Origin of the sequence: Arthrobacter sp. Soil762, assembly GCF_001428335.1 — a bacterium.
Lineage (GTDB): Bacteria > Actinomycetota > Actinomycetes > Actinomycetales > Micrococcaceae > Arthrobacter.
The window spans coordinates 1-57,671 of the sequence record NZ_LMSG01000021.1 but is presented as its reverse complement, the minus strand read 5'-3'; the positions used below and the strand labels follow the sequence as shown (position 1 = coordinate 57,671).

The window sequence follows — 57,671 nt, the reverse complement described above, 5'->3', positions numbered from 1 at the left end:
GTAGTTGGCCGCGGCGGCCAGGGCAACGGCCTGCGAGATGCGCTGGGTACCGGCCTCGAAGCGCTGCGGCGCGGGCAGGTACTCGGCCCGCTCCATGGTCACGGTGGTGATCATGGAACCTCCGGTGAGGAACGGTGGCAGCACGTCCAGGAGGTCCTGCTTGCCGTAAAGGACACCGATTCCGGTAGGCGCCAGCATCTTGTGGCCGGAGAAGACGGCGAAGTCGACGTCAAGCTCCTTGACGTTCAACGGCATGTGCGGTGCGGACTGGCAGGCGTCCAGGACCACCAGGGCTCCGGCCCGCCGCCCCAGCGCGACCAGTTCCTGTACGGGATTAATGGTGCCCAGCACGTTGGAGGCGTGGGTGAATGCGAGGACCTTGGTTTTGCTTCCCAGGATCTCGGCCGCCATGTCCAGCCGCAGGGCACCGGCGTCGTCGATGGGGATGTAACGAAGCGTGGCGCCGGTGCGGAACGCCAGTTCCTGCCAAGGGATCAGGTTGGCGTGGTGCTCCATTTCGGTCACCACGATCTGGTCACCCGGGCCCACTGCGAGGTCTTTCAGCCGGGCGTCGCCGCGCCCCTGCGCCGCCCACAGCGCGGCGTTGGACAGCGCGTAGCTGAGCAGGTTCAGGCTTTCGGTGGCGTTGGAGGTCCACACCGTTTCCGCGTAGCCGGCACCGATGAAGTCCGCTATGGTCTGGCGGGCGTCTTCGAAAGCCTCTGTGGCTTCCACGGCAAGGTAGTGGGCCCCGCGGTGCACGGCAGCGTTGCGCTGTTCGTAAAACTCCTGCTCAGCTTCGATGACACTGAGCGGGTTTTGCGAGGTGGCGCCCGAATCGAGGTACACCAGGCGCTGGCCGTTCACCAGCTGGCCAAGTATGGGGAAGTCGTTTCGAATCCTGAGGACTTCGGCGTTATCCATGGCCGGCACTGCGCGTTCCAGCGTGGCAGGCGTTGATACTAGGGCCAAAGCTAAACTCCTTGAGATGCCAATGGATTGACACTCAATTGTCCCACAACACCACTGTGGCGGCGGCCCGATGGGCAACCGCCACAGCAGCTCCGGGCTTCAGCCCGCGGAAGTGAGGGCCGGCGACGGCTGGGGGGAGAGTCTCGGTCTCAGAAGACTCTGACGTCGCCGGCCCCGCTTCGATCCAGCCCCAGGGGCCGGAAGTTTGCTTCAAAATGAGGCCTGAAAGTCTGTTGGCCGGTCCGCGGTTTTGGTGGCTCCGTGTTTTCCTGCCGCGCTAAGTCAATCGCATGCTGAAGGTCAGCACACGAGTAGGCAGTACTCTACTTTTTTGCACCGGGGCTACGCGTTTCCGGACGTCCGTACGCAAGGTCCCGGACGCATGGCGTCCGTACGCAGGCCTAGTGCGGAAGGGCTGTAGCCAGTTCGTCGCGGCTCCGCACGCCGAGTTTGACGTACGTGCGGTAGAGGTGGCCCTCCACAGTACGCACGGACACCATGAGTCTTTGTGCGATCTCCCGGTCCGTGAGACCTTTCACAGCGAGCTCTACGATGTCCTGTTCCCGGCGGGTGAGGTGCACGCTGGGTGCTGCGGCGATGAAGTGGCCTTCCCGGAACCGCTCGCCCAGTTCGTGGTCGCACTTCTCCCGCAGGGCAACCGCCTGACGGGCCCGCCGGCGCTCACCGGAGCTCTCAAGGACGGTGCTCGACCGCGCGTAGGCTTCCCGCGCAAGGTTAACGAATCCCGCGCCTTCAAGCATGGCTGCCGTTTCCATGATGGAATCGGCGTCCTCGGACTCCCAATGCCCAGCCAGGGTGAGCATTGCCGCGGCCCAGCGGCCTTCGACGCTCCCCGCCAGTGAGTGGACCAACGGGATCACGGAATGGTCGCCCAGGTCCCAGCAGAGAGCCAAGAGTTCCAGGAGTGTCCCGGCCCGGGTGGTCACCTCGGGCGTGGTGGCCAGTGTGTGGAGGCGCGCCAGGCCTTTTCCGTCATGCGCCACATACTCCGATGCCGCTGCCGCGTACGCCCTCGCAAGGAGTCCGTAGCCGGTGGAGCCCTGCGGTGAATCCTTGTAATCCAGCTCAAGCCGGCCGGCCTGGGCGGCGTCGCCGAGCCTCGCCGCTACATAAAACGCCAGCCCGGAACCAAACCGGAACATCTGCAGCGGATCGTTAAGCCTCAGGGTCTCCACCGCCGGCAGCAGCGTTTGGTAGGCGCGTTCCATCCGCCCCTGCCGCAGGAGCGAGTAGCCACGGAGTACCTCGAGGCTGCCGCCGAAATAGGCGACACCCCGCGGCTGCCCGGCAGCATAGTTCGCCAACTCCCGTTCCGCCGAGTCCCACTCCCCCATGGCCAGGTAATCTGCCACCAGGCGGCCAAGGACAAATTCATTGAAGAAGAACACGCCACCCTGCAGTGAGGGAAGTTCCGAGACGGCCAGCAATGCGGCATCCAGCCCCTGGACGGCCCGTCCGGCCGGGGCGAGCGAATGGGCCAGCAGCGCCAGGCCCACGGCACACAGGGCGTCGTCCGTGGCATCGCCGGCGCGGCTGCTCCGAAGTTCCTGGACCTCTGCCTCCAAGGCCTGGTGGTTGCCTGCTTCGCAAAGTTCCAGCAGGCAAAGCAAGCGCTCCTGCCAGGGCCCGGCCAGCGCACCGGCGGTCTCCTGGGAATCCGGCGGCACAGCATCCGGGCCAGCCGTCATGGCGCCTGCGCCCTGAAGCGCTTCACGGGAATCGGCCGCGAATACTGACAACGGCGTTCCCAGAGCCTGGTGTGCCATGGCCCTGAGCATCAGGACCGGAACAGCCCAGGCCCCGTTCCCCAGCTGCAGCCAGCATCCGTCCAGGAGCTTGGCCGCACCCGCAAAGTCGCCTTCATTGAATAAGGCGCGTCCCTGGACGGCCTGTGCCTGCGGCACGAGGTCCGGGTCCGCGACCTTCGCCGCCATCATCCGGCTGCTCCGGTTCCGCGAGTGGACCAAGGCAGTGCCGGCCGCCTCAAGCAGCTCGGGATCGGATATTTTCAATCCACATTCAAGGGCCCATTCCACGGCCCTCATCCTGCCTTCAGACCCTTCGGGAGCGGTTCCCAGCTGATCCTGGATCTTTTCAAGCAGCTGCAGGCTCCGGGACACCGAGATACTTGTGCGGAGCGCCTCGCCGAACACGGAGTTCCAGATCCGGAGATCGGCTGGAATGCCGGAACTTTCCACCATCATCTGCTGGTCCAGCAACGTGCGCACTACTTCAGCGCCAAAAATATCCTCGATCACCTTCCGGCTCACGGGCCCGGCGAGGGCGACAAGTTTCAGGACTTCCTGCTCTTCCGGGCTGCGGCGGAGCATGTCCTTCACCACCACCTCGGCGAGCCTGGGTCCGTCGGCAGGCAACGGGCCCAGCAGCATCCAGATCCCGTTCCGCTTTGCGAGTTCGCCCCGCTCCGCGGCGTCATGCAGCAAGGCATCAAGAATCCGCGGATTTCCGCCAGAGGCGCTCCAGATTGTGTCAATGGTTCCGGAGGGGATTGTTCCATCAAGTGCGTGGGAGAGGACTTCCTCTACCTGCTCCCGGTTCATGGGTCGGAGATCCACACGGTCAGCCAGGCCGTCATACCAGAGCTGAGCGAGCGGCTGAGGCAGCCCGGGCCGCGGCCTGCCGGCAGCAAGCACTGTGGCCCAGCCAGCGGAGATCATGTCGGCCACGATGCTGGCCGTTGCCTCGTCCAGGTGATGGGCGTCATCCATCATCAGAAGCAACGGGGTATCCCTGCCGGCTTTCAGCTTCTCAAAGTACCTCCACACGGACCGCAGCACAGCCACCGAAGACACGGAGTCTTCGGCCGTCAGCTCCGCCGTGTAGGGCGCCAAAACTCCAAAGGGAACGCCGGACAGCGACGAACTTCCATGGATCTGAACAATAATCATCTCCTGGGAAAGCCGCTCGGTGATGGCCTCGGTCAGCGTTGACTTCCCGATGCCCGGGCCCGCCATGAGGAACACGGCCTGGCTCGTGCGGCTGCGAATGATGTTGCAGATCCGGTCCAGCGGCTCACGCCGGCCCGTGAGCAGTCGATATGGCGTTCCCTGTTTGGCAGCGTGGCCGTTAGACGAGTCCAGTCAGATCACCCCTGGATGTAACTCCGAGCTTGGTAAAGACCTGGTAAAGGTGGCCTTCCACAGTGCGCACGGACACGCCCATCTCCACGGCGATATCGCGGTTGGACGCGCCCCGGCCGGCCAGCCGCGCGATCTGCCTCTCCCTGGCGGTCAGCAGCGGGCTGCCGCTGCTCGGCACGATCGGCAGGCTTGCCACGGTGGCTGCGAGGATGTCCAATCGGGCCTGTGCAGTCCTGGCGGAAACCGAATCACCGGCCTGCCGGGCGTAGTCCACGGCCAGCGCCATGCACCGGGCCTCAACGGCATCCAGTTCCAGGGTGGCCGCCAGTTCCCCGCCGGCAAGCAACGTTTTGGCGTCGTGGGTGCGGCTGCCCACGGCGACAAGCCGCGAAATTTCCGCCAAGGGGCCCTGGCGTTGCCCGGCCACTTGTTCCATCAGCCGGAAGTCCGCTTCCGTGCCGTTGACCGTGGCTCCGAGCAGGCTGATCCCGGCCAGGGTGAACCTGCCTGCTGCGATGTCACGGCGGGCTGACTGCTTGAGGCGGGTGGCTGCGTCATTGTCCCCCAGCCATCGGGCGGCCATGTCAGCGCAGAATTCAGTACGGCTCCGGGTGGCATGGTCAGCGGCACCCGCCGTCCGCTGCAGCCGGTCAAGATACTGCCGGGACTGCCCGGCATTGCCGATCTGCGCATACGCGAAGGCGATGGCGGCGTAGGCGGCGCGGAGCAGGCTCTGGACGGGCCGCAGTTCCAGCTGTGCAGCGGCCGAGAGCAGCGAATCAAGGGCAACGGCGCCGCGGCCCGAGTACACGTAGGCGATGCCGGCCGCTAGCTCCGCGGCGGCGCTCCGGTAAGGGAGCCGGTGGAACTCGCGCGCGGAAGGCGGATCCAGGAGGTCGATGCACCGGCGCCATTGCCCTGCCATCAGGAGCACGTTGTACGCCCGGCCGGCGAACCTCTCGCGCAGCCCCACGATGTCGGCAGCGTCCGAGATCTGCCCGCCCAGCTGCCTCATCAGGCTCAGCGCGTCCATTTCCCGCCCGGCCATGGACAGGGCGCTCATGAGGATCACTGCTGAGTTCATCCTGAACCAGGTGTCCGGATTCTGCCCGGGGTCCGCAGCGGCTTCCAGTGCCGTCAAGGCGGAGGCGTAGTCCCCCACAAAAGCCTGGTACTCGAATTCGCTGAGGCTGATCCGGTTGGCCGCAGCAGCCAGCGGCTCCGGCCAGCCCTTCGCGATTCCTGGTTCCACGCCCAGCCGCTCCCGTGCCGTCTGCAGCAGCGCCGGCACCCGGGCGGTGTATTCGGGGAGCCAGACCATGACCCGGGATTTGGCCTCGACCACCCGGGCGAACTCCTCAACGTCCAGGTTGTCCAGCTGCGGCTGGGAAATATCGTCCAGTGCTGCCATGGCCTGCACCGGGAGGTCCATGAGCAGGTACGCTGCCGCTTTCTGCCGCTGGGCAGGCACCCATTGAGGGTCGTTCCGCTTCAGAGTGTCGGCATACTTGAGTGCAAAATGGGGGTCAAAGAGCTGCACTGCGGCTTCGGCGGCGGCCAGCGCCATGGCCGGACTCAGCTCGGCCTCGCATTCCTGGGTCCAGGCGCCGAACGCCATCAGTTCTTCCACCGTCATCGTGGCAGGGTCAGGTTCCTTGCCGCCCAGGAGCAGGCTCCGCAGTTCCCTTCGCCGAGTGATGCTGAGCCAGGAGCGGACAACGTCGCCGAGGTACTTTTCACGCAGTGAAACCCATCGGTTGTCCGAGGAATCGATCTCCAGCAGGCCCGAATCTTCCATGTCAGCCACCACACCGGCACCGTACACTTTGGTCAGCCTGGACAGTTCCACGCTGCGGGCGCACGAGAGCATCTCGATGACATCCCGTTCCTCAGGAGACTTCCGGGTCCACTGGGACCGGACGATGTCGTCGAGGCTGGCCGCGCCGTCGAGCACCACCTTGTCCCGAAGAGTCCAGACGGAGTCCGACAGAACCAGGTTCCCCGAATGCTGCTGCTCGGTTACAAGCGCTTTCAGGAGCAGGGGGTTGCCGCCAACCATGGTGTGGAAAGTGCTGACCAGGGAGGCCGAAACGCGGTGGCCCAGCAGGGAAAGCAGCACCTGGCGGGTCTGCAGCTCATTGAGGTTGTCCAGCCTGACCTCGGTGAGCCGGCGGTCGTTGAGGAGCCAGTGGAAGTCGGCCGGTAGATCACTGACCATAGGCGCCACGGCCACCATGCGGGCGGTCCCGGTCAGGAGGATGTTGAGCAGGACGCCAGCGCTCATATCATCAATGCTGCCGGCGGTGTCCAGGGTGATGACACACTGGCGCCCCGCGGCATCGCTTTTGATGAGCGACGTAATGCCACGGAGAATGGCTGTGGGCGACCCCATGTACGCCTGGGGAAGACGCGCCAGCAGGAATGCCAGGCAACCGTAAGGTGTTCTGCCGGACGACGGTCCGCTGCGCAGCTGCAACGTCCAGATATCCGGGCCAAGGTCGGCGACAGCTGTCCTGGCCAAGGATGACTTACCTACACCGCGTCCGCCGGTGATGACGACTCCCAGGGAGTCGGGGCTGGTCAGGGCGGCGCGGACCGCTTCGAGGTTGGCGCTCCGTGCGGGCACGGACCAACGCTGCGGCTCTGACACGCCTGCAGTGTCGGTGCGCAGCTCAAGGTCGTTGAGCGGTGACCCACGTCCCCAGCTGAGTGGCTCGATTGACATGAACTTGTCCCCTACATCCCACTAAAGCGGGATAAGCCCCATCGCTCCCCCGCTTAGGAAGAAGACTACCCCTTGGCACACGCAGGTAAACAGGGACAGGCGGTTTTTAAGTTTTATTCCTGAACGTCTGACCTGGCGGGATGGAACTTCTGCTGGGCCGCAGTCAGCCCTTCCCTGACCAGCATCTCCACGGCATCAGCCGCCTCATCGAGCACGAACGGAAGGTCCTTGCGCTCTGCAGTGCCAAAATCGCGCAGGACGTAGTCTGCAGTGTCCATCCGCCCTGGAGGGCGGCCCACGCCCACCCGTACCCGGAGGTAATCCTTGGTGGCCAGCGCCTTGGACATGTCCCTGAGGCCGTTGTGGCCGCCCTCACCGCCGCCGCATTTCAGCTTTATGGTGTTGAACGGAATATCAATCTCATCGTGCACCGCGACAACATGGTCAGGGTCAATGCCGTAAAAATTTGCCAGGCTGGACACCGGGCCGCCGGAAACATTCATGTAGCTCATCGGCTTGGACAGCACCACCCGGGGGCCGCCGATCCCCAGCCGTCCTTCGAGAACCTGGGCGCGTGCCTTGTGGGTTTTGAACTTGCCACCCATCCGGCCCGCGAGTTCGTCCAGGACCATCTGGCCGACATTGTGCCGGTTGCCCTTGTATTCGGCCCCGGGGTTTCCGAGGCCAACGATCAGCCAGGTGTCAGTCATTATTCAATCCTAAGGTGGTCCGGACATGGCTGTGGCCGGACCCCGACAGGGCCCGGCCACATATCAAACTGTGCCGTTATTACTCGCCTGCGACTGCGGCTGCGGAGTCAGCCTGTGCCTCTTCCTCAGAGACCTCAGTGGCCTCGGAGATGTGGACAACCAGGGCGTCGGCGTCGGCAAGCAGGATCGAACCCTTCGGCAGGACCAGGTCGGAAGCGTGGATGTGCTGTCCGGCGGAACGGCCTTCGATGTCGACCTCGATGGCGGTGGGCAGGTGGGTTGCCTCAGCCTCAAGGGAGATGACGGTGAGTTCCTGGTTGAAGACGCTGCCCGGAGCCAGTTCGCCAACGATGTGAACCGGGATGTCCACAGTGACTTTTTCGCCCTTGATGACAGTCAGGAGGTCGATGTGCTCGATGATCTGCTTGATCGGGTCGCGCTGGACGTCCTTGACCAGGGCCAGGTGCTCTTCGCCGTTGACGTCCAGGGACAGCAGGGCGTTGGCTTTGCGGACTGCAAGCGTGGTGGCCTTGGCCGGAAGCGTGATGTGAATCGGCTCGGCGCCGTGGCCGTAGATGACGGCGGGGATCAGGCTGGCCATGCGCGCGCGGCGGGCGAAGCCCTTGCCGAATTCGGTGCGTACTTCTGCTGCGAGCTTCTGCTCAGACATGTGTATCTCCTCGGAAGACTAAACGGTGTTCAGCAAGGGCGGAGGTCTGTTACGACCTTCAACGCCGGGCGGCCGTGAGGCGGCCCTTCCAGAAGGGAGATTCAGACCCAGTCGATAACGGAGACCTGCAGTCCGGTTTCCCGGATGCTCTCCCTCGCCAAGGTATCGTGAAAAAGCTTACCAGCGCCGGGCCAAATTACTGAAAACGGCGGTGGTTGAACCTGATTGCAGTGGTTGAGCCTGTCGGGTTTCGACGGTCCCCACCAGCCCCCTAAGCTCGCAAGCTCGCTCAGGTAACCCTGCTGGCGTGGGCCCATCCCAGTGTCGTCAGGCGTTGCCGTCGAACAGGCTGGTGACCGAACCGTCGTCGAACACTTCGCGGATGGCGCGGGCGATCAGCGGTGCGATGGACAGCACTGTCAGCTGCGGGAACTGCTGATTCGCAGTGAGGGGCAACGTGTTGGTGACTACCACTTCGCGGGCGCCGGACTCGGAGAGCCGCTGGGCCGCGGGCTCGGAGAAGACAGCGTGCGTCGCGGCGATGATGACGTCCTTCGCCCCGGCGTTCTTCAGGACCTGGACCGCTCCGGAAATGGTGCCGCCGGTGTCGATCATGTCATCGATCAGGACGCAGGTCCGGCCCTCGATCTGGCCCACGACAGTCTTGGAGACGGCTTGGTTGGGAACGGTGAGGTCACGGCTCTTGTGCACAAACGCCAGCGGCGCTCCGCCCAGGCGTTCGGCCCACTGCTCCGCGACGCGCACGCGGCCCGTGTCCGGGGACACCACGGTGACGTTGTCGGCGGCGACGCGGGTACGGATGTAATCGGCCAGGAGCGGGATGGCCATGAGGTGGTCCACAGGCCCGTCGAAGAAACCCTGGATCTGCGAGGTATGCAGGTCAACGCTCATGATGCGGTCAGCGCCGGCGGTCTTGTACAGGTCCGCCACCAGGCGGGCGGAAATAGGCTCGCGTCCGCGACCCTTCTTGTCCTGCCGCGCATACGGGTAGAACGGGGACACCACGGTGATGCGCTTGGCGGAGGCCCGCTTCAGCGAATCGATCATGATCAGCTGTTCCATGAGGTGGTTGTTCAGCGGAGCCGGGTGGGCCTGGATGACGAACGCATCGGTTCCCCGGACGCTTTCGCCCGCGCGGACGTAAATCTCCCCGTTGGCGAAGTCGTAGGCATCCACGGGCAGCAGCTCGGTACCCAGCTCCTTGGCGATTTCCCGCGCCAGTTCGGGGTGCGCCCGCCCAGCGGCAAGCACCAGCTTCTTCTCGCCGCGTGCCGTAATTTCGCTCATTATCGCTGGTCCTCTTCTGTCGATGCTGGGGTATGTGAGGAATCTGAGGCGGCGGCCTGCGCCAGTTCCGCCGAGCGTGAGCCGGGGCGGTTGGCCACAACCCAGCCCTCGTCGTTGCGCTGCGCTGCAACGGACACGACGAGCGCCCCTGCCGGGACGTCCTTGCGGATCACCGCGCCGGCGCCGCTGTAGGCACCGTCCCCCACGGTGACCGGTGCAACAAAGACTGTGTTGGAACCTGTGCGGACGCCCGAGCCGATCACCGTGCGGTGCTTCTTCTCGCCGTCGTAATTGGCCGTGATGTTGCCGCAGCCGATGTTGGTGTCCTCGCCGATTTCGGCGTCGCCGGCGTAGCCGAGGTGGGAAAGTTTGGAGCCGCGGCCAATCGTGACGTTCTTGGTTTCGTAGAACGCACCGATCTTGCCGGTGTCGCCGAGCACTGTGCCGGGACGCAGGTAGGTGAAAGGGCCGACGGCGGCGTCCGCGCCGATCACGGCACCGGAACCGTGGGTGCGGGTCACCTTGGCGCCCTCGCCGATGCGGACATCGGTCAGGGTGGAGTCGGGGCCGACGACGGCGTCCCTCGCCACGGTGGTGGCGCCGTGCAGCTGCGTGTTCGGCAGGATGCGGACGTCCTCATCCAAGGCGACGGTGGAATCGATCCAGGTGGTGGCGGGGTCAACCACTGTGACGCCGGCGCGCATCCAGGCTTCAACGGTGCGGCGGTTCAGTTCCGCGCCGAGGGCGGAGAGCTGCACACGGTCGTTGGCGCCCTCCACCTGCCAGCGGTCCTCGGTGACCACGGCGGCAACCCGTCCGCCCGACTGCCGTGCGAGGCCCAGCACGTCGGTGAGGTACTTTTCGCCCTGCGAATTGTCGGTGGTGATGTGGACCAGCGCGTCACGGAGGACATCGGCGTCGAAGGCGTAGATCCCGGAATTGACCTCGCGGATCAGGCGTTCGGTTTCCGTTGCATCCTTGTGCTCGCGGATGCCGGTCACGGAGCTGTCATCTCCGCGGAGAATGCGTCCGTAGCCTGTGGCATCATCCAGCAGCGCGGTGAGCACGGTGACGGCATTGGCCTCCCGCTCATGTGTGGCCACCAGGTCGGCCAACAGGCTGCCGGTCAGGAGCGGAACATCACCGTAAGTGACCACGACGGTGCCTGCGAGTTTTTCCTGGGCGTCCAGTGCCTGCACGGCCACCTCAACGGCGCGGCCGGTGCCGGGGACGTCGTCCTGGTCCACGATCAGGGCTTCGGGGTCCAGCTGGTTCAGGTGGCGGGCAACCAGATCCCGCTCGTGGCGGACCACCAGGGCCAGCCGTCCGGGGTTTATGCTGCGGGCTGCCAGCAGGGCGTGGCCCACCATGGACCGGCCGCCGATTTCGTGCAGGATCTTCGGGGTACGGGATTTCATCCGGGTACCGGCGCCTGCTGCCAGAACAATGACGGCGGCTGGGCCGGTATTCTCGGGGATCACGTACGGGTTCTCCTTGCTTGGTCGCGCGTTGCGCTGGGCGCGGTGCCTGTCCGCCAAAATTCACGGCGGGGCACCGAGTTCATCCTACTGGACGGTCTTCGCACAGCAGTTCCGCCCATAGGATTCGAACCTATACTCCACGGCTCCAAAGGCCGGGGTGCTGCCATTACACCAGGGCGGACCATGCCACAGGCGCAAAGGCCAAGGCACAAGTATTTATTTTGCCATGGCTTCAGGGCAGCCCGCGACATTGGCAGGAATCACGGCAGCCAGGCCAGTGCACCGCCACCGGTTCCAACTGTTTCAGCAGCGCTAGGGCATGATGGAAATGTGAGCAACAACCCACCCCGGACACGAATGACAGGCGTACAGCGGCGCAGCCAGCTGGTCGACGTCGGCCGTGGCCTTTTTGCCGCTCGCGGGCTCGACGGGACCACCATTGAGGAAATCGCGGCCTGCGCCGGCGTTTCCAAGCCCGTGATCTATGAACATTTCGGCTCCAAGGAGGGCCTGTACACGCAGGTGGTGGACTTCGAGTTCCACATTCTGTTGGACTCGATCACCTCTGCCCTGACCGAAGAAGGCAAACCGCGCATCCTGGTGGAACGCGCCGCCCTGGCCCTCCTCACGTACATCGAGGACCGGGCGGAGGGCTTCCGGATCCTCATGCGCGACGCACCGCCATCGCAGCCCGAAGGCGCTTTCTCCACCCTGCTGTCCCAGGTCACCGCCCGCGTGGAACACATCCTGTCCGACGAATTCCACCGCCGCGGCTTCAGCGCCCAGGACGGCGCGATGTACGCCCAGATGCTCGTAGGCATGGTGGCCATGACCGGCCAATGGTGGCAGGACAGCCGCCAGCCCGACAAACAAACCGTCGCCGCCCACCTGGTCAACCTCGCCTGGAACGGCCTCACCGGCCTCCAAAAAGTCCCCGAACTAAAGTCTGACGGTTAGTCTCCCGGGCACTTGGTGGTGGTCATGGTCGCGGCGCAGTGACCCTTCGCCGCTATTTGCCGAAGTTCCGTTCAGGGACGCCTACGGTTCCACGGCGGTGAGGTGACGTACCTCGCTGGAGGCGGTCCTTCCGAAAGGAGCGCATCGCGGCACATCGGAGCGCGCAGGTCGCCCAGCGACCGAAGCGCTCCCTATGGGCCGTGTCTAAGCGACGCGGAAGGGCCGGCTCCGGCACCCAACCCAACTAGCGCCGGGCTACTCGGGGCAGCCTATTCGCCGAGGACTTCCAAGGCTTCCATCCATTCGAGTTCCAGGGCTTCGCGGTCGGTGGCGAGGTCCTTGAGTTTTTTGTTCTGGTCGGCGAGGGCGTCGAAGTCGGATGCCGCGGTGCTCTTGACCATCTGGTCGTGGATCTTCTTTTCCTGCTGCTCCAGTTTGCCCAGCTGGCGCTCGATCCGGTTTTTGGCCTTCCGGGCGTCGCGCTTTTCGGCTTCGGAGGAGCCGGAGGCCGCGGGGGCGGAGCTGCCGCTCGGACCCGTGACGGGGTTGCCGCCGCCGGTGATGGTGGAGCCGGCCAGAGCCCCTTCGCGGAGTTCGAGGTACTGGTCCACGCCGCGTGGCAGGGCGCGGATCTTGCCGTCGCCCAGCAGCGCCATCTGGTGGTCCGTCACGCGCTCCAGCAGGTAGCGGTCGTGGCTGACCACAACGAGCGTGCCCGGCCAGCCGTCAAGGACGTCTTCGACCGCGGCAAGGGTATCGGTGTCGAGGTCGTTGGTGGGCTCATCGAGCATCAGCACGTTTGGCTCCCCCACCAGCAGGCGCAGAAGCTGGAGGCGCCGGCGCTCACCACCGGAGAGGTCCCTGACCGGGGTCCACTGCTTCTCGTTGGTGAAGCCGAGCTGCTCCACGAGCTGGCCCGCCGTGAATTCCTTGCCGCCCACATTGAAGGACCGCTTTTCGCGCTCGATGACTTCGATCACGCGCAGGTCCGAGACGTCGTCGAGTTCTTTGACCTCCTGGGTCAGCACGGCGGTGACCACGGTCTTGCCGCGCTTGACCTTGCCGGATGACGGCTCAATCTCGCCGTTGAGGAGTTTCAGCAGGGTGGTCTTGCCGGCGCCGTTGACGCCCACGAGGCCCAGCCGCTCACCGGGCGCAAGCCGCAGTGTGATGTTGTCGAAGAGTTTCTGGCCGGGGTCGCCGCCGAGGAAGTCGAGCGAGACGTTCTCGAGGTCCAGGACGTCCTTGCCGAGCCGGGCGGTGGCCATCTTGCTCAGGGCTGTGGAGTCGCGCGGCTCGGGGACGTCCGCGATGAGGGCGTTGGCGGCCTCGATGCGGAATTTCGGCTTGGCCGTGCGGGCCGGAGCGCCGCGGCGCAGCCAGGCGAGCTCCTTCTTCACGAGCATCTGGCGCTTGCCTTCCATGACATTCGCCGCGCGGTCACGCTCGGCGCGGGCCAGGACATAGGCCGCGTAGCCGCCGTCGAACGGGTCCATGATGCCGTCGTGGATTTCCCAGGTTTTGGTGCAGACTTCGTCCAGGAACCACCGGTCGTGGGTGACCACCAGGAAGGCGCCCTGGTTGGCCCGCCACCGGGTCTTCAGGTGCCTGGACAGCCAGGCGACACCTTCGACGTCGAGGTGGTTGGTCGGCTCGTCGAGCATGATGACGTCGTGGTCCTCGATCAGCAGCTTGGCAAGTGCCACCCGCCGCTTCTGCCCGCCGGAGAGGGCATGGACGTTGGCATGCCAGTCGACGTCGGACACCAGGCCGCCCATGACTTCGCGGATCTGGGGGTTGCGGGCCCATTCGTAGTCGGCCTGGTCGCCGACGATCGCCGCGCCGACCGTGAGGTCGCCGTCGAGCACGTCGCTCTGGTCAAGGTAGCCGATGTTGACTTCGCTGCGCTTGGTCACGCGGCCGGAATCCGGGGTTGAGCGCATGGCCAGCAGGCGCATCAGCGTGGACTTGCCGTCGCCGTTCCGGCCCACCATTCCGATCCTGTCACCTTCCTCGAGTCCGAGGGTGATGCCGTCCAGGACGGTGCGCGTTGCGTACGAAACCGTAAGGTTTTCGCCGCCAAGAAGGTGTGCCAAGAGGACTGCTTTCTGCTGCTCAATAAGGAAGGGGGCTCTTAAAGGAGAGTATCGGAGATGATGCGCGCGCCGTGCACGGGCCCGTGGACAGGGAACGCCGTCAGCCCGTAGTGCCGCAGGTCCTCCGCCAGGTTTTCGGCGGCAGCCGGATTGTGGGTCAACAGCGCCACGGTGGGTCCGGAACCGGACACGATTCCGGCCAGGGCGCCGAGCGCTTCACCCCGTCCCAGCGTATCGCGGAGCGCCGGGGAAAGTTCAATGGAGGCCCGCTGCAGATCGTTCACCAGGACCCGGCTGAGGGCATCGGCGTCCCCGCTCCGCAGCGCCTGCAGGATCTTGGGATCCACGGCCGTAGGCTCGGCAATGTCCAGCCCTTCGGCTTCGCGGAGCCGGTCCAGGGTGCGAAAGACTTCCGGGGTGGGCAGTCCATAGTCCGCAGCCACGAGGACCCAGTCGGTTTGGGCTTTGGCCAGGGCCGGCGAAAGGTCATCGCCGACGCCGAGCCCGACGGCGGTTCCGCCGAGGAGGGAGAACGGGACGTCGGCACCCAGTTCGGCGGCCAGGTGTGCCAACTCGTCCCGCGACAGTCCGCTGTTCCACAGCGCATCGCAGGCCAGCAGCGTGGCCGCGGCATCGGCCGAGCCCCCGCCCATGCCCCCGGCCACGGGGACCCGCTTGGTGATTTCGAGGTGCACTCCGGTGGAATGCTCGGAGACATCGGCCATGATCGCCGCGGCCTTGTAGGCCAGGTTGTTCTCATCCAGCGGAATTTCCACGTCGTCCAGGTCCAGGGTGCTGTCAGGGCTGATGCTGACGGTGATCCCCGGCGCCTCCGTGCTGGTGGCGGCCACTTCCTCGTAGAGGGAAACTGCCAGGTAGACGCTGGCAACGGAGTGGTAGCCGTCCGCGCGCAACGGTCCCACATCCAGGGAAACGTTGACTTTGCCGGGCGCCTTCACCCGGACCGTCCGTGCGGGAAACTTCCCGGCGGGTGCGTTCACGCCCCGGCCTCGCGGGCTTCGGCAATCCGGGCGAAAGCGTGGATGTCGAGGACTTCGCCCCGGTCCGATGGAGCAACTCCGGCGGCGATAAGGCAGCGCTCGGCTTCCGGGGCGCCGCCGGCCCAGCCGGCCAGGGCGGCGCGCAGCGTTTTCCGTCGCTGGGCGAAGGCGGCGTCGATCACCGCGAACACCTGCTCACGGGTGGCGGTTGTTTCAGGCGGTTCCCGCCGGGTGAAGGCCACGAGTCCGGACTGGATCTTCGGCGCCGGCCAGAAGACGTTCATGCCGATCACGCCGGCCTTGCGCATGCTGCTGTACCAGGCCGCCTTGACCGAGGGCACCCCGTAGGTCTTTGATCCGGGCCCCGCAGCCAGCCGGTCAGCCACCTCGTCCTGGACCATGACCAGCCCGTGCTGCAGGCTGGGGAAGTGCTGGAGCAGGTGCAGGACCACCGGCACGGCCACGTTGTAGGGCAGGTTTGCCACAATGGCGGTGGGCTCAACCGGGAGGGACGTCACCTTCATGGCGTCCGCCTGGACCAGGTGGAAAGAGTCCGCCGCTTCAGGGCGCCACGCCTTGACGGTTTCGGGCAGTTTCGCCGCCAGGACCGGATCGATTTCGACGGCGACCACCGTCTGCGCGGCGTCCAGCAGGCCCAGGGTGAGCGAACCAAGGCCGGGTCCGACTTCCAGCACGGTCTCGGTTGGCCCGATGTTGGCAACCGAGACGATCCGGCGGATGGTGTTGCCATCGATGACAAAGTTCTGGCCCAGGGTTTTGGTGGGCCGGATACCGATTTCTTCCGCCAGCCGGCGTATGTCGGAGGCACCGAAGAGGGGTGCGGGCGCGGCGGCAGTCGGTTCAGTCACCTAGGTATCCTATCCCGGCCGCCGTGACGGGCCATCCGCTAACCGGGCGGATCATGCGTGTTACGCGGTGTGCGTTTCCGCTTAACGGCAGCGGCCGGCCCCGGGACAATCCGGGACCGGCCGCTGCCTTCTGATTGCCTGGCGGCTGTGGTCAGCTGCCGCCAGCGCAGGCGCTCATTGGTGCCTAGCTTGTCGCAGCCCAGCCACAGCCCCACGGCTGCAGGCCACGCTGTGCATACACGCGGTTGGCGATGTCGATCTGCTGCGCCTTCGTGGCGAGGCTGGCGTTGGGGGCGTAAGCGCCGCCACCGGAGCCGATCCAGGTCTGGATGTCGAACTGGAGGCCGCCGTAGTAGCCGTTGCCCGAGTTGATGGACCAGTTTCCGGTGGACTCACACTGGGCGATCTTGTCCCACATGGCCTCGTTCATCATGGCCGGGGCCGCGGCGCCGGTGTTCGTCCCGGCGGCGGCTGCTGGCTTTGGCTTGGTGCCTACCGTGACCTTTTCAGTCACGGGCTGGACAGAAACAGTTTCGGAGACCAGGGTCCGTGAGGCTTCACGGCCGTCAACCATCACCAGCTTGAAGCTCTTGTCCACCTTGCCGGCCACGCCGGCCTGCGTGACCTCTTTCTCACCCTTGAAGAGCTCAGCGCTCTCGGTGGCCATGCTGTCGAAAGCAACATCTTCGGTAGTGGCTGCAGTCTGGCTGGTATCCACCCGGGAGACCTTAACCACCATGTTGTTGACCACGTGCGCGTTGCCCGGCTGGGACGTACGGTCGTCGACGCCGAGGGTGATGCCGGCGTCCTTCAGCACCTGTGCGACGGTCCCCGCGGTGGTGGTGGCCGTGGAGGCCTTGCCGTCGGCAACGATGCTGACGGTCTTGGGCGTGGAGATGGAGACAAACGATCCGGCCACGGCGAGCTGGGCGTCCTTCGGAACGGAAACGGAAGAGGAGCTGGCCACTCCCAGTTCGGTGACGAGGCCCGCAACATCCGGCGCCGTGGTGTTGATGGTCTTTTCAGAGCCGTCCAGGCTGACCTTCACGGCCTTGGCCATGTTGACGTTGATCACGGTGCCGTTCTCCACTTTGGCGTCCGCCGAGGGCGAGACGCGGTCAGCCGGCTTCAGTTCGACGTTGGCGCTTTTTACGACCTGGCCCACGGTCCCGCCGAAGGACTGGACCGAAGTCACTTTTCCGTCGACGTTGAGGGTAACGGTTTTGTTATTTCCGACGAAGGCCACGAGGCCCAACACCAGCGCACACAGCACCACCAGTTGGGTGCCCACCTTGACAAAACTGAACTTACCGTCCGTTGTGAAGAGCTTGACCACGATTGCCCGTAACTTTAGATCCATCCGGGCACGGGGAAAAACGCAGTGAAATAGCCGGCGCATGACCCTGGGGACAAGCTCCGGGCACCGTTGCGCCGCCACACTCCGCGCGGCAGGCAGAGGGCATCAAAGTCCTGCCTGGTCCTGCTGCGAATGAAGTGAAATTATCCGAAGGCCTTCCCCGACCCCGGCTAATAGTTCTCCACTGTAACCGTAGCGTTATAAAGCGGCCAAGAAATTTACATACGAGGTATGTGTAGCAAGCGCTGCGACGAGGCCCGGATCAGTCCCACGATCCGTACGCCCGCACGGTATTTTCGCTAATCCGGGTGCAGAGCTCCGCGAGGTCAGTTCCTGTCAATTCGGCCATGGCGCGGACGGTGTACGGCACCACATAACTGGCGTTGGGACGGCCGCGGTGCGGATGCGGAGTCAGGAACGGGGCATCCGTTTCCACCAGCACCAGGTCCGGGTCTGCCACCGCCAGCGCGGCGCGGAGGTTAGCCGCATTCTTAAAGGTCAGCGTGCCGGCAAAGGACATGTTCCAGCCCGCGGCATTGCAGATCCTGGCGAGCGCCTCATCACCCGAGAAGCAATGAAACACCACCCGTTCCGGAGCCCCCTCCTCGCGCAGGACCTGCACGACGTCGTCGTGCGCGTCGCGGTCATGGATCTGCAGCGTCAGGTCCAGTCGCTTGGCAATATCGATATGCCGCCGGAACGAATAGCGCTGGTGGGCCAGGCCCTCCCCTTCGGTGCGGAAGAAATCAAGGCCGGTCTCGCCGATGGCCCGGATCCGGGGGTGGGCGGCCAGTTGCTCAATCTCCGCCAGCGCATCCTCCAGCTCGCCTCGCCTGGCATAGCCCGGGGCGTCGTTGGGGTGTAATGCCACGGCCCCCAGCAACCTGCTGTCCAGGTCAACGGCGCGGACAGTGAACCGGGAGGACTCCAGGTCGCAGCCCACCTGGACGGCCCCCTGTACTCCGACGGCCTGGGCCGCATCCAACGCCGCGGCGATGCCCACCGGGCTCTCGCCGTCGGGGAAATCCAGGTGCGTATGGTTGTCCATCACGGGGACCGGCAGCGGCTCCGGCGCCGGCGGATAGTCCTGCCGCGCCTGCCGCCCGGCATCTGCAGGGTCCGCCCCGGCGGCACGGTAAGCGGCGGGAATCAGCGAATTGCACATCCCTCAAGCCTAGCGGCGGCGGATCACCGCAGAATTCCCGGAACTCTCTGTCAGCCAGGGCAGTTGTGTTAGTAGGCTGGTGGGAACAGATGCGAACGCCCACCGCCGGGCGAAGGCAGGCCTGCTGTCCCGTTCCGGGTGATCCCCGGGCTGAAAGGTTGCAGATGGACTCCCACCGCCGCACCGCCGTCAACGAGGTCACCCCTGCCAGCCGGAACTTTACCGCCGTGACGGAGCAGGTGGGCCACCTCAACGGCCACAAGGCAGCAGCCATGGACACGGAAGCATTCCACGCGGCCAGCCAGCGGATCCTGGCATCGATAAACACCGTCATCGACGGAAAGGCGGATGCGGCCAGGCTCGCCCTGACAGTGTTGCTGGCCCAAGGCCACTTGCTCCTGGAGGACGTGCCAGGCGTGGGCAAGACCCTTCTGGCCAAAACCCTCGCCCGGAGCATCGACTGCACGGTAAGCCGAATTCAGTTCACTCCCGATCTGCTGCCCTCGGACGTGACGGGCGTGTCCATCTACAATCAGGCATCGCGGCTGTTCGAGTTCCGCCCGGGTGCCGTGTTCGCCAACATCGTCATTGGCGATGAAATCAACCGCGCGTCGGCCAAGACCCAATCAGCCCTCCTGGAGTGCATGGAGGAACACCAGGTCACGGTGGACGGCGACTCGTACAAACTCGACGAACCGTTCATGGTGGTGGCCACCCAGAACCCGATCGAGATGGAGGGCACCTATCCACTCCCGGAGGCCCAACGCGACCGTTTTATGGCGCGGATTTCCATGGGCTATCCGGACAAGGACTCCGAGATCGAGATGCTGGAGACCCATCAGGCAACCTCCCCGTTGGCCAAGGTCTCCGCCGTGGTCAACGCGGCGGACGTCGCAGCGATGATCGCCACGGTCCAGCAGGTTTACGTATCCCAGGCCGTCAAGGAATACACCGTCTCAGTGGGCCGCGCAACGCGCGAAAGCCCCCTGCTCCGACTGGGCGCCAGCCCACGCTCCATGCTCCAGCTGCTCCGGGCGGCGAAAGCCACGGCGGCCTTGGACGGCCGTGATTTTGTGCTGCCCGACGACGTCGTGAGCGTGGCGGAATCCGTGCTGGCCCACCGGATTATCCTGGACCGCAAGGCGGCCGGCGCCGGCGAGACCCCGCACAGCGTCATCCAGAGCATCCTCTCCCGGCTCCCGGTGAACCAGGACCCGGTGAACAACCCGGCCCGGTCATCGGCGCCGCCGGCCGGACTGCGCCGAAACCACTAGGCAGGGACGGCACATGGCGCTGCGTGACCGACTACCCCGGCACCTGTTCAGCGAGCGTGGCTGGGGGCTCCTGGCCGCCGGCGCCGTCTGCCTGTTGTCCGCGCAGATCATGGGGCGGCGGGACCTGCTGAGCCTGAGTGTCCTGCTCATCGTCCTTCCCCTGGTTTCGCTGGCCGGGATCAGGCTCCTCAAGCCCCGGTTTCAGGTTTACCGCGAGTTCAGCCCGTCCCCGGTGGAGACCTCCGCCGCCACCACAGCGCGGCTCGCAGTGGCACGGACCGGTTACGGGGGCGGCCGGGCGATCATGGAGGAACGGCTGCCGCCACGGTTCGGCGAGTCCCCGGCCTTCCATTTCCCCGCCCGCTCGGCCAAGGGCGGGACCAGCAGGTACGAATACCATTTGCGTTCCACCAAACGCGGACAGTACCTGATCGGTCCGGTAACCGCCGAGTTCACGGATCCGTTCGGGTTGTCCCTGCACCGGCGGTCAATTGACGACGGCGACACACTCACCGTGACGCCCGCCGCCGTCGAGCTTCCCGTGACGGGCCTCGCGGGAGCACGCGGCAACGACGGCATCACAGCAACCCGTACCCGTGCCAACCCCAGCGACGACGACATCATGACCCGCGAATACCGCCCGGGCGATCCCATGCGCCGTGTGCACTGGGCAGCCACCGCGCACCACGGCGCCCTGATGGTGCGCCAGGAGGAGTCCGTCACGACGCCGGAGGCCACCATCATCCTGGACCAACGCTTCGCGGCATTTTCCGGCGGGCACGGCTCCGGTTTTGGTGGCAATGCGGCCGTAGACGGGCACGAGATGATCACCAGCGGCACGTTCGAGTGGGCCGTGGTGGCCGCGATCTCCATCTGCACGCACCTGTCGGAGCGGAACTACGCCCTCCGCCTCCTGGACCCCCGCGGCGAACCCGCGTTCCTCCGCTCCCCGTCCGCACCGGAACCGGAAGCGGAAGAGTTCAGCGGAGCGTCCGGGCTCCAGTCGATCGCCGAAAGCCTCGCCGCCATCCAGCTGTCCGGTCCGCACCATGCTGCCCGGGACCACAGTGGCCAGGATGCCGGACCGGCCGTTTTCGACGATCACCTGATGGACAAACTCTCCGCCCACCGGATGCGGGGGCCCCTTATTGCCGTGCTCGGCAGGATCTCTCCGAGCGAGGCCAGAGCCCTCGCTCCGGCGGCGGGTTATGGCGCAAATGCCTTCGCCATCATCGTTTCCGAGAGGCCCGCGGATTCCGAGGACTCTTTGGAGGCCCTCCGCCGGGGCGGCTGGCGGGCAGTGGCGGTGCCAACCTCGGTTCCGGTCCCGGACGCCTGGACCCACTTCGACCAGGGTGGTGCTGCGCCGGCCACGGCAGCGGCAGACGTACGCCGCGGAGCGGGGGTGGGACGGTGACACTGGCACCGGAACGCAACGCGTCCCGCGGGCCGACAGCCACAGGTGCCCCGGGCCAGGTTCCGGCACGGACGCGGGTCGGGGCGTACCCCTGGGCCATGGCCGGCGCCGTCGCCCTGTCCGTGGCCGGCGCCGCGATTTCCCTCAACGGTGTCCTGCGGGGTTGGGCCTGGTACTTGCCCATCTTGACCACGGTGGTGGTGGTCTGCCTGACCATCGCCACGCTCCGCGCGCTGCGGGCCCATCCTCTCGTGGTGGCTGCCGGCGGCTTTGCCTCCCTGATCGCGATTCTCACCCTGACGTTCTTCCGAAGCACGGGCATTGCCGGTTTCATCCCGTCCGGGGCAACCCTGGCTGAAGTGGACAGGTTCGTCCGCCGGGCGAGCGAGACGGTACTTGCGGAAAGTGCCCCGGTGGCTCCCAACGCCGGAATCGTTATGGTCAGCTGCGCAGCCCTGGGCCTGACAGTCATCCTCATCGATGCGCTGGCCGTGCCGCTTGGCATGCCGGCAACAACCGGACTGGGCCTGCTGGCCATCCTCATAGTCCCCGCCACCGTGAAGCCCCAGAGCGTGGGGGTTTGGGGCTTCACTGCCACGGCAGCCGGGTACCTCCTGATCCTCGCGTTCAGCCAGTGGTTTGCACCGGATTCCCGCACTGCGGCCGACAGCGGCCGGAATCCCGGCCAGTTCCGGCGGGCCATGCTGACCGGAACCGTTGCACTGGTGGCAACACTGGCAGTGCCGGCGGCCATCCCCGGATTCGACCACGGCACGTTTCCGCAGGGCTCCCGGCTGAACCCGTGGGGCGCCGGGACCGGCTTGAACCCCATGATTACCTTGGGAAACAGCCTGCGGGCACCGGCCGGAAGCGGGCGGATCACCTATGCCACCAACGCGGCCGGGCCGCTGTATCTGCGGTCCGTCACTGTTGACAATTTCGACGGCGAGTCGTGGGGACCTGATGACCGCGACGCAGAGCGCCGCCCCGTGGCCGGACAGCTTGAGACGGGCCACGACATCGTCGCCGAGGAGCAGCTCCGCCAGGTGACTGCCGTGGATACGGGCACGTTCACCAGCCCGTACCTGCCGTTGCCGTACGCGCCGGAAACAATCCGCGGGCTCAATGGCGCCTGGACATGGGACCCTGCCACCCTGGCCGTCAAGGGTTCCAACACCAACACGCGGACACAGCAATACATTGTGGTGTCCACGGCGCCTAAGCTCACGGCCACCCTCCTTCAACAGTCGTCGCAGGCCGTGCAGGGAATCCCTGCCGACTTCACCAGGGTTCCCGGCAACGTCCCGGACATCGTCCGCAGCACGGCTGACACGGTGACAGCTTCGAGTGACACACCCTTCGCCAAGGCCATGGCCATCCAGAAATACCTTCGCTCAGGGGAGTTCACCTACTCGCTCCAGTCACCTGTCCAGGGCGGCTACGACGGTAACGGGCTCTCGGTGCTGGCCGATTTCCTGACTCAGAAGAGCGGATACTGCATCCATTACTCGTCCGCGATGGCCGTGATGGCCCGGCTGGAAGGTATCCCCAGCCGGATCGCGGTTGGCTACGCGCCGGGCCGAAGCACTGGTTCCACGGTTTCAGTGGCCGGGCAAGGTGCGCTGCCGGAGTATGAGGTGGACGCCCGGGACGCCCACGCCTGGCCCGAGCTCTACTTCCAGGGATTGGGGTGGGTACCCTTCGAACCCACGCCCTCGCGTGGTGTTATACCCGCGTACGCCACGGAAACCAGCACATCCGGCATCCCCGGTTCGCTGGGTAATAACGACGACCTCCTTCCCGGCGCAACCGCCCCGACCCCCACGCCAAGCGCCACGGCTGTGCCCCTCCCCGGCGCAGGTGGCGGCGCAGGGGACCTGGGGCAGCTGCTCCTGCCATGGCTGCTGGGGACGGCGGCCGCGCTGGGCCTCGTCTTCCTGGCGGCCTCGCCGCGACTGGTGAGGGTGGGGCGGCGTGTGCGGCGGCTCCGCACCGAGGGCAGGGCGCGGGAGGACGTGATTCCGCTGGCGTGGGCCGAAATCCGTGACCTCGGAACCGACTACGGACTGCCACCGGACTCCAGCGAAACAGCCCGGACGTATTCCGCACGGCTCCGCCATTCATCGCTGCTCGGCGAACATGGCGGCATGGACGACGCCGCGCACCAAGCCATCCGCAGCCTCACCTCCGATTTTGAACGCCGGCACTACGGCCCGCCCGTCCAGGACACAGCCGGCCGCGGCAGGACAGGGGCCATTGCCCCACGCATCGCGGCGGTGCAGCATTCCCTGCGTGCCAACGCCTCGCTCCCTCGACGCCTCCGTGCCGACTGGCTTCCGCCGTCGGTTCTGGGCCGCTGGGCCTGGCTGCTGGCTGCCCCGTTCAGAGGGCTCAACAGGCTGGCGCGGCGGACGGCAAAAGCCGCCGCACGCTCCTGGTCGAGGGCGCGCGGCGGCTTGTTCCGGCCGCGTGGTAGCCAATAGCGGCTCGCCGCAGCGGCTACCTACTGGCGGTGGAGGAAGCGGCTGACCGGAGGATAATCCTGTCAGCCGGAGGACGATCCGTTCAGCCGGCGTAGGGGTCCGCGATGCCGATGTACTGGGTGTAGAGGTATTCCTCGATGCCTTCGAGGCCGCCTTCACGTCCCAGCCCGGACTGCTTGACGCCGCCGAACGGTGCGGCGGCATTGGAGATGACACCGGCGTTCAGGCCGAGCATGCCGGTCTCGAGCCGTTCGCCCATCCGGATGCCGCGGTTCAGGTCGCGCGTGAAGACGTACGCCACCAGACCGTACTCGGTGTTGTTGGCCAGGCGGACGGCTTCGTCCTCGGTGCCGAAGGTGATAATCGGAGCGACGGGGCCGAAGATTTCCTCGGACAGGATCCGCGTGCCTTCGGTGACGCCGGTGAGGATGGTGGGCGGGTAGAAGTAGCCCGGGCCCTCGGCCGGGGCGCCGCCCAGGACGGCCTTGGCGCCGGAGGCCACGGCATCGGACACGAGCTCATGAACTTTATCCCGGCTCTTGGCATCGATCAGCGGACCCACTTTGGACTCCGGTTCGGTGCCCCGGGCGGTGGTCATCTCACCCATTTTCGCGGCGAACTTCTGGGCGAATTCGTCGGCGACGGACTCGTGCACGATGAACCGGTTCGCCGCGGTGCAGGCTTCGCCCATGTTCCGCAGCTTCGCCAGCATGGCACCGGCGACGGCGGCGTCCAGGTCCGCGTCCTCGAACACCACAAACGGGGCGTTGCCGCCGAGTTCCATGGAGGTCCGCAGGACGGTCTCGGACGCGTCGGCGAGCAGGCGCCGGCCCACCTCAGTGGAGCCCGTAAACGAGAGTTTCCGCAGGCGCTGGTCCTTGATCAGCGGGCCGGTGGTGGCTCCTGCCGTGGACGTCGGGATGACGTTCAGGACTCCGGCCGGCAGGCCGGCTTCCTGCATGACTGCGGCGAACAGCTGCGAGGTCAGCGGCGTGAGGTTGGCCGACTTCAGCACCATGGTGCAGCCGGCCGCGACAGCAGGGGCGATCTTGCGCGTGGCCATGGCCAGCGGGAAGTTCCACGGCGTGATCAGCAGGCACGGGCCCACCGGCTTTTTGGTGACCAGCAGGCGGGACTTGCCATCGGGCGAGACCGAGTAGCGGCCAAACGCACGGACGGCTTCCTCGGAGAACCAGCGCAGGAACTCGGCGCCATAGGTGACCTCTCCGCGGGCCTCGGCCAGCGGCTTGCCCATTTCCATGGTCATCAGCAGCGCGAAGTCCTCGGCACGCGCCGTAACCATCTCAAAGGCACGGCGGAGGATTTCGCCGCGTTCACGGGCCGGGACCTTCGCCCACGATTCCTGCGCTGCGGCGGCCGCGTCCAAAGCAGCCTTGCCGTCTTCGGCGCCGGCGTCAGCGATGCTGAGGAGCACCTTGCCCGTGGCGGGGTCCTCGACGTCGAACGTCTTGCCTGACGCCGCCGGGCGCCATTCGCCGTTGATCAGCAATCCGGTGGGAACAGAGGCCAGCAGTGCGATTTCGCGCTCCGCGGTAACAGCTGGCTGTGCGGTGACAGTCACGGTGACTCCCTCGTCAGTAAGGTTTGGTTCAGCCTTGACGCAGGGCCTAAGCGGCCTGCCGTATTGGCTGATTTACTGTCACACTACTGCCGCGGCCGCCAGAGGGTCTACGCCTGGACGCACTGCTGAAGCGAGATTTCGTTGTGCAGCTGCACAGCTGGCCTTTTTGTACGCTCAGCGTGCCGCGAGGACCGCCGAGTACAGCTCCCGCTTGCTGACGCGGACGTCCTCGGCCACGGCGGCCACGGCTTCCTTGAGCCGGATTCCCTGGGCCACCAGCTCGTTGACGGCCGCCACGTGGTCCTCGGGGGTGCCCGGCGCCTGTTCAGGGGCGCCGCCCAGCACCACGGCAATCTCGCCGCGGACCTCGTTGCCTTCGGCCCACAGCAACAGTTCCCCGACCGTCCCGCGGATGACTTCCTCGTAGGTCTTGGTCAGTTCCCGGCAGACAGCGATCCGCCGCTCGGCACCGAAACGCTCGCGCAGGGCCCGCAGCATCGATTCCAGCCGGTGCGGGGCCTCAAAAAACACCATGGTCCGGCGTTCGGCCGAAAGGTCCGCCAACCGCGACGCCCGTTCGCCGGCTTTCCGGGGCAGGAATCCCTCAAAACAGAAGCGGTCGGTGGGCAGACCGGACAGTGCCAGGGCGGTCAGTACCGCGGAAGGGCCCGGGACCGCGGTCACAGTGAGTCCGGCTGCCACAGCGCCTTCCACCAGCCTGAACCCCGGGTCCGAGACCGAAGGCATGCCGGCGTCTGTGACCATGACCAGGGTTTTGCCGGACCGGACGTGCTCCAGCAGTTCCGCGGTCTTGGTGGCCTCGTTGTGCTCGTGGTAGCTGATGACCCGCCCTGCGACGGTGACTCCGAGGCTCTGGACAAGGCGGTGCAGGCGCCTGGTGTCTTCGGCGGCCACGATGTCCGCCGTCCCCAGGAGCTCGATCAGGCGGGCCGACGCGTCTCCCGTATTCCCGATGGGCGTTGCCGCCAGTACAATCCGGCCCGGCCCCGTGGCGACCGGTGCCGCTGCAGCCGGGTCCGCTGCCACGTGAACCTCTGTCTCTGGCTCCTCCCCGGCGGCAACGGAAGGTTCTGCGGGGCGGGAATCGGCGAAGGTGCTGGGGTTAGGGTCCACTCCCCCAGCGTACTGCTGGCCGGCGGCCCAAGCTGCAAAAGGTAGCATGGGGCTCGTGACGCAGACCTCCTTGCGGCCTGCCGAGGCCGGCCAGACCATCCCGCCGGCACGAGGCCCGTGGATCGCCCGTCCGGCAGAGGCCTTCTCTGCCGCGGCCCTCCGCGAGCGCCTGATCGGCAGCACCCGCAGCTGGCGGGATTACCCGCCGTCGCTGCGTCTCTGGTTCTGGCTGGTGCCCGCCCTGACCTCCGTGATCGGCGGCGTCCTCCGCTTTGTCCGGCTGGACACGCCGCACAGCCTGGTCTTCGATGAAACGTATTACGTCAAGGACGCCTACTCCTACGTGGTCAGCGGCTACGAACGGGGCTGGCCGGACAAGGCCAACGACTCCTTCAACGCAGGCAACCCGGCCATCCTCCTGGACACTCCCGAGTACGTGGTCCATCCGCCCGTGGGCAAGTGGATGATCGCCGGCGGCATGTGGCTCTTCGGGGCCGAGAATCCGTTTGGCTGGCGGTTCGCGGCCGCACTGACCGGAACCCTGTCCATCCTGCTGCTCACACTGATTGCACTGAAACTGTTCCGCTCAGTGCCGCTGGCTGCCGCCGCTGGCCTGTTGCTCGCCGTCGACGGCCACCACCTGGTGATGTCGCGGACATCACTCCTGGACATCTTCCTGATGTTCTGGCTCCTGGCGGCCTTCGGAGCTTTGCTGCTGGACCGCGATGACGGACGACGGCGGCTGGCCGCACGGCTCGGACGGCTCGCGGCCGCGTCCCGGAACGCTCGGCCCCCGGCCAGCCAACTGCTGGCGGGACCGTGGCTGGGGATCCGCTGGTGGCGTCTCGCCGCGGGCGTGTGCATGGGACTCGCCATAGGCACCAAATGGTCGGGCCTGTTTTTCCTCGCCGGCTTCGGTGTGCTGACGGTCCTGTGGGACCTCAATGCACGGCGCGTCGCGGGAATCCGCGGCTGGGTCAGCGGCGGAATCATCAAGGATGGCCTGCCTGCCTTTGTCAGCATGGTTCCGGTTGCGGCGGTGGTCTACACCGCCACCTGGACGGGCTGGTTCCGTTCCGAGGGCGCCTACTTCCGGCGGTGGGCCCAGAGCAACCCCTCAGCGGAGTGGGGCTGGCTGCCGGACTCCCTGCGTTCGCTGGCGCACTACCATCTGGAGGCCTACAAGTTCCATCAGGGACTGGGCTCCGAACACCCTTACGAGGCAAGCGCCTGGAGCTGGCTGGTGATGGGCCGGCCGACGTCGTTCTTCTACCAGAAGCCGGAGCAGGGCGTCCCGGGATGCGACGTGCCCAACTGCGCCTCAGCTATTCTCTCGGTGGGGAACCCGATGATCTGGTGGGGAGCGGCCATCTCACTGGTGGTCCTGCTGTTCTGGTGGGCCGGTCGCCGGGACTGGCGCGCAGGGGCGATCCTTGCGGGCGTGGGCGCCGGCTACCTGCCGTGGTTCCTGTACCCGGAGCGGACCATGTTCTTCTTTTACGCCGTCTCCTTTGAGCCCTTCCTGGTGCTCGCACTGGTGTATTGCCTGGGCCTCGTCCTGGGCCGGGACACCGACCCGCTCTGGCGCCGGCGGTCCGGTGTCTACCTGGTGGCACTCTTCGTCGCCGGGGCAGTCCTGTTGTCCGCATTTTTCTACCCGGTGTGGACGGCGGAGACCATCCCCTACCAGGAATGGCGCTACCGGATGTGGATGCCGTCCTGGATCTAAGGCAGGATTGCATGAAACCCTGACCAGCCGCGAACTGCGTTGAGGCAGCGGAACGGAGACGCCCCCGTGCGAGAAGCAAGCACAAAGCTCCTGGTGGAGCTGGAGCCCGGCAGCAATGTCACGGATCTCCTGCGCCAGCGGGAGTCCGCCAACCCGGCCCACGCCCTCTACGCGCGCAAAGGCCCCAACGGCTGGACCGACGTCCCGGCGCAAAAATTCCTGCACGATGTCTGTGCCCTCGCCAAAGGACTGATCGCCGGCGGCCTGGAGCCGGGCGACACCGTGGCCGTCATGTCCGCCACCCGCTATGAGTGGGCCCTGGTGGACTTCGCCATCTGGTTTGCCGGCGGCGTGAGCGTCCCCATCGACGAGACTTCGACCCCCGGCCAGGTGGAGTGGATCCTGCACGACGCCGGCGCGCGCCGCGTGTTCGCCCAGGACCGCGGCAAGGTGTCGCTTATTGCAGGCATCCTGGAGACCTCCACTCTGCTAAAGGACCGGCTGGTCACCGTCGTGAGGATGGATAACGACGGCGACGCCCCGAACCTCGCCAGCGTCTCGGCTGCCGGAATGGGCGTCACGGACGCCGAGCTGGAACGCCACCGCTCCGCCGCGGGCCTGGACGACGTCGCGTCCCTGGCCTACACCTCCGGCACCACCGGACGTCCAAATGGCTGCGTCATCACCCACGGCAACTTTGCGCTCGTGGCCGTCAACGTCGTCGCCTTTCTCCCGGAGGTCCTCAAGGGGCAGAATGCGCGCACCCTGATGTTCCTGCCGCTGGCCAATGTGCTCGCCCGCGCTGCCCAGGTGGCGTGCCTCCATGCGGGCGCCACGCTGGGACACGTCAGCCGTCCTGCTGATCTGCGGGCGGATCTGGGCACGTTTAAACCCACGTTCCTCCTGGCGGTGCCCAGGATCTTCGAGAAGGTCCGGGCTGACGCCGCGCACCAGGCTGCCGGGTCCGGGAAAGCCAAAATCTTCAGGGCTGCGTCAGCCGCCGCCATCCGCTTTTCCACGGCACAGGACACCGTGGCCCGCAACGGGGGCCACGGACCCGGGCCGGCGTTGCGGGCGCTGCATGCCGTCTTCGACCGGCTGGTGTACCCGAAGCTCCGGCAGATTCTGGGTGGCCGGGTCCGTTACGCGGTATCGGCGACTGGCCCCCTGGCACCTGAGGACGCGCACTTCTTCCGCGGCGCCGGGATCCTGGTCCTTGAGGGCTACGGCCTGAGCGAGACAACCGCCCCCTGTACGGCCAACACCCCCGCCCGGACCAGGGTGGGCAGCGTGGGCGTCCCCCTGCCGGGCACCACCATCCGCGTGGCCGAGGACGGCGAAGTGCTGGTCAAGGGGATCGGCGTGTTCAAGGGTTACCACGCCAACGAAGCGGCCACCGCCGAGGCCTTTGTGGACGGATTCTTCCGTACCGGGGACCTAGGCGAGCTGGACCCTCAGGGCTTCCTGACCATCACCGGCCGCAAGAAGCAGCCCGCCAAAATAAACGGCTGAGCACGTGCAGTTGCCTGGGGCTACGCCTCAGCGGCTATCGGCTCATCCTTGGCCAGGCCGCGACGGCGGCGGGTGGGCCAAGTGAGGACGAGCGTCACCAGGGACGCCAGGAGGACCAGCGCGGCGATGACAATACCGGCATCGATCCAGAACTGGCCCGGGAACAGTCTGATCAGGGTGTCTTCAAGGGCAAACGTCCAGGAACCGCTGGCGAAGAAGATCCGGTGGAATTCGGTGAAGAACTGCTGCCAGCCGAGCACGGCCAATGCGCCAAGGCCCAGGATGATCGCCAGCGCAACAATGGATCCCGCGAAGAGGCCGCGGCGCACACCGCCGGTGCTGCGGCGGCGCAGGTAGGCGATGGCCACGAGGCTGAGGACGATCAGGAGTGCTCCCCCGCCAAACGCGGAAAGGATGACAACTTTTACGTCGGCCATGTGGCCGACTTCGCCGTCCTTGAAAAGGTCCCCGCCGCTGCGATTGACCAGATCACCCAGGTACCGCGGCCCCGCCCAGTTGCTGAGGTAGTCAACCGCGTAGGAACCGTACGTCATCCGGTCGTCGGTGCTGAACCCGTACCCGTCGCCCGGGAACCCGGGCCTGTTGTACTCGGCCCACAGGAACAGCGGGCTGGTGACCGCGCGGACGGCCAGCACCAGCAGGATCACCGGGTAGAAAAGGGCCAGCAGGACTTGCCAGATGCGCGGGGCCACGGGCTTGGCGTTGGCTGCGCTTTCGCGCTCCGCGTTGCGGCGCTCCACTTCCTCCTGCGGCGGACGGACCTGCAGCGCTGACGTGGGCAGCGGCTCGCTGAAGTGGGCACCGTTTCGGGTGGCACCCTGGGCGGACGGTTCCTTGCGGAGCGACTCTTCTACGGAAGGCACCGCGGCGTGAGGTTCGACGGCGGCCTCCGCGGCTTTGCGGCCGGCGCGGCTTTCGGGCTGGGTGACACCGCCCTGCCCGGTACCGGCGCTATGCGCTGGGGATACGTCGGGAGTGCTGGAGCCGGAGTCTTTCAGCCAGGCAAAAGCAGGCTCTTCCGAATCCGACGAAGTATCCAGGTCCGGATCCGGCTGCGGCTCCGTGCGTTTGGCAGGGGTCGGCGAATTGTCGTTCACAGCAGCGTCACTTCCGTTGGGTTCCACGCCGCCGGCTCTGATCCGGGCAGCGCCGTGTATCTGATATCGAGCCTACCGCCCGCTCCTCCACGAGGGCGAGGAGCCACCCCGTCGCTACCGGATTCATGCGGCGATTTCGCTGTATCCAGCGTCGCCGGCCACCAAGTCGCCGCGTTCACCGGCGTCATAGGCCTGCCGTCCCCAAACCAGGACGTAGCCCCAGTAGGCAGCCAGCACCGCCAGGCCGATGCCGATCTTGGCCCATACCGGGAGCGGGCTGGGCGTGACAAAACCTTCCACTAATCCGGAAACGAACAGCACCAGCACCAACCCCAGGGCCACGGTGATCAGCGACCTGCCTTCGTCCGCCACGGCCCGTCCCCGCGTCCGTGGTCCCGGGGACACCATGGCCCAGAAGATCCTCAAGCCCGCCGCGCAGGCAATAAAAACAGCCGTCAGTTCCATCAGGCCATGCGGCAGGATGTAGCTGTAAAAGACGTCCTGGCGGCCCACGGCGGCGAAAACTCCGGCGGCGATCCCGACGCCCTGGGCGTTCGTGAACAGAATCATGGGTACCCAGAAGCCGGTGATGCCCAAAGCCACCGCCTGCGCGCTGATCCAGGCATTGTTGGTCCAGACGGCCCCCGCAAACGAGGCCGCAGGATTTTCCGAATAGTAGCCAATGAAGTCTTCCTCGACGTACTGCCGGACCGCAGCCTCGGAGGCAACGGACCGCAGGGCCTCGGGGGACGTCCCGATCCAGAGCGCATAGGCGCCGGCAACCAGGATAAATGCGGCGCCGCAGGCCACCGTCAGCCACCGCAGGCGGTACAAAGCCGCCGGCAGGGCAGCCACGAAGAACCGGGCCAGGTCCGCCATCACGTTGGACCGTGCGCCTGTGAAACGGGTCCGGGCCTGGGCCAGGGTGGCGGACAAGGACGCCGACAGGCCGCTCTCCGGGGCAATCGACCGGATGAAGGAAAGGTGGGCCGACGTCGACTGGTAAAGGCGCAGCAGTTCATCGGCCTCTTCGCCGCTGAGGCGCCGCTTATGGGCGAGCTGGTGCAGCCTTGACCACTTGTCCCCGTTGGCGGCGGAGAAGGCATCCATATCCACGGCAACAGCCTAGCCGCCATAGACTGTGAAGGTCCGCAGGACGGCTGACAAGGGATTGGGGTATCCGCTTGAGTTCGATAATCACCGGCGAGGCCGTTGTCCTGGAACTGCGCCCCGCATCCTTCGCCGCCCGCGCCCTTGGCCTGCTGCTGGATGTCCTGTTCAACATCATCTTGCTGGTCCTGATCCTGCTGGGCGTCGCAGCCGCCGGCCAGGACCTTGACGAGGCAGCAATGCGGGCGCTGACGCTGGTGAGTGTGGTCTTCTGCTTCGTGATTGTCCCGGTAGCCGTGGAGACCCTCACCCGGGGGCTCTCGCTCGGGAAACTGGCGGCCGGCCTGCGTGTGGTCAGGGACGACGGCGGCGCCATCCGGTTCCGTCACGCCGTGATCCGGGGGCTGACTGGATTCCTGGAAATCTACCTCACCTTGGGTGGCCTCGCCATCGGCGTCGCCCTCTTCAACAGCCGCTCCAAGCGGCTGGGCGACATCCTTGCCGGCACGTATGCGCTGCGCCGGCGCGTGCCGGCAGAGGTACCGGTCCGCGTCTTTGTTCCCCCACAGCTTCAGGGCTGGGCCACAGCTGCGGACATCGGCCGGATCCCAGATGCGACCGCACGGCAGGCCGCCCAATTCATCCGGCAGGCCGGACGCATGTCACCGCTGTCCGCCGCCGGAATGGCAGCGTCGATCGCCACGGAACTGGCCGCGCATGTGGCCCCTCCGCCGCCCCCGGGAACCAGCCCGGACCAGTACCTGGCGGCCGTCACCGCCGAACGCCATTACCGTGAACTCGCGCGGCTGCAGCAGGCCCGGCGCCGGAACTCGGCCACGGCGGAGCGGTTGGACCGCCTGCCGTTCGGGCCATAGGCCTGAACCTCGTCCTCGTCCTGGGCCTCGTCCTGGGCCTAGTCTTGGTCCTGAGCCAAACGGTTCCTAGTTGTTGTACTCCGCCCAGGGGATGTTCCAGTCGCCATAGCCGTCGTCGACGGCGGCGTAGTCGCCTTCGGTGTTGATGATCTGAACCACATCGCCGGTGGTCATGTTGTCAAAAACCCAGGCGGCGCCGTCGGGAGCGAACCCGATGCAGCCGTGCGAGACGTTGGCGTTGCCGATGAAGGGGTAGGCGGACTCCAGCGCCTGGTGGATGTAGGCGCCGCTCAGGGTGAGGCGGATGGCATACTCCACGTCCACTTCGCCGTAGTAGGCCGGATCGCCGGGCTTGAGTCCGATGCTGGCCGCCCGGAAGTGGTCATAGCGGTGCTTTTCCATCAGGACCGCGTAGCCGCGCGCTGACGGGAAACGCTGATCGCCCATGCTGACCGGGAGGGTTTTCACTACCTGGTCATTAACGCTGAGCGTGAAAGTGTGCGCGGCGGCATCGGCGATAGCCACCCGCTTGTCACCGAAATTCACGGTGACCTTTTTGTTGAAGTTGGCAATCTGGCCGTTGCCGAGGTCCACGCCGAAAAGCTGCATGTCCATGGTGACGGTGGAGTTCGCCGCCCAGAAGGCCTCGGGGCGGTACCGGACCATGGTGTTGCTGAACCAGTGGAACGCCCCGGCCTGGCCCGCGCTGGAGGTGATTTTGATGGCCTTCTCCACGGCATCCCGGTTGACCACCGGTTCGCTGAAGATGACCTGCAGCGGCTGGCCCACGCCAACCTTCATCCCATCCAGCGGGTAGATGGCAGCATCCGCCTCGTGCGTGCTCGAAACCGTACTGAACGAGTTTGTGGTGTTGGTATCCCGTCCCGCCCCGTCAGTGACCACATACGTGTAGCTGTACTCGGTGTTGAATTTCAGCGGGTCTGTCGCTGTCCAGCTGCTGCCGTCCCCTGCAAAGGTGCCGTGGACTACTTCGCCGGTGGTGCTGGTCAGCGTGACGCTCTCGATCCTGCCGTTGCCCACCTTGAGCGACACCGGCATTGCCGGGTTCACCTGCTTTGCGGCGTTGGCCGGCGTGACGTCCACCTTGACCGGGGCCACCACGGGCGATGCGACGCCCGGTGCGGACCGGACTGCCGAGCTGGCTTCGGACTCCAGGCCACCGCGCGCAAAACCCGGCGCGACGGCGGCGAAGACGCCGCCCGTTGCGGCAAGGACACACACGGCTGCCACCAAGAGAATCTTCTTGGCGGTCCCCCGCCGGAGTGGCCTAACAACAGGTTCCATAGTCCGATCTTAATGCTTGGACATAACAGCCCCGGGCGCGGTCTGCACCCGGGGCATCACACGTCAGTAACGATAGTGCTCGGGCTTGTACGGTCCGGCGATGTCCAGGTCCAGGTAGTCGGCCTGTTCCTTGGAGAGTTCCGTAAGCTCCACGTCGAGGGCGTCGAGGTGCAGGCGGGCAACCTTTTCATCCAGGATCTTGGGCAGGACATAGACCTGGTTGCTGTATTCGCGGTCGCCTTCGGGCTGGTCCCGCTTGGTCCATAGCTCGATCTGGGCGATGGTCTGGTTGGCGAAGGAGTTGCTCATCACAAAGGACGGGTGGCCGGTGGCGTTGCCCAGATTCAACAGGCGTCCCTCAGACAGGACGATGATGGAGCGCTCTTCGGCGGTCCCGGCGTCGAGCACCCACTCATGCACCTGCGGCTTGATCTCCACCTTCTTGATGCCGGGGATCCGCGCCAGACCGGCAATGTCGATCTCGTTGTCGAAGTGGCCGATGTTGCCCACGATGGCTTTGTCACGCATGCCGGCCATGTGTTCGGCCAGGATGACGTCCTTGTTCCCGGTGGTGGTGATGAAGATGTGGCCTTGGCTCAGCACCGACTCCAGCTTGGCCACCTGGTAACCGTCCATGGCTGCCTGGAGGGCACAGATGGGGTCGATCTCTGTGACGATGACGCGGCAACCCTGGCCGCGGAATGCCTCTGCGGCTCCCTTGCCGACGTCGCCATAACCGCAGACAACGGCCACCTTGCCGCCCATCAGGACGTCGGTGGCGCGGTTGATGCCGTCAGGCAGCGAGTGGCGGATGCCGTACTTGTTGTCGAACTTGCTCTTGGTGACCGAGTCGTTGACGTTGATGGCCGGGAACAGCAGCTTGCCCTGTTCAGCCAGCTGGTAGAGGCGGTGCACGCCGGTGGTGGTTTCCTCGGTGACGCCGCGCAGGCTGGCCCCGATCCGGGTCCACCGCTGCGGGTCGTCCTGCAGCGAGGCGCGAAGCACGTCCAGGAAGATCCGGCCTTCCTCGGACTCGTCTTCGCCTGCCGCCGGTACAGCGCCGGCAGCTTCGAACTCAACGCCCTTGTGGACCAGCATGGTGGCGTCGCCGCCGTCGTCCAGGATCATGTTCGGGCCGAGCTTCGGATCGGTGTCCGCGCCGGGCCAGGCCAGGATCTGCTGTGCAGTCCACCAGTATTCCTCCAGCGTCTCGCCCTTCCAGGCGAACACCGGGACACCCTGCGGGTCCTCGACCGTTCCCGCGCCCACCACGACGGCTGCGGCGGCATCGTCCTGGGTGGAGAAGATGTTGCAGGAGGCCCAGCGGACCTCGGCACCGAGGGCAGTGAGGGTTTCGATCAGGACGGCAGTCTGGACCGTCATGTGAAGGGATCCGGCGATCCGGGCGCCCTTCAGCGGCTGGGTGGGTCCGAACTCCTTGCGGAGTGACATCAGGCCTGGCATCTCGTGCTCGGCCAGGCGGATCTGGTGGCGGCCGGCTTCGGCCAGCGAGATGTCGGCTACCTTGTAGTCAAATGTCATGGGATTCCTTTGCTTTGTCCGATGGCGGCGACGGCGTTGAAGCGTCTGCGCGAAAGTCGACTGCTGGTGGTGGGCGGGTTGTCCGGGCGCTGCCTGGGCAGTACCTGCGGTTTTGTCCGTGGCCGGGGTTTAGTCCGTGGCCGGCCGGACGGGGGGATCGTGCTGGTCCGAGCCGGCAGCCGTGGCGGCCTGCAGAAGTTCCGGCGGCAGCAGCAGCGGGATACCGTCCTCGATCGGATAGCGCAGCTTCACGCCCGAATCTCCCGCCGCCGTCGACACAAGCTCTTCGCCTTCCTGGACCAGGGGCGATCCGGTCACGGGACAGCGGAGGACGGACAACAGTTCAGGACTGATCTTTGGCATGATTGGTGCTCCCGACAGGGGCGCGTTCGCGCCGTTGGCTGACTGATTAGCAGGTTCCAGCCTACCGCCAGATCCGCCTCAGGAAGGTTCGCGCAGGGCGCGCAGATGCCCCCGGCGGACGCCTTCGGTGCCGGCCGGGGCCTCCAGCGCTGAATGCGAGCCACGCTGACCCGGCGTGGTCTGCGACTTGGGCGGCTGGGCCGCTGCTTCGCGGACCGCGTTGGCGAGGGCCAGGAGGTCGTCCGGTCCGGGCTGCTGCGGGCTTGTGGGCATCGCCAGGCGAAGCACTTCCCAGCCGCGGGGCACAGTCAGTGACCCGGCGTGCTGCTCGCACAAATCGTAACAATGCGGCTCGGCGTAGGTGGCAAGCGGACCCAGGACGGCGGTGGAGTCGGCATAGACGTACGTCAAAGTTGCCACCGCCGACTGACGGCAGGCTGACCTTGAACATTGACGGATAGCTCCCACGACATCACAGACTACTCCGTATCCCAACTTGTTCGGAGTATTTGCCGAATCGGCCGCCGCGCCCCGGCACGCAGACCGCGGTTATGTCGCGTAATTCTGCGCCCGGGTTTACAGTCAAGGTATGCAGTCATCGAACCATGATTCAGCTTTTACGGTCCGTTTGGCTGACCCGGATGACCGCGCCGCAGAAACGGGTTCGGGTTCGCCCGGCCGAAGCTTTGCGATGCGCCGCCGGAACCGCCACGGCCGCGGCCTGCGCGGGGAGCTGGTGTTGCCAACGCACCCCGGTTACAGGACACGGTCGGACCGCTTTGACGACATGGTGCTGGATTCCGCGCAGCGGCTCCACGACATCTGGGGCAAAACGCTCGACGGCGTCCGGTTTGCCGTCGACGAAATACCCCCGCAGCTGGAGCAACTGGTGGCCGACGCCGCCCCGCCTCCCATGGGCGCCTACACCCCCGCCACGGCAGAGAAAGGCCCGGTGATCACCCTGTACCGCCGGGTGGTTGAGCAGGGTTGCGCCAGCCGGGAGGAACTCCAGGACCTCGTGCACGACGTCGTGGTGGAACACACCGCCGAAATGCTCGGCGTAGCGCCGGAAACCCTGGATCCGGTCTACCGCCGCCGGTACTGACGCCGCCGGTACTGTCGTATCAGTATCCCAGGGAGACCGGCACCTTTTCCTGCCCTGAAGCCGCCGGCGTGAAGGCCACCGTGGAGATGTCGTCCCGGCCGTCCTGCTGCAGGAGCAGCGCGCCGTAGGCCGCGTCACCTGACGCGGAGACAACGTACGCCACCACTTCCGACTCGTCCACCTTCTCGGGGACCTTGATGGACGTTGTGGTGCCGCCGGCGACGTCGGCAGTGGCGGCCGCGCGGATCTTGCCGTCCGCGGTGATGGCAGCGTAGGAGACCGTGGCACGGTTCTCGAGGACGCCGAACACGAGCGTCCGGTCACCGCCCTGGGGCACGGGCACCACATGCTGGCTTCCCAGCCGGACACCGGAGGCAGCCCAGGCGACGTCCGAGGCTTTGTCGTTGGTGACGCCCCGGGTGATGCGGGTCGCGGCCACAAATGACACGTCCGAACTGGTGGACACCGTGTAGTGGCCGGCTGGGACACCAGCCAGGGAGATCTCGGTGACGGCCCCGGCTTTTGCCGTGACAACGCCGCCGCCGGGGAGGGCCTTCTGGCCGTCCCGGCCGAAGAGCTTGACCTCCACCACCGCGTCCGACGGTCCCGGAACCGTGATGGCCAGCGCTGGGCCGGCGTCGTTGAAGCCGCTGTTTCCCGTGAAGGCGGAGATCGCGCCGGCGTCTTGGATGTCCACTCCGGTCATGACCTGGCGTGCGGCAGGTGCGGCGCCCGGAGCAATGAAGTCGACGCCGCCGGGCGTCAGTCCCCTCAGGACACTCTGCTGGATGGCCGCGGCCACCGGACCGCCGGCGCTCCGGACATGGACCGTGAGCTGGGCTTCACCAGGGGTCAGGCCAGCCAGGACAATTGAGCGGGTACCTCCGGGCGCGACCAGCAGCCCCCTGCTGCCCGGGGCCTGGATCTGACCCTTGCTGCCGAAGAGCTCCAGGCTGACGGTGGCAGGTGTGCTTGAGGCGTTGCTGAGGACAAGAACGGAGGTGCGGCCCACGGTGGTGCTGGCACCGGACAGCCAGAGGTCGTTGGCGGGCGGCTGGCAATTGGCAGCCGCCGAGCCCTGCAGGTCACCGTCCGTGGCAGTGAATCTCATAAGCCCTGCGGCTGAGGGCTTCTGGCCTGCCTGGGCGTCGGCGCTCAGGAAGCTGGCATCATCCACGCTGTGCCCGGCGAGGACGCCGGCGGTCAGGTCCTGGGGACCTGTCCCCTGGCCGGGCTGGCTGCCGTCCTTGGCGATCTCGACGGCGGGAGTCCCGTCAAGGGCGGCGAGCCTGCTGCCGGGGAGGACACCGCCGGGGGCGCTCAGGACGGCGCCCGTGACAGCGCTCTTGGCGGTCGCGGATTCGGGGCTGAACTGGGGGTCGGTGCCCGCCTCCGTTCCTTCGAGCAGGCGGGCCGGGCCAGGACATACCCCTGCGCTGGCGCCTGCGGGAACTGCAGCCAGCACGGCCGGGATGCTGCGGCTCCCAGCCGGCTGCGGAGCGACCGAGGAGGCTGCGAGCACCGCGCCGGCTGCGGCCACAATCGCCACGGCCGAGACCAGGCCTGCCAGCATCTGCTTGCGAGGGGTCCTGCGGGCTGCGTCCTTATGCATTCTGGTGTTCCTTACGCAAAGATCCCTCGTCCCTCGAAAGCCCTGTGTTGGGCCGGCGCGCGGGCATGGGAATGGCGAGCATTGCAGTGAGTCCTATCACCGTGATCTGCGCGATTCCGGACCAAAGGGCCCAAGGGGTGTCGTAGCGGATGGTCAGCTGGCCAGCGGTGGCAGGCAAGGTAAAGGCCTGGGCCGAGCCAGATGTTGTGGCAGTGAGCTTTCGCCCGTCGAACCAGGCGCTCCATCCCGGGTCCGCCCGTTCGGCGAGCACCACCAGCCGCCCTTCCGGCCCCTCGGCCACGGGGGTGTCGACGTCGTCGTACTTGGAGGGCACCAGCGCCACAGTGGCGCCGGTGCCGTCCACGATCCTGACGCGATGGGCGACGTCGGCGGGCTGCAGAACCGGCTGGTTCAGCGGCGTAATCCGCCAGAGCCAGCCGACATCCGTCTGGCCGACGGCAACGAGCCCCGGGACTGCGTCCATCCTGCTGGCCGTGAGCTGGGCGGCGGTGTCCGCCGAGCGCAGCACCACGAATCCGGCACCAAGGCGCTCGAGCTCGGGACGGGGGTCCACGCCTTGGCCGGCAACCAGCGTGGCCACCACGCTGCGGATGGACGCCGTGACGTCGTCGTCCTCCCTGACCGTCTCCTGGCCGGGCGCGCCCAAAATGTTCCGGGCGGCGGCAATCGTTGACAAGCTGTCCAGGGTGGTCCCGGCACCGCGCATCAGGGCCGCGTCAAATGCGCCGTTCTCGTGGGTGCTGATCAGCAGCGTGCGTGTCTGCTCCGGCCCGGCGCCACGGTCTATGGCGGTGGCGGGAAGCGTCCGGGCGCTGCCTGGCTGCACCAGCCTCGGCGTTCCCAGCGCGGGCCCTGCCGGCACGTCGGCCGGGAGGGCAACGGCTGAGGAACGTAGCAGGTTCTGCGCCGACCACACAGCCATGCCGGCCAGCGGACCGGCCAGCAGCACCACCATGGCAAGGGCCGTCGCGGAGCGAAGGGCCACGTTGCGCCGAATACTCGGCGAGGCTGCCCGGTCCGCGGCATCAAGCAAACGCTCGGCACCGATCAGGGCGGCTCCGAGCAGGGCAAACCCTGCGGCGGAGACGGCTGGACCGGTGAACGGTGTCACGAGGGTGTCGGCAGTTGCGCCGGTGGCAACGTGCCCTGCGAGCCAGCCACCGGCGAAGATCACCAGAGCCGCCACCCAGAGAACACGTGCTGTCCTGCTGCGCTTACCCGGGAGGAACAGGGCGGCAACGGCAAGCAGCAGGACGGGAACGGCAAGCAGCAGTGCCAGCACGAGTGCCCATGGGATCGCCTGGCCGCTGAAGAACGGAAGGCCGGACAGGCCACCTTCGGCGGAGAACAGCAGCGGCTGGCCCAGGAATTGCTGCCACAGCGGGGCTGCCTCGAATCCCAGCGGAACACCCGGGTCTGCCAGCAATGCCCGCGGCCGGTCGATAACGGACATCCCGAAGGGAAGAAAGAGCGCGGCGCTGGGCAAAAGAGCCCACCACACGGTGCGGCCACGACGGCCAAGCATCAGCCCGCAGAGCACAATAACCACAACGGCCGGGACTAGCAGTGAAGGCGCCGACGCGGTCACAACACCCAGCGTCAATCCTGCGGCGGCCGCGGCAGTCCAGGACGGCATGCCGTTGATCCCAGGCCGTGCGGGTGGTTTTTCGGTGAAACGCCGGTCACCCGCGGACGGGACAATGAACCGCCCATGGCCCACAGCGGACCCGGTGGCGCGCAGGAGTGCCAGGACGAGCAGCGGGATCATGATGTGGGCCACCAAGGCACCGGCCCGGCCCTGGTTCAGTGCTATCTGCAAGGCAGGAGCGGCCGCCCAGAAGAGTGCGGCAACGAGGCGGAAGCGGCGCCGGATGGTCAGGCCTCCGGCCGCAAACCATGCGGTCAGGCCGGAAAGCGGGGCGGCGAGCAGCAGGAGCCAGGCCATGGCCGCGTTGGCGTCTCCCCCGCCGAGCAGGCCAAGGATCCACAGCACATAGCCGAAGGGGTCGCCCTTGCCCGGAAGCCCTGCCCCCAGGCTGATCCACCAGCTGGAGGCGTGGTGCCAGATTTCGCCAAGGGTGGAGGACACCGGAATGAGGCCTCCACCGGAAACAGCGTCGGCCCGGAACATCCCGGTGAGCGCCGTGAGGGAAGCCACGGACGCGATGATGATGGCGGCGATGGCGCCGGTCCCCACCCAACCCCGTTCGGTGGTGGTCAGGGCAGCGAAATCATCTGATGAGTCCCCCGTGGGCTGGTCCGCCAGGGGGTCATGGACCAGGCCATCGGCCGTGGAGTTGTCGGCGCCCAGGGCTTCCATCAGGGAGCGGCGGTGGTTCCAGACTTCACGCCGTGGCGTCTGCAGCTTCTTGATGACGGACCGCCGGATCCGCCGGCTGTTTGCCGCGGTCCGGCGGGCCTTTGCCACGGCACCGGGCCGGGCCAGGGCAGCGAATGTGGCCACAAGCTGGGAGAAACCGTGCCCGGGATCCTTGACCGCAATGCTGAGCACGAGTTTGAAAATGCTGCCAAGCAGCGCACCGACTGCATGGATGGGCACCTTCCACAGCGGGGCGTGCTTGAGGCGCAGATGGACCTGGGCTTTTCGCGCCGCGGAAGCGTTTCCCTGGGCATGCGGCCGGTGGGCTACGTGGAACATCCGTGCAGTGGGAACTACCACCACACGGTGCCCGGCGAGGCGGTTTCGCCAGCAGAAGTCGACGTCGTCGCCGGTGCCCGGCAGTGCGGGGTCGAAGCCCTTCAGGAGTTCCCAGATATCACGGCGGACCAGCATGCCGGCCGAGTTCACCGCAAAAGCGTCAGTGCGGCCGTTGTACTGGCCCTGGTCCAGTTCGTCGGCATCGATCAGGGTAAGCCGCTCGGCCCAGCGGCTAGTGGAGAGTCCGACGTCGATCAGCCGGCGTTCCGAGTGCCAGTCCAGTTGCTTGCAGCCGGCCACGGTCACCGACGGTGCGCGCTCCACGGCACTGAGGAGTTCGGCCAGCGCCTCAGGGGCCGGGGCCGCATCGTCGTGAAGCAGCCAGACCCACTCTGTGGCGGCACGCTGGTCCTGGCCTTCCCAGGGCGCGTGCTTGTTGAGCCCGGCGCGCACGGCGCCGCCCATGCCGCTCTTGCCGGGCGGAAAGGTGCTCACATTGGTTGCGCCGAAGGCCCGTTCCAGGAGGACGGCGGAGTCGTCGCGGGATCCGGTGTCCACTCCGATGAGGGAGTCCGCGGGCCGGGTCTGGTCCGCGAGGGCAGCCAGGATTCTGGGGAGATAGGCACTGCCGTTGTGGGACACCACAACGGCAGTGACATGTACTTCCTGAAGAATTAGATTGCTCGCTTCCTTAGCCGCCGGCGCTCACGCTCGGAAAGGCCACCCCAAATGCCAAACCGTTCGTCGTTTGCCAGCGCGTATTCCAGGCACTGCGACCGCACATTGCATGCACCGCAGACCTTCTTGGCGTCGCGCGTGGATCCGCCCTTCTCCGGGAAGAAAGCTTCCGGATCCGTTTGCGCGCACAATGCATCAGCCTGCCAGCCGAGTTCACCTTCGTCGTCGAAGTCCTGCCTGAACGGCAGTCCGATCCACACCGGCTGAGAACTTGTTCCCTGTGCCGGGGTGCGCAGTTCCATGGGCGGATCCAGGTCGTCATCGTCCTGGTCGTGTCCGCCGTCAAGGAGTGCTTCGTGCGCCGCCAGGAAGGCTGTGGCCTGGTCCTGGAGGGGGTCTTTGGTATTGCGGTTGTAACGGTCCGCGGCGTCGGGATCCGCGGGATCGACGTACCAGTCGCTCGGCACCCCCCGTGCGCGGTATTTTGCCGTTGCCAGTCCGGCGACGACGGCATCTTCATGGATACGCTCTGCTTGCCCCACGGCGACCCTCCCCAAATGTTGCAGCCCTTGCCTGAAAACTTGGACACTCGGTGGCGTGTCCGTATTTATGCAGTGACTTTCGATATCTAATTACACGCGTGTAACTACTGGGGAGTCAAGCCGTGGACGGGATAATAATCAACTTTCCGGGCCAATCCCGGTCACGCCACGCCCGGGAGTTTTCCGAAGGCCCGGCGCGCCAGACGCCCGGCGGTCCGCTTCGGCGGCCAAAAGGATCCCGTTTCCGCTGAATAGCTGCCAAAAATACAGGCGCAGCCGGAATTAGACAAATAAGATGACAAACTCCTGTGAGTGAAATCACAGCCCGGCCGGACGCGACTGGGACCCTTAGGGACCCGGTGCGCGGTATCCCCGCCAAGGACGCCGCACTGGGTCCGTGACAAGATAAAGCCATGAGCATCCCGGTGATAGATCTGATGACTACCCTGCGTTCCGGCCACGCCACGTCGCCCCGCCTGACCTGGTACGGCCCGGACTCCGAGCGCGTGGAACTCTCCGGTCGCGTGCTGGACAACTGGGTGGCCAAAACCAGCAACCTGCTGCAGGACGAACTCGACGCCGAGCCCGGCATGCGACTGACTCTTGACCTGCCAGCCCACTGGAAGTCAATGATCTGGGCCCTGGCCGCCTGGCAGCTGGGCATGGAAACAGTCCTGGACGGCGGGGAGGCGGAGCTCCTGGTCACCGACAGGCCCGGAACCGTTGAGGGGAAGCACGACGCCGTTATCGCCGTCGCGCTGCCAGCCCTGGCGATGCGGTGGCCCGGTGACCTGCCTGCCGGGGTCATCGACTACGCCGCCGAGGTGCGCTCGCATGGCGACGTCTTTATGGCGCACACGGACCCTTCGGCGGCCGGCTGTGCAATTCGGGCCGGCGGAGGCCAGCAGCACATCCACGAAAGCCTGATCACTGGTTTTGCGGCGCCGCATGAGGAAGGCGTCAGGCTTCTGGTCCCGGCCTCTGAAGGGCTGGAGCCGGCGCTGGCGAACTCACTCGGCGCGTGGCACAACGGTGGTTCGGTGGTACTGGCGCACCCCGATGTGGAGCTGACCGACAAGCTGCTGGCCGCGGAACGCATCCACGGCAAGTAGCTTTCCCGGCACGGCTGGGTTAGGGCTGCTGCCGGCGGCTTTCCGGTGAGTCTGCCTCCGGCTGCTCCCCGTGCTGGGCGACGGCCGCGGCGGCAGCCGCCTTCTCACGATGGTGCCGTTCGATGAGCTCGTGGTCGTGGGAGAACTCCGGCTCCTGATCCAGTTCTTCGTTGAAGACCCAGAACCGGTAAGCGAAGAAGCGGAAGATGGTGCCCAGGACCAGGCCCACGACGCTGCCGGCAATAAAGAGCGAGGGCTTGTCGTTCAGGTCCAGGATGTACTTCGCGAACCAGACGCAGCCTGAGGCGATCAGCAGTCCCACCAGGTTCATGACGGCGAACAGCGCGGCCTCACGGGCCACATTGGCCTGCTTGCGGTGTCTGAACGTCCAGTAACGGTTGGCAACCCACGAGAAGATGCTTGCCACGATGGTTGCCACCGCTTTGGCCCAGACCTCGCTGCCGTGCATCGGTCCGGTGAACAGCCAGATGAAGATGGCCGAGTCAATGACGAAGGCCACACCGCCCACGGCTCCGAACTTGGCCACTTCACGCCAAAATAGCGAGGCGAGCCCCCGGATACGATCTGCAAGTGCGCTAAACATGACCCTCCATGGCCGTCCGTTCATTGGGCCACACGGCCAGAGGTCTATTTTAGACCCGAAATCGGTGAACCCGCCCCACGCGGAGTGAAGGGTGATCGCGGAAATACCCGAAAAGCGGGCCCTTCGACGTCCCAAAGCCCGGATCCGGTGAGCTTTTCTGTAGGCTGGCATATGTGACTTTTCCAGTAATCGGCGTAGTTGGCGGCGGCCAACTCGCGCGCATGATGGCCCCGGCCGCTACCGCCCTTGGCTTTGAACTCCGTGTCCTGGCTGAGGGTGAGGACGTTTCAGCCGTGTCTGCTGTGTCCACTTCACCGGTGGGTGACTACAAGGACCTCCAGACTCTCCTTGACTTCGCAGACGGCCTGGATGTTATGACGTTCGACCACGAACACGTCCCCACGGACCACCTCCGCGCGCTTTTGGCCGCCGGCGTGAATGTCCAGCCCGGTCCGGACGCCCTGGTTAATGCCCAGGACAAACTGGTGATGAGGGCTGCCATCGACAGCCTTGGGCTCCCAAACCCCATCTGGGCTGCTGTCGCTGACGTCGCTGCGCTCGTGGACTTCGGCGACGAAACGGGTTGGCCGGTTGTCCTCAAGATGCCCCGCGGCGGCTACGACGGAAAGGGCGTGCGGATCATCGACTCCGCCGAGGCCGCCGAAGAGGCTGCTCCGTGGTTCGAGGCCATGAGCCCGCTCCTCGCCGAAGCCAAAATTGAGTTCAGCCGCGAACTGTCCGCGCTGGTGGCGCGGACCCCGGGCGGCGAAGCGAGAGCCTGGCCGGTCGTGCACACTATCCAGGTGGACGGCGTCTGCGACGAAGTCATCGCCCCTGCCCTGGACATCCCCCTCGAGGTCGCCGCGGCTGCGGAAGACGCGGCACTGCGCGTCGCCACGGAACTGGGCGTCACCGGAGTCATGGCGGCGGAACTCTTTGAAACACCGGGCTCCGGCGTCGGCTTCCTGATCAACGAGCTCGCGATGCGCCCCCACAACACCGGGCACTGGACCCAGGACGGTTCGGTTACCAGCCAGTTTGAACAGCACCTGCGGGCGGTCCTGGACCTGCCGCTGGGTGCCACCGACATCCTGGGCCCGGTAGTGGTCATGAAAAACTTCCTGGGCGGCGACAACCAGGACCTGTTTTCCGCCTACCCGGCCGCCCTCGCCAGCGAGCCGGCCGCCAAGGTCCACTGCTACGGAAAATCAGTGCGTCCGGGACGCAAGATTGGCCATGTCAACCTCGTAGGGACCTCCACGGATGATGTGGACTCGGTCCGGCAACGCGCAACCCGGGTGGCGGCCATCATCCGCGACGGCCGGGTTCCCACCGAAGAATCAGCACGGATTTCCGAGGAGAACGCATGACCACCGAAACCACCACCGGCACCGTCCCCCGTCCCATCGTTGGGCTGGTCATGGGCTCAGACTCGGATTGGCCGGTCATGGAGGCCGCCGCGGATGCATTGGCTGAGTTCGGCATCCCCTTTGAAGCCGATGTGGTCTCCGCACACCGGATGCCCACCGAAATGATCCGGTACGGCCAGACCGCCCACGAACGCGGACTGCGGGTCATCATCGCGGGCGCCGGCGGAGCTGCCCACCTTCCCGGCATGCTGGCAAGCGTGACTCCCTTGCCCGTTATCGGCGTCCCGGTCCCGCTCAAGACCCTGGACGGCATGGATTCCCTCCTCTCCATCGTGCAAATGCCGGCCGGCGTTCCCGTAGCCACCGTGTCCATTGCCGGTGCCCGGAACGCAGGCCTGTTAGCAGTCCGGATTCTCGCGTCGGGCACGGACGAACTGGCAGCCACGCTCCGCGCCGACCTCCTGGACTTCGCCCAGGAACTCAACGACGTCGCCACCCGCAAGGGAGCCAACCTCAGGCAGAAAGTCAGCGAAGTCTTCGCCGACGGCAATGGTCTTCTCCGGGGCAGCCGTTAAGGAACCGGACATGTCCAGAAGCGAACCGCAGCAGCCAGCAACCGGCAAGGTCATGACTGATCCCGTCCGGTATCCGACCAGCGCCTCAGCCCCCGTCCGGACCAAACGGGGCTTTGCCCTGGTCCTGATGACCCTTCTGGTGCCCGGCAGCGCCCAGATTGTGGCCGGCGACCGCAAGCTCGGCCGTATTGCCCTGCGCGTCACCCTGACCGCCTGGGCTTTGCTGGCGGTCACCCTGCTGCTGCTGGCTGTGAACCGGTCGCTGCTGATCAACATCCTCACCAATCAGTTTGCCTCGCTGGTGATCATCCTCGTCCTGGTGGCCCTGGCGCTCGGATGGGCGTTTCTGTTCGTCAACACCCTCCGGCTGATCCGCCCCGTGCTGCTGGCACCGGCGGCGCGTCCCGCCGTCGGCATTGCCCTGGTCCTCGCCCTGGTCCTGAGCAGCGGCACCCTTGGGTATGCCGCGTACCTGCTGAACGTGAGCCGCAACGCCATCGGCACCATCTTCGCGGGGGGACCAGCGATCGATCCCGTGGACGGCCGCTACAACTTCCTGATGATGGGCGGTGACGCCGGCGACGACCGTACAGGCAGGCGCCCGGACAGCCTGTCCGTACTCAGCGTGGACGCAAAGACCGGCCAGACAGCCATCATCTCCGTGCCGCGCAACCTGCAGAACGCCCAGTTCAGCGAAGGCTCGCCCATGCGCGAGATCTACCCGGACGGCTACGACTGCGGCGACGCGTGCCTCATCAATGCCATCAACACCGAAGTGACCAACGAGCACGCGGACCTGTACCCGGGCGTCGCAGACCCCGGCGCCCAGGCCACCCTTGAGGCGGTATCGGGAACCCTCGGGATCACGGTCCAGGCCTATGTCCTGGTGGATATGGCGGGCTTCGCCAAACTCATCGACGCCATGGGCGGCATCAGAATCAGGGCCGGCGGCTGGGTTCCGATGAGCGGATTCTTCGACGAAGCTACGCGCACTCACGGCATGCCGTTGGGCTGGATTCCCGCCGGCGAACAGACACTCGATGGTGAACACGCACTATGGTACGGGCGGTCGCGCGAATACGTCGACGACTACTCCCGGATCCAGCGCCAGCAGTGCGTGCAGCAGGCCATGCTGAAGCAGTTGGACCCGGCCACGCTGCTGTCCAAATTCGAGGACATCGCCAGTGCGGGCACCAAGGTGGTGGAATCCAACATCTCCTCGGCCCAGCTGGGCAGCTTTGTGGACCTCGCCATGAAGGCCAAGGGCAAGGAGGCCAAACGGCTGACCATCGGGCCGCCCGATTTTGACGCCTCCTTCTCCACCGTGCCTGACTTTGACGTCATCCACAACCGCGTGGACCGGCTGCTCGCCTCGGCATCAGGACCCCAAGCTGCTGCACCCGTCGACGGGATCGTGCAGGCGTCCGCTACCAGCGGGAAGCTTCAGGCGTCCGCCCCGATGCGGCCTGTCTCCGGCCTGGCAGCCGAGTGGCCAGTGCAGCAAACGCCGCCGCCGCCGTCGGACTTCACCCCGGTGACCACCACACCGGACGGCGAACCGATTACCGAGGAGCTGCTGAACCAGCTCAAGCGCGGCGGCGACGAAGAGGCTATCCGCCAACTGGTGGCCACCAACGGCCAGTGCGCACCGCTGTAGGCCCGCCGCATCGCCGCCCGGAAACCCGGCCGCGGCACCTGACTGCAAGACTACGTAGACCTGAAGACCAAGAATGGACACCGGCTGTGTACGAAATTGAAAACGTCCTCCGCGACTACGCCTGGGGATCCACCACGGCCATCGCCGGGCTGCTGGGACGCCCCGAGTCCGGCCGGCCGGAAGCCGAACTCTGGATCGGCGCCCACCCCGGCGCCCCCTCGATGGCCCGCCGGGTGGACGGCTCCGTGGCACCGCTGGATGCCTTGATTGCCGAAGATCCGGAACATTTCCTGGGCGGCGAATCTGTGGCCGAATTTGGCCCGCGGCTCCCGTTCCTGACCAAGATCCTTGCTGCCGCGCTGCCGTTGTCGCTCCAGGTCCATCCCAGCATCGACCAGGCCAAAGCGGGATTCGCCCGGGAGAATGCTGAAGGCATTGCGCCCGATGCCGCCCACCGCAACTACCGCGATGACAACCACAAGCCCGAAATGATCTTCGCGCTGACGCCGTTCGAAGCGTTGTGCGGGTTCCGGGCGCCGGCATCAGCCCGGAAGATTCTCCTCCACGTTGCCGCCTGCTTCGACCTGGTGGAAACCGGGGTCCCGCCCCTGCTCGTGGAGCTGCTTGAGGTCCTGGAGAACCCGGACGAGGGCGCCGGCCTCAGGAGCGCCTTCGAGCGCCTGATCACTGGCAGCGAAGACGTCTCCCACACCACAGCCATGGTGGCCGCGGCTCTGATCTCCGGCGCTCCGCTGGCACCGTACCAGGCGGAACTGTCCACGGTGATCAGCCTCAACGAGAAGTACCCGGGTGATCCCGGCGTGCTGATTTCGCTGCTGCTGAACAGGATTTCGCTTGCCCCCGGCGAGGCCGTCTACCTCCCAGCGGGCAACGTGCACGCGTACCTGCACGGCTTGGGTGTTGAAGTCATGGCGTCCTCGGACAACGTGCTCCGCGGCGGGTTGACTCCGAAGTACGTCGATGTGCCCGAACTGCTGCGGACCATCGAGTTCCTGCCGGTGTCGGTCCCCATGCTCACGCCGGAATTCTCCGGCCTTGGCCAGGAGCTGTACCAGCCGCCCTTCCGGGAGTTCCAGCTTCAGCGGATCGAACTGGCACCCGGCGCGGAGCCGGTGCCGCTGGCCCAGGCGGGTGCCGTCGTCGTTATTGTCGTTGCCGGATCGGTGTATCTCGATTCGCCCAAGGGCGACCTGCAGCTGGCCCGCGGGGGCAGCGCTTTCCTTCCCGCCGCGGAAGCGCCGGTCAATGTCCACCCGGTGGCCGGTGCCGAGTCCCCTGCCGTTGCCTTCGCCGTGACCACATCCCTGAAGGCCTGAGCCGTGGAATTCTTCCTGCAAACGCCTGCCTGGGCGGATGTCCAGTCGTCGCTGGGCCGCATAGTCCATCAGCAGTCCGGCCCGGGCTGGAGCTTCCTGGCCGTCGAGGAGAAGAACCCGGCCGGAAAGGTCCTCTACGCCCCCTATGGGCCGGTGGCATCCTCCGCGGAGGCGTTCGACGGCGCCCTGGCCGCCCTGGTGGCAACGGCCAGATCGTGCGGCGCTGTGTTTGTCCGGATTGAGCCGGTGTCCGCCGGGCTTGAGATGCCGGCCGCCACGGAGCTCAACCGGCGCGGCTTGCAGCCCGCACCAGTGAACCAGCAGCCTGAACTCAGCTGGATCGTGGACCTCGAAGGTGACTTCAAGGATGTCCTCGCCGCGATGAAGCCCGTGAACCGGAACCTCTACCGGAACATCCACAAGAAGGGCGTCACATTCCGGGCGTCGCAGGACCCGGACGACATCAGTATCCTGCTGGGCTTCCTGCACATGACGGCCCGGCGGAACGGCTTCAAGCCGCAGAGCGACGAGTACCTGACCCAGGTGGCAGCCTCCCTGATGCCCGCGGGCGCAGCCACCATGTTCATCGCCGAACTGCACGGCGAGCCGATCGCGGCGGCCTTGGCCTACGATTCCGCGGACACGCGGACCTACGCCCACGCGGCCTTGGATGACACTCACCGCAAGCTCAGCGCAGGCATCCCGCTCCTGGTGACCCTGATGGCGGACGCCAAGGACCGCGGCCTGAAACACGTGGACCTGTGGGGTGTCGCGCCCGCGGACCAGCCCAGCCACAAATGGGCAGGATTCACCGCGTTCAAGAAGTCCTTCGGCGGGCGCGAGGTGGCGTACCCCGGCACCTGGGACCTCCCTGTTCAAAAGCTCCGGTACAACGCGTACCAGCTGGCCCGCAAGCTGCGCGACAAGCTTCGCGCCCTCCCCTCCGCGCGCCCGGCGCGAACGGACACTTAGGCCCCCCACCCAGCTCTGTCCCGGGCCGCAAGGATCCCTGAGGAGCTACTCACCGGATCGTTTACGTCGGCCACCGCGGCGGCTTTCGGGGTGTCGCGCAAACGGCAGCGACAGCCCGACGTCGTTATTCCCTCCAGGGGTGTACGCATCCCACTGGAGAGCGGCGGCGGCGCCCCGGCCAACCTCCGGGCGTACCCGGCGCTGGACGAAACGTCGGTGCTCACGCATCACTCGGGCGGCAGAATATGGGAGTTAGGGCTGCCGCCGTGGCTACAGGAAGACTTTCGGATCCACGTGGCTCGGGAGCGGGAAGGCAGCAGACCCCGGCGCCAGAACGTCGTAGGCCACCGGATGACGTTCAAGCCGGGCGAAGTGGTGATGCACGACGGCGTCCGCGTCACCTCGCCAGCCCGGGCCGCCGGGGACGTCCACAATGGCTACCGCGGCAGGGAACATGCGCGAACGGACACTTGAGGCCCACAGTTCCGGGGCCTCAAGTGTCCGTTCGCGCAGGAGTACGCGGGTTGAAGAACCTGCTAGTTCTTGCGGGCGTAGCCTTCCCACTTGCTGGCCTGGTGCTCGCCGTCAACAAAGCGGATGGTGCCGGACTTGGAACGCATCACGATGGACTGCGTGAGGACCTTGTCCTTGGAGTAGCGGACGCCCCGAAGGAGGTCTCCGTCGGTGATGCCGGTGGCCGCGAAGTAGCAGTTGTCGCTGGACACGAGGTCGTTGGTGGACAGCACGCGGTCCAGGTCGTGGCCGGCGTCGATGGCCTTCTGCTTCTCGTCGTCGCTCGTGGGCCACAGCCGGCCCTGGATGACGCCGCCGAGGGACTTGATGGCGCAGGCAGCAACGATGCCTTCCGGTGTGCCGCCGATACCCATGAGGGCGTCGACGCCGGTGCCGGAGCGGGCTGCGGCAATGGCGCCGGCAACGTCGCCGTCCATGATGAACTTCGTGCGTGCGCCGGCCTCGCGGATCTCTTCGACCAGGGGACGGTGGCGGTCGCGGTCAAGGATCATGACGTTGAGCTGGTTGACCTTCACGCCCTTTGCCTTGGCGATCAGGTGCAGGTTCTGCTTGACCGGCAGGCGGAGGTCCACCATGTCGGCGGCTTCCGGGCCCGTGACGAGCTTTTCCATGTAGAACACCGCGGACGGATCGAACATGGAGCCGCGCTCCGCCACGGCGAGGACTGCCAGTGCATTGTTGATGCCGAGGGCCGCCAGGCGGGTGCCGTCGATCGGGTCCACGGCAACGTCGCACTCAGGACCGGTGCCGTCGCCAACGCGTTCGCCGTTGAACAGCATGGGGGCTTCGTCTTTTTCGCCTTCGCCAATGACCACAACGCCGTTGAAGTGGACCGTGTGAAGGAAGGAGCGCATGGCGTCAACGGCTGCGCCGTCGGCCTTGTTCTTGTCGCCGAAACCAACCCAGTGGCCGCCGGCGATGGCCGCGGCCTCGGTGACGCGGACAAGCTCAAGTGCGAGGTTGCGGTCTGGCTCGTCGATGCCCACAGCCAGGGAGGGGGAAATCGTGGAGTACTGCTGGGTCATAGGCGCTGGTGACACGTGAACCTCTTCTTCGAGTGGCGATCATTGGACCCGCTCGGCCGGATTCAGCCGGTGCGGTGATTCCTCTGGTACTGATCATAGTCGTGGCGGCGCCTTCGGGGCGTGGCATGACGCACTCCTGCAACATGGGCCCTCAGCCTCCCGCACTCCCCCGACTGTGAGTTGCGCCTGAACATGGGCGACTATAGAGAGGTGAGTGAAATGCAGGAAAAGACCAGCCCCGGGCCCGACCCCTCCGACTCCGGAGCAAACGGCGACGGCGCAGGCACTGCCGAAACAGCCCCCGTCCGCCCAGTGATCCCCGCCGCAGCGGCGAAGCGCGCCAATGCCTCTGTGATCGGCATGATCGTTGCCCTGGTGGTCAGCATCGCCGCCTTCCTGCCCGTCATCCTGATGAACCCCCTCCCCAAGAGCGATGGATTCCGCCCGGACATCGACGTCGGCGCAGTGGCCCGGAACGCCACGGATGTGGCGGGATTCACACCTGTAACACCGGACACCGGCAAGTCGTTCAGGTCCAACTACGCACGCTGGGAGTCTGGCAGCGGCAGCGGCGTTCCCACCTGGGAAGTTGGCTACCTGACCCCGAAGGAGTCCTTCATCGGCCTGGTCCAGACCCGCCAGTCCAACCCCACCTGGCTCGTCCAGCAGACCAAGAGCGCTCCCGTGACGGGAACGCGTGCGGCGGGCGGACAGGACTGGGAGCTGCGTGACACCGGCAAAGGCGAGAAGAGCATGGTGCTGAATTACCGCGGAACCACCGTTGTCCTGACGGGAAGCGCCCAGCTGGACGAATTCGCCGAGCTCGCCACCGCCGTCGTACAGTCCATGGACGCCAACCCGGCCGTCACAGTTTCACCGTCAGCCAGCACCGCCCCGTAAAGTAAGCCCGTGGCTACCTACCTGACCCCCGCCCTTGCCTGGCGCCGAATGCGCGAAGGCAACGAGCGCTTTGTTGCCGGCGAATCGTCCCACCCGAACCAGGACGCGTCCCGCCGGTCGTCGCTGGTGGAAAACCAGCACCCGTTTGCCGTGATCTTCGGCTGCTCGGACTCCCGGCTCGCCGCGGAGATTATCTTCGACCTGGGCCTGGGGGACGCCTTCGTGGTGCGCACCGCCGGCCAGGTGATTGACGACGCCGTCCTGGGCTCCCTCGAGTACAGCATCAGCGTGCTGGGGGTGCCGCTGATCGTGGTGCTGGGGCATGACAGCTGCGGCGCCGTGAGCGCCACCAAGTCCGCTGTGGACACCGGCAACATGCCGGTGGGCTTTATGCGGGACCTGGTGGAGCGCATCACGCCTTCTGTCTTGACGTCCATGCGGAACGGCGAGCACGAGATCAATGACATGGTGGTGGAGCACGTCAAGCAGACGTCCAAGCGCCTGGTGGACAGCTCCCGTGTGATTTCCACCGCAATCGAGGACGGCCGCGCCGCGGTGATCGGCCTCTCCTACAGCCTGGCAGAGGGCCGCGCGAACGTGGTTTCCGGAATCGGCGAGGTTTAGCCCGGCCCGGAACAGGGCCCGTAGCATGCGGTTCACGGTTTTCGATGGGATGCCTGGTCGCCCTAAGCTAGCCCCATGACTTCCACTGAAGAATTCCGCATTGAACACGACACGATGGGCGAAGTCCGCGTCCCCGTGAACGCCCTGTACCGTGCACAGACGCAGCGTGCAGTTGAAAACTTCCCCATCTCCGGCAAGACCCTGGAACGCGCGCACATCGAGGCGCTGGCCCGGGTCAAGAAGGCTGCCGCGCAGGCCAACGCAGAACTTGGGGTGCTCGACGGCGAGCTGGCCAAGGCGATCGCTGCGGCTGCCGATGAGGTAGCTGCCGGCAAGTACGACGGCGATTTCCCCATCGACGTCTTCCAGACCGGTTCCGGCACGTCCTCGAACATGAACATGAACGAGGTCATCGCCGAGCTGGCCACGCGTGCCCTCAAAGCCGCCGGGAGTGACAAAGTTGTCCACCCGAACGACCACGTCAACGCCTCGCAGTCCTCCAACGACGTCTTCCCCACCTCGGTCCACGTTGCCGCCACCTCTGCCCTGATCAACGACCTCATCCCGGCGCTTGGCTACCTGGCCGAGTCGCTGGAGCGCAAGGCCGTGGAGTTCAAGGACGTCGTCAAGTCCGGCCGCACCCACCTCATGGACGCCACCCCGGTGACACTCGGGCAGGAGTTCGGCGGCTACGCAGCCCAGGTCCGCTACGGCATCGAGCGCATCAACGCCGCCCTCCCCCGTGTTGCCGAAGTTCCGCTCGGCGGCACCGCGGTGGGCACCGGCATCAACACCCCGGCCGGCTTCCCGGAACGTGTCATCGAACTGCTCGCCACGGACACCGGCCTGCCGCTGACCGAGGCCCGCGACCACTTCGAGGCCCAGGCCAACCGCGACGGCCTCATCGAAGGCTCAAGCCAGCTGCGCAACATCGCGATCTCCTTCATGAAGATCAACAATGACCTCCGCTGGATGGGCTCCGGTCCCAACACCGGCCTCGGCGAAATCGCCATCCCGGACCTGCAGCCGGGCTCCTCGATCATGCCGGGCAAAGTCAACCCGGTCATCTGCGAGGCGTCCATCATGGTCTGCGCCCAGGTCATCGGCAACGACACCGCCATCGCCTGGTCCGGTACCAACGGCGCCTTCGAGCTCAACGTGGGCATCCCCGTGATGGCCGCCAACCTGCTCGAGTCCATCCGCCTGCTGGCCAACACCAGCCGCGTCATGGCGGACAAGATGATCGACGGCATCACCGCCAACGTGGAGCGCGCCCGCTTCCTGGCCGAGGCTTCCCCCTCGATCGTGACTCCGCTGAACAAGTACATCGGCTACGAGAACGCGGCCAAAATCGCCAAGAAGGCAGTGGCCGAGGGCCTCACCATCCGTGAGACCGTCGTCGCCATGGGCTTCCTGGAGCGCGGCGAGGTCACCGAAGAGCAGCTGGATACCGCGCTGGACGTTATGTCCATGACGCGCCCGCCGCACAAGGCATAGGTCCCCACCGCCTCCCTTGCTTCGCTCCGCTCAGCCAGGGAACCCTCGGCGGCGGAGGCCCCTTTACGAACGACGGCGGCCGGCACCTTCCCCACGGAAGGCGCCGGCCGCCGTCGTACGTGGTGTCTGTATTTTTTGGCGGCGATGCTGTGGCTCACCACCCTGACCGCCGAAACCCCCATCTGGGTCATCTGCGTCCAGCTGTTCGTGTTCGGCGCAGGACTGGGGTCGATCATGCAGGTCATCGTCCTGGTGGTGCAGAATTCTGTTGCCGCCAATCAGATCGGCACGGCAACCAGCACCAACAACTACTTCCGCGAAGTCGGCGCGTCCCTTGGCGTGGCAGTGTTCGGCGCGATTTTCACGAACCGGCTCTCAGAGTCACTGACCAGCGCGTTCACCGGCGCCGGAGCGTCCGCGGAACAAGCCTCGCAGTCCACCAGCACCCTGGACCCACAGGCCCTGAGCCAGTTGCCGGACCAGCTGCGCGATGCAATCGTGAACGCCTACGCGGACTCCCTTGCTCCGGTCTTCTGGTACCTGGTGCCGTTCATCGCCCTCGCGCTGATCCTGGCCATCACGTTGAAGCAGATCCCGCTCTCGGACACTGCCGGCATGGTGGCCCGGGGCGAGGCTGTGGGCGGCGAGGAAGCAGAACGCCTGGAGGCAGAGCACCTGGCCCTGCTGAACGGCGGAACGGAGAAGGAACCCGCCGCGGTCCCTGACCCCGCGGACAGCCTGAATGACGACGACGGCGAGCTGGTCTCCCGGCGCCGCTGACCGGCGTCGCAAGGCTATATGCCAGAGCGGCGGAGGCCGCAGTCAAAACCCTGCAGGGGCGCCGCGATCTTGGGGGTTGCGGCGCCCCTGTTGTTTTCCTGGCGCCTGCGGACCGAGGCCGCAAGTGTCTCTCTCGCGTCTAAGCGGGCAGCAGCATGGCGGCAGCGGCGCCGGCGAGCATAAACGGGCCGAACGGGATGGAAGACTTCAAGGTGCCGCGGCGGGCCGCCAGCAGGGCCATGGACCAGAGGCCTCCCAGCAGGAAAGCTGCGAAGGTCCCGGCAAAAACGTGCCCCCAGCCGAGATAGCCAAGGTACATCCCCAGGACGCCGGCCAGCTTCACGTCGCCAAAGCCCATGCCGGGCGGGTAAACCATCCGCAGGACAAAATAGAAGGCCCACAGAACCGCTCCCCCCGCCAGGATGCGCAGCGCCGGGATCCCCAGGAGCTCGGCGGCACCGTCGGGTGACCCCACGAGCGCGGCAGGACCGGCGATCACGTGCACCAAGGCCGCCGCGAGCAACAGGACCCCCGCCACACCGTAGGACGGGAAGACAATCCGGTTGGGCAGCAGATGGTGGCGAACGTCAATCACCGTCAGCCGGACCGCCATAACAAGAAAGTAGGCACAGGCGGCCAGCACCAGCCAGAACGCCAGCGGGGTGGCGTCCCACAGTCCATCGAGTCGTCGGATCACCCCTCGGATGCTACTGGATTCGCGCGCCGCACTGCTGAGCCCACGCGTAAACTGTGGATATGTCGACATGGGACACCAGGCGCCGGCCGGATCCGGAGGGCAGCGCCGCCGCTGCAGACCTGAGCACCATGTTCCGGAACCTTTGCCGGTCTTCTCCTTGGAAGTGGCAGTCACTGCGCTTTGAATACTGGGATGAACCGTTTTCCGACGTCCCCGACCCGTCCGCTCCCCTGGTCCGCGCCTGGCTGCGCCGGCCCGGGGCGCTGCGCCTGGAAACCGCCGACCGGCTTGTCCTCCACAGCACCACCGGCATCAACGATTCCAAGGACGGGTTGTATGTCAGCGCCACCCGGAAGTCCTGGCTGCTGCCGCCCCACCTCGTAGCGCCCGTTTACGACGACGGCGGCCTGGTCAGGCGCCGGCCGGAGGCAGCATACGGCGAACCGGGCTTCGGGAACGGCCGTTTCTCGGCTGCGCTTGATCCCGTGGAACTGGCCGGGAACGCACCGGTCCCCATTGAGTTCCCGGGCACCAACGCTGTGGAGATCGACACCGTGCGCCGCCTGGATCACAATGGCCGGCCGGCGCTGGAGGCAACCGTGACGCCTACCGCCTCCTACCGGCCCGCGGATCCTGCCGCTCCGCTTTGCCTGCCCGGCAGCAACCGGGTGCGGATCGACGTGGAAACCGGCGTCTGCGTGGCCAGCCAGTCGCTGGAAACGGCAACCCCGGATTACGGGCACTGGATCCGGATCCTCGCGGTGGACGAATACATGCTCGACGACCTGTTCGTGGCCGAGTCCATGAACCTTACGGACGTCCGCCGCCACATCGCCTGGGACATCCGCGCCTGAGCGCGGGTCCTGCCCGCCATCACCGGCGTTTGACAGGCTCCCGTCGCCCGCCCTGGGCTAGGCTTCCCTGATGACCGCGCTGACTTCCATCTGGCCCCTCTTCGGCCTCAAGCTGACCACACCCCGCCTGGTGCTTCGTCCCATAACCGACGCCGATATTCCCGCCGCAGTTGCAGCGGCAGCCAGCGGAGTCCACGAAACTGGGTTGAGCCCCTTCAGCACTCCATGGACGGAACTGCCGGCGGAAGCATTAGGGCACAACATGGCGCAGTGGTACTGGCGCTGCCGCGGCCAGGCCACACCCGAGGAGTGGACCCTGCTCCTGGGCATCTGGTACCACGACGAATTCATCGGCTGCCAAGACATCGGCGCCAAGGACTTTGCCACCCTCAAGACCGTCAGCACCGGCTCCTGGCTCAAGCAGTCCCTCCACGGCCAAGGGCTCGGCACCGAGATGCGGGCCGCCGTCGCGCTTTACGCGTTCGACTGGCTCGGCGCCGAAGTGGCCGAATCCGAAGCCGCCGCCTGGAACGCCGCCTCCCTAGGAGGCTGCTGAATAAGGCGGTTGTGGGGCGGGCGGGACGCCACCAATGGTCGTCTAGCGGCGTGTTCTGGTCAGCACCCTTGGGTGCGACAACG

General features: G+C 66.3%; 44 protein-coding genes, 1 tRNA gene and 3 pseudogenes (1 of these 48 running past the window's edge). 20 read left to right on the top strand and 28 right to left on the bottom strand.

Annotation, left to right across the window (positions count from 1 at the left end; genetic code table 11):
* The 8 genes from ASG77_RS17995 to ASG77_RS17960 form a co-directional block, all read right to left on the bottom strand.
* On the bottom strand, positions 1-972 hold the 5' portion of the coding sequence (locus ASG77_RS17995; protein ID WP_056348080.1) for a SufS family cysteine desulfurase. 354 nt of this gene lie to the left of the window's left edge; the window shows 972 of its 1,326 coding nt (coding positions 1-972); it begins with the start codon at positions 970-972; its stop codon lies beyond the left edge, outside the window.
* A gap of 401 nt (positions 973-1,373) precedes the next feature.
* On the bottom strand, positions 1,374-4,046 hold the full coding sequence (locus tag ASG77_RS17990) for a LuxR C-terminal-related transcriptional regulator (protein WP_327019630.1): 2,673 nt from the start codon (positions 4,044-4,046) through the stop codon (positions 1,374-1,376).
* A 34-nt stretch (positions 4,047-4,080) separates the two neighbouring features.
* Positions 4,081-6,819, bottom strand: coding sequence for a LuxR family transcriptional regulator (locus ASG77_RS17985; RefSeq protein WP_056348078.1), 2,739 nt, complete (start codon positions 6,817-6,819; stop codon positions 4,081-4,083).
* A 113-nt stretch (positions 6,820-6,932) separates the two neighbouring features.
* On the bottom strand, positions 6,933-7,529 hold the full coding sequence (gene pth / locus ASG77_RS17980; RefSeq protein ID WP_056348076.1) for an aminoacyl-tRNA hydrolase: 597 nt from the start codon (positions 7,527-7,529) through the stop codon (positions 6,933-6,935).
* A gap of 79 nt (positions 7,530-7,608) precedes the next feature.
* Positions 7,609-8,199 (bottom strand): 50S ribosomal protein L25/general stress protein Ctc, encoded by a 591-nt coding sequence (locus ASG77_RS17975; protein ID WP_056348074.1) that lies wholly within the window; start codon positions 8,197-8,199, stop codon positions 7,609-7,611.
* Between the two features lie 327 nt (positions 8,200-8,526).
* On the bottom strand, positions 8,527-9,507 hold the full coding sequence (locus ASG77_RS17970; protein ID WP_056348072.1) for a ribose-phosphate diphosphokinase: 981 nt from the start codon (positions 9,505-9,507) through the stop codon (positions 8,527-8,529).
* Positions 9,507-10,988 carry a bifunctional UDP-N-acetylglucosamine diphosphorylase/glucosamine-1-phosphate N-acetyltransferase GlmU gene (gene glmU, locus ASG77_RS17965; protein WP_056348070.1) on the bottom strand — a complete coding sequence of 494 codons (1,482 nt, stop codon included), beginning with the start codon at positions 10,986-10,988 and terminating at the stop codon, positions 9,507-9,509. Before glmU ends, ASG77_RS17970 begins: the two co-directional genes overlap by 1 nt.
* Before the next feature lie 109 nt (positions 10,989-11,097).
* Positions 11,098-11,169, bottom strand: a tRNA-Gln gene (locus tag ASG77_RS17960).
* A gap of 149 nt (positions 11,170-11,318) precedes the next feature.
* On the opposite strand from ASG77_RS17960, the gene ASG77_RS17955 reads away from it, so the two are divergent.
* Positions 11,319-11,945: a TetR/AcrR family transcriptional regulator gene (locus ASG77_RS17955; RefSeq protein WP_056348068.1), complete on the top strand. Its 627-nt coding sequence runs from the start codon at positions 11,319-11,321 to the stop codon at positions 11,943-11,945.
* A gap of 269 nt (positions 11,946-12,214) precedes the next feature.
* On the opposite strand, the gene ASG77_RS17950 is transcribed toward ASG77_RS17955, so the two are convergent.
* The 5 genes from ASG77_RS17950 to ASG77_RS17930 all read right to left on the bottom strand — a co-directional run bounded on the left by ASG77_RS17950 (position 12,215) and on the right by ASG77_RS17930 (position 18,433).
* Positions 12,215-14,041 (bottom strand): ABC-F family ATP-binding cassette domain-containing protein, encoded by a 1,827-nt coding sequence (locus tag ASG77_RS17950; RefSeq protein ID WP_056348067.1) that lies wholly within the window; start codon positions 14,039-14,041, stop codon positions 12,215-12,217.
* 38 nt (positions 14,042-14,079) lie between these two features.
* Positions 14,080-15,042, bottom strand: coding sequence for a 4-(cytidine 5'-diphospho)-2-C-methyl-D-erythritol kinase (locus tag ASG77_RS17945; protein WP_056348066.1), 963 nt, complete (start codon positions 15,040-15,042; stop codon positions 14,080-14,082).
* Complete coding sequence (gene rsmA, locus ASG77_RS17940; protein ID WP_056348065.1) at positions 15,039-15,911, bottom strand: 16S rRNA (adenine(1518)-N(6)/adenine(1519)-N(6))-dimethyltransferase RsmA; 873 nt, start codon at positions 15,909-15,911, stop codon at positions 15,039-15,041. The genes ASG77_RS17945 and rsmA overlap by 4 nt, the downstream gene beginning before the upstream one ends.
* Positions 15,912-16,095: 184 nt before the next feature.
* Entirely contained in the window at positions 16,096-17,271 is a 1,176-nt protein-coding gene (locus ASG77_RS17935) for a resuscitation-promoting factor (RefSeq protein ID WP_200950799.1), read from the bottom strand.
* Between the two features lie 259 nt (positions 17,272-17,530).
* Positions 17,531-18,433, bottom strand: a complete 903-nt coding sequence (locus tag ASG77_RS17930; RefSeq protein WP_056348063.1) for a TatD family hydrolase — start codon at positions 18,431-18,433, stop codon at positions 17,531-17,533.
* 164 nt (positions 18,434-18,597) lie between these two features.
* Here ASG77_RS17930 and ASG77_RS17925 point away from each other — a divergent pair, with 164 nt between their 5' ends.
* The 3 genes from ASG77_RS17925 to ASG77_RS17915 are packed head-to-tail and all read left to right on the top strand — an operon-like array spanning position 18,598 to position 23,607.
* Positions 18,598-19,707 carry an AAA family ATPase gene (locus tag ASG77_RS17925; RefSeq protein WP_056348061.1) on the top strand — a complete coding sequence of 370 codons (1,110 nt, stop codon included), beginning with the start codon at positions 18,598-18,600 and terminating at the stop codon, positions 19,705-19,707.
* A gap of 13 nt (positions 19,708-19,720) precedes the next feature.
* A complete protein-coding gene (locus ASG77_RS17920; protein ID WP_056348059.1) occupies positions 19,721-21,124 on the top strand; it encodes a DUF58 domain-containing protein in 1,404 nt (467 codons plus the stop codon).
* Positions 21,121-23,607, top strand: a complete 2,487-nt coding sequence (locus tag ASG77_RS17915) for a transglutaminase family protein (RefSeq protein WP_056348057.1) — start codon at positions 21,121-21,123, stop codon at positions 23,605-23,607. Before ASG77_RS17920 ends, ASG77_RS17915 begins: the two co-directional genes overlap by 4 nt.
* A gap of 82 nt (positions 23,608-23,689) precedes the next feature.
* Here ASG77_RS17915 and ASG77_RS17910 read toward each other — a convergent pair whose 3' ends face one another.
* Positions 23,690-25,189 (bottom strand): NAD-dependent succinate-semialdehyde dehydrogenase, encoded by a 1,500-nt coding sequence (locus ASG77_RS17910; RefSeq protein WP_056348055.1) that lies wholly within the window; start codon positions 25,187-25,189, stop codon positions 23,690-23,692.
* Between the two features lie 174 nt (positions 25,190-25,363).
* Positions 25,364-26,323: a 16S rRNA (cytidine(1402)-2'-O)-methyltransferase gene (gene rsmI / locus ASG77_RS17905; RefSeq protein ID WP_235564656.1), complete on the bottom strand. Its 960-nt coding sequence runs from the start codon at positions 26,321-26,323 to the stop codon at positions 25,364-25,366.
* A 46-nt stretch (positions 26,324-26,369) separates the two neighbouring features.
* Between rsmI and ASG77_RS17900 the strand changes: the two genes are divergently transcribed.
* A complete protein-coding gene (locus ASG77_RS17900) occupies positions 26,370-28,052 on the top strand; it encodes a dolichyl-phosphate-mannose--protein mannosyltransferase (protein WP_056348053.1) in 1,683 nt (560 codons plus the stop codon).
* Between the two features lie 66 nt (positions 28,053-28,118).
* A pseudogene (locus ASG77_RS17895) lies at positions 28,119-29,540 on the top strand (AMP-dependent synthetase/ligase); the annotation flags it as partial.
* A gap of 44 nt (positions 29,541-29,584) precedes the next feature.
* Here ASG77_RS17895 and ASG77_RS17890 read toward each other — a convergent pair.
* Together ASG77_RS17890 and ASG77_RS17885 are read right to left on the bottom strand one after the other, a co-directional pair.
* Positions 29,585-30,682 (bottom strand): TIGR01906 family membrane protein, encoded by a 1,098-nt coding sequence (locus ASG77_RS17890; protein ID WP_056348435.1) that lies wholly within the window; start codon positions 30,680-30,682, stop codon positions 29,585-29,587.
* Between the two features lie 123 nt (positions 30,683-30,805).
* Positions 30,806-31,798, bottom strand: a complete 993-nt coding sequence (locus ASG77_RS17885; RefSeq protein ID WP_200950798.1) for a stage II sporulation protein M — start codon at positions 31,796-31,798, stop codon at positions 30,806-30,808.
* A 68-nt stretch (positions 31,799-31,866) separates the two neighbouring features.
* Here ASG77_RS17885 and ASG77_RS17880 point away from each other — a divergent pair, with 68 nt between their 5' ends.
* A complete protein-coding gene (locus ASG77_RS17880; RefSeq protein ID WP_056348049.1) occupies positions 31,867-32,667 on the top strand; it encodes an RDD family protein in 801 nt (266 codons plus the stop codon).
* A gap of 66 nt (positions 32,668-32,733) precedes the next feature.
* On the opposite strand, the gene ASG77_RS17875 is transcribed toward ASG77_RS17880, so the two are convergent.
* From ASG77_RS17875 to ASG77_RS17860, 4 genes are all read right to left on the bottom strand, one after another.
* Positions 32,734-33,972, bottom strand: coding sequence for a L,D-transpeptidase (locus ASG77_RS17875; protein WP_056348047.1), 1,239 nt, complete (start codon positions 33,970-33,972; stop codon positions 32,734-32,736).
* A 63-nt stretch (positions 33,973-34,035) separates the two neighbouring features.
* Positions 34,036-35,514 carry an adenosylhomocysteinase gene (ahcY, locus tag ASG77_RS17870; protein ID WP_056348045.1) on the bottom strand — a complete coding sequence of 493 codons (1,479 nt, stop codon included), beginning with the start codon at positions 35,512-35,514 and terminating at the stop codon, positions 34,036-34,038.
* A gap of 129 nt (positions 35,515-35,643) precedes the next feature.
* Positions 35,644-35,877: a Trm112 family protein gene (locus ASG77_RS17865; RefSeq protein WP_056348043.1), complete on the bottom strand. Its 234-nt coding sequence runs from the start codon at positions 35,875-35,877 to the stop codon at positions 35,644-35,646.
* Between the two features lie 78 nt (positions 35,878-35,955).
* Positions 35,956-36,345, bottom strand: coding sequence for a DUF3499 domain-containing protein (locus tag ASG77_RS17860; protein WP_056348041.1), 390 nt, complete (start codon positions 36,343-36,345; stop codon positions 35,956-35,958).
* 121 nt (positions 36,346-36,466) lie between these two features.
* Here ASG77_RS17860 and ASG77_RS17855 point away from each other — a divergent pair, with 121 nt between their 5' ends.
* Complete coding sequence (locus tag ASG77_RS17855) at positions 36,467-36,982, top strand: metallopeptidase family protein (RefSeq protein WP_056348040.1); 516 nt, start codon at positions 36,467-36,469, stop codon at positions 36,980-36,982.
* Between the two features lie 19 nt (positions 36,983-37,001).
* Here ASG77_RS17855 and ASG77_RS17850 read toward each other — a convergent pair whose 3' ends face one another.
* Genes ASG77_RS17850 through ASG77_RS22710 form a run of 3 tightly spaced genes read right to left on the bottom strand, consistent with a single transcriptional unit; the run spans position 37,002 to position 42,494 of the window.
* Positions 37,002-38,594, bottom strand: a complete 1,593-nt coding sequence (locus ASG77_RS17850; protein WP_056348038.1) for a DUF5719 family protein — start codon at positions 38,592-38,594, stop codon at positions 37,002-37,004.
* Positions 38,587-41,919, bottom strand: a complete 3,333-nt coding sequence (locus tag ASG77_RS17845; RefSeq protein ID WP_056348036.1) for a glycosyltransferase family 2 protein — start codon at positions 41,917-41,919, stop codon at positions 38,587-38,589. The genes ASG77_RS17850 and ASG77_RS17845 overlap by 8 nt, the downstream gene beginning before the upstream one ends.
* A gap of 29 nt (positions 41,920-41,948) precedes the next feature.
* Positions 41,949-42,494, bottom strand: a complete 546-nt coding sequence (locus ASG77_RS22710; protein WP_082576143.1) for a WhiB family transcriptional regulator — start codon at positions 42,492-42,494, stop codon at positions 41,949-41,951.
* 413 nt (positions 42,495-42,907) lie between these two features.
* On the opposite strand from ASG77_RS22710, the gene ASG77_RS17835 reads away from it, so the two are divergent.
* Positions 42,908-43,606, top strand: a complete 699-nt coding sequence (locus ASG77_RS17835) for a TIGR03089 family protein (protein ID WP_056348034.1) — start codon at positions 42,908-42,910, stop codon at positions 43,604-43,606.
* A 19-nt stretch (positions 43,607-43,625) separates the two neighbouring features.
* Here ASG77_RS17835 and ASG77_RS17830 read toward each other — a convergent pair whose 3' ends face one another.
* On the bottom strand, positions 43,626-44,210 hold the full coding sequence (locus tag ASG77_RS17830; protein ID WP_056348028.1) for a GtrA family protein: 585 nt from the start codon (positions 44,208-44,210) through the stop codon (positions 43,626-43,628).
* 221 nt (positions 44,211-44,431) lie between these two features.
* Here ASG77_RS17830 and ASG77_RS17825 point away from each other — a divergent pair, with 221 nt between their 5' ends.
* The 5 genes from ASG77_RS17825 (at position 44,432) to ASG77_RS17805 (ending at position 50,121) form a co-directional block, all read left to right on the top strand.
* Entirely contained in the window at positions 44,432-45,580 is a 1,149-nt protein-coding gene (locus tag ASG77_RS17825; protein WP_056348026.1) for a 5-(carboxyamino)imidazole ribonucleotide synthase, read from the top strand.
* Positions 45,577-46,155, top strand: coding sequence for a 5-(carboxyamino)imidazole ribonucleotide mutase (gene purE / locus ASG77_RS17820; RefSeq protein ID WP_056348024.1), 579 nt, complete (start codon positions 45,577-45,579; stop codon positions 46,153-46,155). Before ASG77_RS17825 ends, purE begins: the two co-directional genes overlap by 4 nt.
* Before the next feature lie 10 nt (positions 46,156-46,165).
* Positions 46,166-47,812, top strand: a complete 1,647-nt coding sequence (locus ASG77_RS17815; protein ID WP_056348429.1) for an LCP family protein — start codon at positions 46,166-46,168, stop codon at positions 47,810-47,812.
* Positions 47,813-47,898: 86 nt separating this feature from the next.
* A complete protein-coding gene (gene manA, locus ASG77_RS17810; protein WP_056348022.1) occupies positions 47,899-49,149 on the top strand; it encodes a mannose-6-phosphate isomerase, class I in 1,251 nt (416 codons plus the stop codon).
* A gap of 3 nt (positions 49,150-49,152) precedes the next feature.
* Complete coding sequence (locus ASG77_RS17805) at positions 49,153-50,121, top strand: lipid II:glycine glycyltransferase FemX (protein ID WP_056348020.1); 969 nt, start codon at positions 49,153-49,155, stop codon at positions 50,119-50,121.
* 270 nt (positions 50,122-50,391) lie between these two features.
* Here the strand turns inward: ASG77_RS17805 and ASG77_RS17800 are convergent, their stop codons facing one another.
* Positions 50,392-50,577: a hypothetical protein gene (locus tag ASG77_RS17800; RefSeq protein WP_056348018.1), complete on the bottom strand. Its 186-nt coding sequence runs from the start codon at positions 50,575-50,577 to the stop codon at positions 50,392-50,394.
* Positions 50,578-50,657: 80 nt separating this feature from the next.
* A complete protein-coding gene (gene glpX / locus ASG77_RS17795) occupies positions 50,658-51,680 on the bottom strand; it encodes a class II fructose-bisphosphatase (protein WP_200950804.1) in 1,023 nt (340 codons plus the stop codon).
* Between the two features lie 219 nt (positions 51,681-51,899).
* On the opposite strand from glpX, the gene ASG77_RS17790 reads away from it, so the two are divergent.
* From ASG77_RS17790 to ASG77_RS17775, 4 genes and pseudogenes are all read left to right on the top strand, one after another.
* The gene (locus ASG77_RS17790) at positions 51,900-52,580 is read left to right on the top strand and encodes a DUF4245 domain-containing protein (RefSeq protein ID WP_082576141.1); all 681 of its coding nucleotides are present in this window, start codon (positions 51,900-51,902) and stop codon (positions 52,578-52,580) included.
* A gap of 9 nt (positions 52,581-52,589) precedes the next feature.
* A complete protein-coding gene (locus tag ASG77_RS17785; RefSeq protein WP_056348012.1) occupies positions 52,590-53,204 on the top strand; it encodes a carbonic anhydrase in 615 nt (204 codons plus the stop codon).
* Between the two features lie 75 nt (positions 53,205-53,279).
* On the top strand, positions 53,280-54,701 hold the full coding sequence (locus ASG77_RS17780; protein WP_056348011.1) for a class II fumarate hydratase: 1,422 nt from the start codon (positions 53,280-53,282) through the stop codon (positions 54,699-54,701).
* 135 nt (positions 54,702-54,836) lie between these two features.
* Positions 54,837-55,481, top strand: a pseudogene (locus tag ASG77_RS17775) (MFS transporter); the annotation flags it as partial.
* 139 nt (positions 55,482-55,620) lie between these two features.
* On the opposite strand, the gene ASG77_RS17770 reads toward ASG77_RS17775, so the two are convergent.
* A complete protein-coding gene (locus ASG77_RS17770) occupies positions 55,621-56,178 on the bottom strand; it encodes a prepilin peptidase (RefSeq protein WP_056348010.1) in 558 nt (185 codons plus the stop codon).
* A 59-nt stretch (positions 56,179-56,237) separates the two neighbouring features.
* On the opposite strand from ASG77_RS17770, the gene ASG77_RS17765 reads away from it, so the two are divergent.
* Both ASG77_RS17765 and ASG77_RS17760 read left to right on the top strand, forming a co-directional pair.
* Positions 56,238-57,032, top strand: coding sequence for a hypothetical protein (locus ASG77_RS17765; RefSeq protein ID WP_056348008.1), 795 nt, complete (start codon positions 56,238-56,240; stop codon positions 57,030-57,032).
* Positions 57,033-57,102: 70 nt separating this feature from the next.
* Positions 57,103-57,579 (top strand): annotated as a pseudogene (locus tag ASG77_RS17760) (GNAT family N-acetyltransferase); the annotation flags it as partial.
* Positions 57,580-57,671 lie beyond the last annotated feature (92 nt).

Bases quoted from the DNA above. Each gene is read 5' to 3' on its own strand.
- ASG77_RS17985 (WP_056348078.1), bottom strand. From the start codon at position 6,819: ATGTCAATCGAGCCACTCAGCTGGGGACGTGGGTCACCGCTCAACGAC.
- pth (WP_056348076.1), bottom strand. From the start codon at position 7,529: ATGACTGACACCTGGCTGATCGTTGGCCTCGGAAACCCCGGGGCCGAA.
- ASG77_RS17975 (WP_056348074.1), bottom strand. From the start codon at position 8,199: ATGTCTGAGCAGAAGCTCGCAGCAGAAGTACGCACCGAATTCGGCAAG.
- ASG77_RS17970 (WP_056348072.1), bottom strand. From the start codon at position 9,507: ATGAGCGAAATTACGGCACGCGGCGAGAAGAAGCTGGTGCTTGCCGCT.
- ASG77_RS17935 (WP_200950799.1), bottom strand. From the start codon at position 17,271: ATGGATCTAAAGTTACGGGCAATCGTGGTCAAGCTCTTCACAACGGAC.
- ASG77_RS17930 (WP_056348063.1), bottom strand. From the start codon at position 18,433: ATGTGCAATTCGCTGATTCCCGCCGCTTACCGTGCCGCCGGGGCGGAC.
- ASG77_RS17925 (WP_056348061.1), top strand. From the start codon at position 18,598: ATGGACTCCCACCGCCGCACCGCCGTCAACGAGGTCACCCCTGCCAGC.
- ASG77_RS17920 (WP_056348059.1), top strand. From the start codon at position 19,721: ATGGCGCTGCGTGACCGACTACCCCGGCACCTGTTCAGCGAGCGTGGC.
- ASG77_RS17900 (WP_056348053.1), top strand. From the start codon at position 26,370: ATGGGGCTCGTGACGCAGACCTCCTTGCGGCCTGCCGAGGCCGGCCAG.
- ASG77_RS17875 (WP_056348047.1), bottom strand. From the start codon at position 33,972: ATGGAACCTGTTGTTAGGCCACTCCGGCGGGGGACCGCCAAGAAGATT.
- ahcY (WP_056348045.1), bottom strand. From the start codon at position 35,514: ATGACATTTGACTACAAGGTAGCCGACATCTCGCTGGCCGAAGCCGGC.
- ASG77_RS17865 (WP_056348043.1), bottom strand. From the start codon at position 35,877: ATGCCAAAGATCAGTCCTGAACTGTTGTCCGTCCTCCGCTGTCCCGTG.
- ASG77_RS17855 (WP_056348040.1), top strand. From the start codon at position 36,467: ATGCAGTCATCGAACCATGATTCAGCTTTTACGGTCCGTTTGGCTGAC.
- ASG77_RS17850 (WP_056348038.1), bottom strand. From the start codon at position 38,594: ATGCATAAGGACGCAGCCCGCAGGACCCCTCGCAAGCAGATGCTGGCA.
- ASG77_RS17835 (WP_056348034.1), top strand. From the start codon at position 42,908: ATGAGCATCCCGGTGATAGATCTGATGACTACCCTGCGTTCCGGCCAC.
- ASG77_RS17830 (WP_056348028.1), bottom strand. From the start codon at position 44,210: ATGTTTAGCGCACTTGCAGATCGTATCCGGGGGCTCGCCTCGCTATTT.
- ASG77_RS17825 (WP_056348026.1), top strand. From the start codon at position 44,432: ATGATGGCCCCGGCCGCTACCGCCCTTGGCTTTGAACTCCGTGTCCTG.
- purE (WP_056348024.1), top strand. From the start codon at position 45,577: ATGACCACCGAAACCACCACCGGCACCGTCCCCCGTCCCATCGTTGGG.
- ASG77_RS17815 (WP_056348429.1), top strand. From the start codon at position 46,166: ATGTCCAGAAGCGAACCGCAGCAGCCAGCAACCGGCAAGGTCATGACT.
- ASG77_RS17800 (WP_056348018.1), bottom strand. From the start codon at position 50,577: ATGTTCCCTGCCGCGGTAGCCATTGTGGACGTCCCCGGCGGCCCGGGC.
- glpX (WP_200950804.1), bottom strand. From the start codon at position 51,680: ATGACCCAGCAGTACTCCACGATTTCCCCCTCCCTGGCTGTGGGCATC.
- ASG77_RS17790 (WP_082576141.1), top strand. From the start codon at position 51,900: ATGCAGGAAAAGACCAGCCCCGGGCCCGACCCCTCCGACTCCGGAGCA.
- ASG77_RS17780 (WP_056348011.1), top strand. From the start codon at position 53,280: ATGACTTCCACTGAAGAATTCCGCATTGAACACGACACGATGGGCGAA.
- ASG77_RS17765 (WP_056348008.1), top strand. From the start codon at position 56,238: ATGTCGACATGGGACACCAGGCGCCGGCCGGATCCGGAGGGCAGCGCC.